This window comes from Kitasatospora sp. NPDC036993 (assembly GCF_055607525.1).
In genome coordinates, this window is the sequence record NZ_JBVJRP010000003.1 from 1 (window position 1) to 56,925 (window position 56,925).

Consider the following 56,925-nt stretch of genomic DNA (forward strand, 5'->3'; position numbering starts at 1 on the left):
GGTCTTCTACGGCGGCATGCTCCTCAAGACCAGCGGCATGACCTACAAGCGCTACCGCACCGCCACCCTGACCGCCGCCAAGAGCCTCGACCCGACCTGCAACTTCTACAACCGGGCCAAGGCCGCCTGGGACGCCATCAGCGTCCCCGCCCAGACCGGCGACCCGACCTGCGCGCCGTCCGGCAACAGTGACTTCTCGCTGTCGCTCGGCCCGGCGTCCGGCTCCGTCCAGCCCGGCGCCTCCACCACCGCCACGGTCACCACCGCCGTCACCTCCGGCACCGCCCAGACCGTGAACCTGACCGCCTCCGGCCTCCCCGCCGGCGTCACCGCCACCTTCAACCCCACCTCGGTGCAGGCCGGTTCGTCCTCCACCCTGACCCTGTCGGCCTCCGCGGCCGCCGTGGCCGGGACGTACCAGATCACCGTCACCGGGACCGGAACGGCCACCCACACCGCCCAGTACAGCCTGACGGTCGGCGGCGGGGGCAACCCCGGCGGGTCCGCGCCCGACATCGACGTCGCCAAGATCCAGGCCCACCTGGCGCAGCTGAACACCATCGCCAACCAGAACGGCGGCCACCGCCGGGCGGGCAGCGCCGGCTACAGCCAGTCGCTGGCGTACGTCAAGGGCAAGCTCCAGGCGGCCGGCTACACCGTCAGCGAGCAGACCTGCACCTCCTGCACCTACCAGTCCAACAACCTGATCGCCGACTGGCCCGGCGGCCCGGCCGACCAGGTCACCATGTTCGGTGCCCACCTGGACAGCGTCTCGGCCGGCCCCGGCATCAACGACAACGGCTCCGGCTCGGCCACCCTGCTGGAGAACGCGCTCGTGCTCGCCCAGCAGAACCCCAGCCTGACCCGGCACGTCCGGTTCGCCTGGTGGACCGGTGAGGAGCAGGGCCTCCAGGGCTCGCAGTCCTACGTCGCCCAGCTGGGCTCCTCCCAGCGCTCCGCGATCAAGTCGTACTACAACTTCGACATGATCGCCTCGACCAACGCCGGCTACTTCATCAACAACATCAACTCCGCGGCCTCCGCGCCGATGAAGGCCTACTGGGACTCGCTGAACCTCAGGCCGGAGGAGAACGTCGAGGGCCAGGGCCGCTCGGACGACTACTCCTTCCAGCAGGCCGGCATCCCGACCTCCGGCTACGCGGCCGGCGCCAGCGACACCAAGACCTCGGCGCAGGCCGCCAAGTGGGGTGGCACGGCGGGCCGTTCGTACGACTCCTGCTACCACTCGTCCTGCGACACCACCAACAACATCGACGCGACGGTGCTGAACCGCAGCGCCGACGGCGTGGCGTACACCATCTGGAAGACCTCGGTCGGCGGCACCACGCCCACCAACGACTTCTCCCTCTCGGTGAACCCGGCCACCGCCACCGTCAAGCCCGGTGAGTCCGCCACCGCGACGGTCGCCACCGCCACCACCTCCGGCTCGGCCCAGACGGTCAACCTGACCGCCTCGGGCGCCCCGGCGGGCGTGACGGTCTCCTTCAGCCCGTCCTCGGTGCAGTCCGGCGGCTCGGCGACGGTCACCGTCGCCACCTCCGCCTCGACCGCGACCGGCACCTACAACATCACCCTGACCGGCACCGGCGCGGCCGCCCACAGCACCAGCTTCTCGCTGGTGGTGGGCAACGACTCGCCGAACCCCGGTGGCACCTGGACCCCCGGCACCACCTACCAGGCGGGTGACGTGGTGACCTACAACGGGGTCAGCTACCGCTGCCTCCAGGGCCACACCGCCCAGGTCGGCTGGGAGCCGTCGATCGTCCCGGCGCTCTGGCAGGCCCTGTGACCGAGGCGCACTGACGCCCACTGAACCGCTGCGCCGCAGTCCGTCGAGGGGGACGGACCGCGGCGCAGCCGTGTGCGGGGGCAGGGGCTCAGCCGGGCCGGGCGGCGGGTCCTGCCGCCTCCGAAGTGCCGGGTCCCGGGCATGAGTTCTCCCATCCGCGCAGCGAGCAGGGGCCGGTCGGCCCCGCCGCACGGTACGCGTGCGGACCGGGCCGGGCGGGCCGCCGCGCTGTCTCCGGCCGGGGCGGCCACCCGTTCGGGGCAGGCCGGACGGCCCCCGCCCCTGGCATAGAGTCGGAGCGGACACACCGTCAGACGCGCCGCCGGCCGACCGGAAGGACCACCCCCGTGAGCACGGACACCCGCCCGGTACCCGAGCTGGGCGCCGAGGTCGTCGAGCAGTGGCGGGCCGAGGAGGCCGAGCTGGTCGACCTGCTGGCCAGGGCGCAGCGCGGGGTCGGCGGCCTCGCCGCCTTCCGGCTCGGCCCGGCGCCGACCGTCCTGGTCACCGACCCGGCCGCCGTGCAGCACGTCCTGGGCCGCCACCCGGAGCGGTACGTCAAGCGCTCGCACCGGGCCCGGATGCTGGTCGGGGACGGCGTGCTGTCCGCCACCGGGGACGCCTGGAAGCGACAACGGCGGCTGTTGCAGGCGCAGTTCACCGGCGCCGGGATGCACCGCTACGAGCGGCGGATCGCCGCGGCGGCGCGCCGCACCGCCGAGCGCTGGGCGGGGTACCGGCGCAGCGGGGAGACCTTCGACGTCGGCGAGGAGATGCGCGGCTTCGCCCTGGACACCGTCTGGCGGGCGCTCACCGGGCTGCCGTTGGACGACCGTACGGATCGCGAACTCCGCTCGGTGGAGCGGGTGGTGGCCGCGATGCCGACGCTGCCGAGCAACGCGGCGGACGCCAGGGACGCCGTCGCCGGGGACCTGGCCAGGATCGACGCGGTGGCGCACGCGGCGATCGACGCGGCGCGCTCGGCCGGCCCGACCGAGGAGCCGGGGGTGCTCCGGATGCTGGTCGAGGCGGGCGAGCGGTTCCCGGAGTACACCGACCGGCTGATCCGCGACGAGCTGGTCACCCTGCTCGTCGCCGGGCACGAGACCACGGCCACCACGCTCACCTGGCTCTTCCTGCTGCTCGACCGCCACCCCGAGGCCCGGACGGCCGATCCGCAGGCGCTGGTGAGCGAGACCCTGCGGCTCTACCCGTCCGCCTGGCTGCTGCCCCGGCACGCGGCCGAGGACGACGTCATCGCCGGGCACCGGATCGCCGCCGGGACGGACGTGCTGGTCTGCCCGTACCTCACCCACCGCGACCCTGCGCTGTGGCCCGACCCCGAGCGCTTCGACCCGGCCCGTTTCTCCCCCGGTGCGGACCGCCCCGCCCAGCTGGGCGCCTACTTCCCGTTCGGCCTCGGCGCACGCGCCTGCCTCGGCACCAGGTTCGCGCTGCGCGAGACCACGGCACTGCTGGAACTCCTACTGCCGATGGGGCCGTTGACGTTCCGGTCCAGGCCGTCCGGCTCGGCGTACAGCATCACCGTACGGCCGGACGGGCCGACGCCGGCGGTACTGGGCTGAGGCCCGCTACGGCGCGGTGCCGCGTGCCGGGCCGTCCGGACTCGCGGTGCCGTCCGGCCGCACGAGGCCGTCCGACGGCGCGGGCAGGAAGCCGTCGGCGAGCCGCTCGCCGTTCAGGGCCGCGTCCACCCGGGCGCCGATGTGGGCCCGGGTGGTGGAGCAGTCCAGCGGGCGGTCCCGGGTGCAGAGCAGCATGTGGGTGAGGACTGCCGCGGCGTGCTCCAGCCGGCGGGCCCGGGTGAGCATCTCCTCCCGCTGGGCGTGCAGCAGCGCCTTGCGCTCGGCCGCCTGCTCGCTGGCCAGCACGGCGGCGGTCCCGCTGACCGGGATCATCCCGTCCACGTGCCAGAGCTGGACCAGGGCGAGGCGCTCCAGCGCCTCGCGGTCGTAGTAACGGACCCGGCCGCGGCGGGTGGTGGGGGCGATCAGGCCGCACTCCTCGTAGTAGCGCAGCGCGGGCACCGAGAGGCCGAAGGCCGTGGCGACCTCGGTGATCGAGTGGAGTTCCGCCATGCCGTGACCGCCTGAGGGGTGAACCGGGTTGCGCTCAAGCGCGCTTGAGCGAGAACGCTTAGGCAAGCCTAACCTCCTCTCGCAGTGAAGGGCTCGCCACTCATGCCGCTCACCACCGCGCCGGTCACCACCGCGCCCGCCCCGGCCCGCACCCCACGGGCCGCCGGGGCCCTGCTCGTCCTCGGCTTTGTCCTGCTCAGCCTCAACACCCGGGTCGCGTTCGGGCAGATCGGACCGCTCGCGCCGGTCGCCGGCTGGGGCCCGGGCACGGTGACGCTGCTCGCCCTGCTGCCGCCGCTGGGCATGGGGCTGTTCGCCCCGCTCGGCGCCCTGGCCCGGCGGCGGCTCGGCGAGGAGCGCGGGCTGTTCTGGGCCAGTGTGCTGCTGCTGGCGGGGGCGCTGCTCCGGACGGCGGGCCTGCCCGGGCTGTACGCGGGCACGGTGCTGGTGGCCGCCGCGGTGGCGGTGGTGAACGTGCTGGTCCCGGTGTTCGTCCGGGCCCGCTTCGCGCCCCGCCGGATCGGCACCGCGACGGGCGTCTACGCACTGTCCATGGGCGTCGGTTCCGCGGTCGTCGCCGCGCTGGCCGCGCCGGTCGCGGTCGCCTGGTCCTGGCAGGCCGCGGTCGCGATAGCCGTCGTCCCGGCGGCGCTGGCGGCGGCGGGCATGGCGCCGCAGCTGCGGGTGGCCCGCGAGCGGGCCGCGAACGCCGCCCCCTCCCCCGTCTCCGCCGCCCCCGCCGGGCGCCGGCGGGTCGGGCGGACGGCGCTCGGCTGGAGCCTGACGGTGTTCTTCGGCGTCCAGACCCTGGTCTTCTACGCCACGCTCGCCTGGCTGCCCACCGTCCTGGTCGACGCCGGCCTGAGCCGGACCGCCGCCGGCACCGACCAGGCCGTGCTGATCCTCGGCCTCGCCGCCGGCGGCTTCCTCGCCCCGGCCCTGGCCGCCGCCGGCCGCAGCCAGCGGCCGCACATCCTGGGCGTGGTGGCGGTCTGCGTGTCCGGCCTGCTCGGCGTGGTGCTCGCCCCCGCCGCCGGCGCACCGCTCTGGGCCGCCGTGCTCGGCATCGGCATGGGCGGCGGACAGGCGCTCGCCGCCGTCCTGTTCGTCCGCCGGGGCACCGACGCCGACCACGTCGCCGCGCTCTCCACGATGGCCCAGACCTGGGGCTACCTGTTCGCCGCCACCGGCCCGGCGCTCACCTCCGCCCTGCGCACCGCGAGCGGCTCCTGGACGCCGCCGCTGCTCGCGCTGGTCGCCCTGCTGCTCGCCGGATCGGTCTTCGGCGTCCGGGCGGGCCGGGCTGTCACAAACCCGCGCCGCGATCCGTCGGACCGGTGACCGCACGGTTCACCCGCGAGAAGAGGAACACCACGATGAACGCCCTCCCGATCACCGCCCGCCCGATCACCGCCGAGATCCCGCTGCGCCCGCGCCTGGCCCAGGACCCGGTGGGGCTCGTCCCCGAGCTCGCCGAGGTCTCGGCCGCGCTGTTCAAGGCCACCGGCAACCACTCGGTCCCCCGCGCCACCATCAGCCTGGTCCAGCTGCGGGCCGGCCAGATCGCCGGCAGCACCTACCTGACCGTCCTGCACACCGGATTCCTCCGCAAGGCCGGCGAGTCGCCCGAGCGGATCGCCTCGGTGGCCGGCTGGACGGACTCGCCCTACTTCACCGCCCCCGAGCGCGCCGCGCTCGCCCTGGTCGAGGCCGTCCTCCAGCCCAACCCGCACGGCGAGCGGGTGCCGGACGCGCTGTACGCCGAGGTGGCCGGGCACTACGACGACAAGGCGCTGACCACGCTCATGCTCGCCATCGGGCAGGTCAACTTCTTCACCGCCATCGCGCTGGTCGCCAAGCCCGTCCCCGGCCGGTCCTTCACCGACCCGTGGGTCTGACCGTTCCGTCGGCCTGACCGGCCCGTACCCATGAGGTGGCCCGCCCGGCCCGACGCCGGGCGGGCCCTCCCGCTGTCGACCGATCCCGTGCCCCGGCATAGGCTGGTCCGCGCTCGAACGGACCTTCGTCCACCGGGCCGGCGGGCCGGCGTACCGAAGGGCGGGCCCGCCGCGGAAGCGGCATCTCAGGGGGGACGGACCATGTCCGGGGAGCGGAAGAACGACCGGCACGACGAGCTAGATCCGATGGACGCGTACGACCGGTACGGCCGGTACGACGCGGATGGCACACCCGAGGGGCAGGACGGGTACGACGGGTACGACGGCCACGGCGCCTCCCGGGAGTACGACGAACTCGCCGACGACGACGGCGGGTACGGCCTCCACACCGAGGACGGTGCCGAGGACGACCCGGCCCCGCGCGGCTCGACCGGCCGCAAGGTCGTGATGCTGGCGGCCGGCGGGGTGTTCGCCGCCCTGCTGGCCGTCGGCGGCTACGGCGCCTACAACGTGCTGACCGCGGTGACGGACAACGGTCCCTCCGCCGGTGGCGGCGGGCAGAGCGCCGACACCGCGGCGAAGGCCCCGCAGGAGCCGCCGACCGCCGAGCAGGCCGGGTCGGCGGCCAAGGAGTTCCTGGCGGCCTGGAGCCGGGGCGACGTCACCGCGGCCGCCGGCCTGACGGACCACCCGGAGACGGCGCGCGCCGCGCTGAGCACGTTCCACGAGCAGGTGGGCGCCCGCTCGCTCGCGCTGACCGGGACGGGCCGCGCGCCGGCCGACGCCCCGAGCGAGCCGGCTCTCGGCTTCCACGTGAAGGCCGAGTTCGAGGGCACCCCGGACGCCTGGGAGTACGACGGCGTGCTGAGCTTCGTCCGCTCCCAGGACGGGCGGCCCGTGGTGCGCTGGAAGCCGTCCGTGATCCACCCCCGGCTCACCCAGGTCACCACCATCACGGTGAAGACGCTGCCCGACCCGGTGTCCAAGCCCACCGACCGCAAGGGCCGGCCGCTCGACACCTTCCCGTCGCTGCGCGCCGTCCTCCCCCAGATCGCCCCGCCGGACGGCGCCACCGCCGTCACCGGGCGGGCCGTGGTGCTCTCGGGCGGCGGCGGCAGCGAGCCGGAGCAGCTGTTCGTCCTGACCCCGCCGAGTGCCCCGCAGGTCAGGCTCACCCTGGACGCCGACCTCCAGCAGGCCGCCGAGGAGGCCGTCAAGCAGCAGTCGGCGAACGGCAATCCGGCCTCGCTGGTGGCCATCCAGCCGAGCACCGGCCACATCCTGGCGATCGCCAACGCCCCGCAGGGCGGCTTCAACCGCGCGGTCGCGGGCGGCCAGGCCCCCGGCTCGACGATGAAGGTGATCACCTCCGCCGCCCTGCTGGAGGCCGGGGTGAGCCCGGACACCGTGGTGCCGTGCAAGGACACCACCAACTCCCCGCGCGCCTGGCACAACGACGAGCGCGGCGACTTCCCGTCCTACACGCTCACCGACGACTTCACCCACTCCTGCAACACCGGCTTCATCGACAAGGGCCTGGAGAAGCTCCAGCCCGGCACCCTCGGCAAGGTGGCCCGCGACCAGTTCGGCCTCGGCCTGGAGTGGCACATCGGCATCCCGAGCCGGGACGGCACCATCCCGGCGCCCGGGAACAAGGACGAGGCCGCGGCCCAGTACATCGGCCAGGGCCAGATCCAGGTCAACTCGCTGCTGATGGCCTCGGTCGCCGCCACCGTGCAGAACGGGACGTTCCGCCAGCCCGTGCTGCGCGAGGACGCCAAGCGCGTGTCGGCGCCCGGCAAGCTCCCGGCCGACGTCGCCAGGGACCTGCGCGCCATGATGAACAAGACCGCCACCCAGGGCACCGCCCGCACCCCGATGGCCGGCCTGTCCGGCCAGATCGGCGCCAAGACCGGCACCGTCGAGGCCGGCGGCCAGGCCAACAACAGCTGGTTCATCGCCTACCGCGGCGACCTCGCCGTCGCCGCCGAGGTCGAGGGCGGCGGCCACGGCTTCAGCGCGGCGGGCGTGGCCGCGGCCCAGGTGCTGAAGGCGGGCGGCAAGGGCTGAACCGCCGCTGCCGCCCACGCCGTCCGCACGGCCGCCGGCGCCGGAGGGCTCAGGCCCGGCCTTCGCCGCGGATCAGGCGGAGGTTCGGCACGCCGGGGAACGGCGGGGTGTGCTCGGCCTCCCGTTCCGCGATCAGGTCGGCCAGTAACCGGGCGCCCATCGCCCGGAACCCGGCCTTGCGCTCCTCGTCGGCCTCCTCCTCCCCCGGATACAGGGTGATGTGGACGGCGCCGTCCCCGCCGTCCCAGGTGTAGCTGCGGTACGGCGGCGGCTGGGGCTCGTCCGTCGTCGCGGGCTCGTCCGTCATGGGGAACCTCCGGTGGTTGTCCTGGGGTGGTCGTTCTCGGCCGGCCTGCCGCCGTGCGCAACGATTCGGGAGCAAGAAGGGCCCGGCGGCACGGTGCGATTCGCCCGTTCCGGTACGCACGGGCTCCGAACCGGACGGCCCGAGGGCCCGTCGAGGCGGCCGACGGCTCGTCTGGACGGCCTGGGAACTCACCGGACGGCCGGGAACTCACGGGCCCGGCCCGGGGATTTCACCGGGCCGGCCGCACCCGGCCCGCCCGCGCCTCCAGGTACCTGCGCTCCGCGAGGCTCGCGGTGGCCCGGGCCGCGCGCCGGTACTGCTCGTACGCCCCGGCCCGGTCGCCGGTCCGCTCCAGCAGGTGGGCCCGGACCGACAGCAGCCGGTGGTGCCCGGCCATCCGGGCGTCGGTGTCCAGGGTGGCGAGCAGGGCCAGGCCGGCCTCGGGGCCCTCGGTCTCGGCGAGGGCGATCGCCCGGTTCAGGGTGACCATCGGGTTGGGCGCGATCCGCTCCAGGATCAGGTACAGGGCGTACACCTGCCGCCAGTCGGTTTCCTCGGCCGCGAGCGCGTCGGCGTGGGTGGCGGCGATCGCCGCCTGGAGCCGGTACGGGCCGAGTTCGGGGCCGGCCAGGGCCGCCTTGACCAGGTCCGTTCCCTCCTCGATCAGCGCGCGGTCCCACGCCGTGCGGTCCTGCTCGGCCAGCGGGACCAGGTCCCCGGAGGCCGTGGTCCTGGCCGCGCGGCGGGCGTGGGTCAGCAGCATCAGCGCGAGCAGCCCGGCGACCTCGCCGTCCTCCGGCAGCCGCGCGCGCACCGTCCTGGTCAGCCGGATCGCCTCGCGGGCGAGGTCGAGGCGGTGCAGTTCGTCGCCCGAGGAGGCGGTGTAGCCCTCGTTGAAGATCAGGTAGAGCACGTGCAGGACGACCCGCAGCCGCTCCTCGTGCCCGTCGGCCGGCACCCCGCCCTCGGATCCGGCCGCCCCGGGCAGCTCGAAGGAGCCGCCGGCGGCCCTGATCCGCTGCTTGGCCCGGCTGATCCTGGCCGCCATGGTCGCCTCCGGCACCAGGAACGCGCGGGCGATCTCGGCCGTGGTCAGCCCGCCGACCGCCCGCAGCGTCAGGGCCGTCTGCGAGGCGGCGGTCAGCGCCGGGTGGCAGCACAGGAACAGCAGCAGCAGCGTGTCGTCGGTGTCCGGCACGTCCTCCGGCACCACCTCGGCCGCCGCCGTCGCCCACTCCCGCTCGCGCCGGGCGCGGTCGCCGCGCAGCTGGTCGATCAGCCGCCGCGAGGCGACCGTCACCAGCCAGCCGCGCGGGTTGGCCGGCACCCCCTCGGACGGCCACTGCACGGCGGCGGCGAGGACCGCCTCCTGCACCGCGTCCTCGCACCCCTCGAAGTGGCCGTACCGTCGTACCAACGTGCCGAGGACCTGCGGCGTGAGCCCACGCAGCAGGTCCTCGAAGTCCGGAGCCGTCATGCGTCCAAGTGTCCGTCGGAGAACATCACCTGGCGCACCTCGACGCCCAGCCCCTCGATCGCGGCGTCCGGGATGCGGGCGGCCAGGTCGATCGCGCGCTGCCTGTCCTCGCAGTCGACCAGGTAGAAGCCGCCCAGGAACTCCTTGGCCTCCAGGAACGGCCCGTCGGTCACCACCGGCTGGCCGTTGCGGACGGTCACCACGGCGGCCTGCGAGGGGTCGACCAGCGCCTGGGTGAGGATCAGCTCGCCGGACTCCTTCAGCTCCTCGATGAACCGGCCGTGCCCGCCACCGATCGCCGCCTTCTCCTCGTCGGTCAGCGCGTCCAGCACGGCCGGGTTCAGGTGCAGGCTGATCAGGAACTTCATGTCGTCCTCCTCGGATCGGCGAGCCCCGTCGGGGCCCCTTCGGCCGGTGGTCGGAGCGGACGCCGCGGTCTTGACGTCCTCCACCGGACAATCTCGCACGAGTCTCCCGCGCCCCCTGCGCCCCCCGGTCCCCCCGGCTCCCTCGGGTCGCCGCCGGCCCGTGCGGCCGGACGGCCGCCGGGGGGCCATCTTCCGTACCGGAACCGTCCACCTGATGGCCTGTCACCCATTGATAGCGTCGGTCGTGACGCCGCGTCACCACGGCGCAGCACCACCGACGAAACGAGAGAGCTCCCCATGGCCCCCCGGACCATCCGCCGAGCCGTCATCCCCGCCGCCGGGCTCGGCTCCCGCCTCCTGCCGCTGACCAAGGCCACGCCGAAGGAGATGCTGCCGGTCGGCGACAAGCCGGTGATCGAGCACACCGTGCGCGAGCTGATCGAGAGCGGCATCACCGACATCACCATCGTCGTCAACGGCGACAAGGGGATGATCCAGGAGCACTTCCGCCCCAACCCGGTCCTGGTCGAGCAGTTGCGCCGGGACGGCAAGGAGGCCTTCGCGGCGGCGGTCGAGGAGGTCGGCGAGCTGTCCCGCAAGGGCCACATCAGCTACCTCTACCAGCACGGGCCGTACGGCAACGGCACCCCGGTGCTCAACGCCGCCCGCCACTTCGGCGACGAGCCCTGCCTGGTGCTCTGGCCCGACGACGTCTTCGTCGCGGAGGTCCCCCGCGCGCAGCAGCTGATCCGGGCGTACGAGCAGACCAACGCGCCGGTGCTCGCGCTGATGCCGATGGCGCCCGAGGACTCCTACCGCTACGGCGTGCCGGTGGTGAAGGAGGACCTCGGCGGCGGTTCGCTGCGGATCTCCGGCCTGGTCGAGAAGCCGAAGCCGGCCGACGCGCCCTCCTCGTACGCGGCGATCGGCGGCTACGTCATCACCCCCGGCATCGTCGACGAGCTGCGCGAACTGACCCGGCGCTGGCACGAGAAGCCCGAGGACGAGGTCTACCTGACCGACGCGATCAACGCCTACGCGGCCCGGCGCGCGGTCTACGGACAGGTCATCGACGGCACCTGGTACGACACCGGCAACCCCGCCGCCTACCTGCGCGCCCAGTTCGCCGCCGCGCTCGCCAACCCCGAGTACGGGCCGGAGCTGCGCCGGCTCGCCGCGGAGCTGTCCCCGGCCGCCGACCGGTAGGCCGGGGGCGGGGGCTCCGGCGGGGCGTCAGGGGCTCCGGCGGGGCGTCAGGGCGTCAATCGGGCGTCAGTAGTCCGGCAGGTCGAAGTCCAGGGCGGCCTGGTAGGCCGCCTCCAGCACCGGGTCGGCCTGTCCGAGGTTCATGACGGTCTCGGACCGGTCCTTCCGGTCGCCGGTCAGCTTGAGGATCGCCCGGTTGGCGTCCACGTGGTCGCGCAGCCGCCGCTCGTAGGCGGGGAAGGCCGTACGGTGGTCGCCGCCGGCCGCGTGCGGTTCGCCCGCCAGGACGTAGGCGGCGGTCAGGGCCACGCTGGTGCCCTGGCCGGTGGCCGGGGAGCAGCAGTAGCCGCTCGCCCCCGGCTCACAGCTCGGTGGGCTCGCCCAACCCCAGCGTGCGCAGCATGTGGTCGGCCATCCTGCGGTGGCCGACGGCGTTGGGGTGGGTGGGGTCGTCCAGCCACGGGATCGCCTCGCGGTCGGGCAACTCGGCGAGCCAGTGCGCCTCGTGGTCGACGGGCAACGCGCCGTTCTCGGCAGCGAGTTCGATCATGTGGCGTTCCCCCCTTGCCTGTTGGCCCTGTTCGGCAGCCGTCGCACGGCAGGCCATGACGCCGGGCAGCGATCCCCTGCACCTGGCGCCGGCCGTGGATCCGGGCCCGCCCCCGCGGCCGGCCGCCCGACGCGGAGGAGCCCGCGGCGAGCCTCGCCGTCGGCGAGCGCTTCTCAAGCGGCGCCTGGAGGGACAACGCCTCGGCCGACGACCGCTGGAGCGTCGTGGGCCCGGAGCCGGACGCCGCCGTGCGGCGGCGGGATGCAGTAGCTCGTTACTACTTGACAAGGTGCGTAATACTGTAACGAGCTGTCGCCCCGGCGGATCCCGGTCTCCCCGGCCCGTCGGGTCCCTCTCCCCGCAGCCCGGAGCACCGCATGCACCCCTTCCTCGACCATCCCGGGCCGCTCGCCTTCGCGCACCGGGGCGGTGACCTCGGGCGCCCCGAGAACTCCCTCGCCGCCTTCGAGGCCGCCGTCGCGCTCGGGTACCGCTGCCTGGAGACGGACGTCCACGCGACCGCCGACGGCGTACTGGTGGCCTTCCACGACTCCCGTCTGGACCGGGTCACCGACCGCACCGGGGCGGTGGCCGAGCTGCCCTGGGAGACCGTCAGGCAGGCCCGGATCGGCGGGGCCGAGCCGGTGCCGCTGCTGGAGGACCTGCTCGGCGCGTTTCCCGGGGTCCGCTTCAACATCGACGTCAAGGCGGCACCGGCCGTCGGGCCGCTGGTCGAGGCGATCCGCCGGACCGACGCCTGGGACCGGGTCTGCGTCGGCGGCTTCTCCGACGCCCGGCTGGCCGCCGTCCGCGCCGCCGCGGGCCCCCGGCTGGCCACCTCGCTCGGCCCGCGCGAGGTCGCCCGGCTGCGGCTGCGCTCGCTGGCCGAATCGTTCCTGCCACCGTTCGCCGCCCGGCCGCTCTCCCGACGGCCGGGGGCGCCGTTCGCCGGGCTCTGCGCGCAGGTGCCGGAGCGGCACCGGGGCGTCCGGGTGGTCGACCGGGCCTTCGTCCGCACCGCCCACCGGCTCGGCCTCCAGGTGCACGTCTGGACTGTGGACGATCCCACACGGATCAGGGCTCTCCTCGACCTGGGCGTGGATGGCATCATGGCCGATCGCATCGACGTCCTGCGGGACGTCCTCGGCGAGCGCGGCTGCTGGACGGACGGCAGTACCGGCTCCAGCACGGTGATGGGGACCCCATGAGCACCACGAACCCGGCGACGGCGCACCTGCCGGACGACCCACCGACCGGCCCCGCGGCCACCGACGACGGCCGGGCCCTGCGCCGGATGCAGTTCGGCTGGTACGTCAACGACTGGGCCAACGCCGCCTTCTCGGCCACCGTGCTGACGGTGTTCCTCGGCCCGTACCTGACCACCGTCGCCAAGGAGGCCGCCGACGCGGCCGGCGACGTGCACCCGCTCGGCCTGTCGATCCGCGCAGGATCGTTCTTCCCGTACACGGTCTCCTTCTCCGTGCTGCTCTCGGTCGCGGTGATGCTGCTGACCGGCACGCTCGCCGACCGCACCGGGCGGCACAAGGAGCTGATGTGCGGCTTCGCGTACGTCGGCTCGCTCGCCACGATGGGGATGTTCTTCCTCGACGGCGACCGCTACCTGCTCGGCGGCGCGCTGCTGGTGGTCGCCAACATCTCGTACGCGGTCTCGGTCGCGCTCTCCTACGCCTACCTGCCCGGCCTGGCCTCCCCCGACGAGCGCGACAGGGTCTCCTCCAAGGGCTGGGCCTACGGCTACGCGGGCGGCGGACTGCTGCTGATAGCCAACCTCGCGGTGTTCCAGGGCCACGACGCGCTCGGCCTGGACTCCGGCACCGCCGTGCGGATCTGCCTGGCCTCGGCCGGCCTGTGGTGGGCACTGTTCACCATCGTCCCGCTGCTGCGGCTGCCCTCCCGGGCCGGCGTCGCCCCCAGCCGCACCGCGGCACCCTCCGAGGGCGGCAAGCCCGCCGAGCCCGCCACCGGCAGCCTGCGCGAACTCGCCCGCACCCTGCGCGGCATGCGCGAGCACCCGCTCACCCTGCTCTACCTCGCCGCCTTCCTCTGCTACAACGACGGCATCCAGACCGTCGTCTCCCAGGCCTCGCTCTACGGCAGCGAGGAACTCGGCATGGAGCAGACCTCGCTGGTCACCGCCGTCCTCCTGGTCCAGGTCGTGGCGATCGGCGGCGCCCTGCTGCTCGGCCGGATCGCCCACCGCTACGGCGCCAAGCGGACCATCCTCGGCTCCCTGGTCGGCTGGGTGGTCACCCTGGCCCTCGGCTACTTCATGCCCGCCCACCAGCCCGCCTGGTTCTACGCCCTGGCCTGCATGATCGGCCTGGTGCTCGGCGGCAGCCAGGCGCTCTCCCGCTCCCTCTTCTCCCACCTCATCCCGCCCGGCCGGGAGGCCGAGTACTTCAGCTTCTACAAGATCAGCGACCGCGGCACCAGCTGGATGGGGCCGCTCGTCTTCGGCCTCGCCTACCAGCTCACCGGCAGCTACCGCTCGGCGATCATCTCGCTGCTGGTCTTCTTCGTCATCGGCTTCGCCGTCCTGCTGAAGGTCCCGGTCCGCCGCGCCATCGAGGCGGTCGGCAACCCGGTGCCGGAACGGCTCTGACGGCCCGACGGTTCTGAAGGTTCCGACGGCCGTCACCGCTCCGACGACCTGCACGACCGACTGATTCGGCACCTGCTGGTGTGTCTGATCCGGGAACCCCGGATGTCGGCCTCCGGGCGGGCCTTCGGCACCGGCCCCGGCAGCACCACGTCGGCCCCCTCCGAGCTCGGAGGGGGCCGACGTGTTCCGGGTGGCACCGGCGGGGACGGGCCGATGCCGTCGGTGCCGTCGGTGCCGCCGATGCCGTCGGTGCCGTCGGTGCCGTCGGTGCCGTCCGCGGCCGGGTGTCAGCAGCCGATGTAGCGCATGGAGAGGCTGGTGAAGTGGGTGTCGGAGGGGGCGTAGATGGCGATGGAGCGGGACTTGCCCTTGCCGCCGGCCCAGTCGCTGTCGACGTGCCCGCCGTTGGAGAGCTTGCCGCTGACGTAGGGACAGCGGCCGTCCGCCTTGGTGTCGTGGACCGTGCCGACGACCTTGGTGTTGTAGTTGCACCACTTGCCGTTCGCGTAGCCCTCGCCGGAGCTGATGCTCCAGTTCTGGGTGCACGAGTCGGCGAGCGGCGCGACGGGGGCGGCCGTGGCCGCGGCCGCGGCCGGGAGCAACAGGGCGGCGAGGGTCAGAGCGGCGACGGCGGCTCCGGGGACGGCGAGACGGCGCTTGGACATGGCGGTACCTCCACACGGTTGCACGGTGGACATCCGGGCCGGGGCATCGGGGCGGCGTGTGGTGTGACGGCCGACTGCTCGCCCCCTCGGCAGTCCATCGAGCGTGACGTAGTCGAACGACTGTCGTCAACGGCGGAGTCGGGCCCGGGCGGTGACCCGCCCCCCGGCGGCACCGGGACGGCCTCGGCGCCCCAGGGGAACGTCCCGCACCACGGGGATGGGGTCGGCGAGTCGGCTCGGTGTACGAACCTCGCGCCGGGGTTCGGCTGCTTCGCCGTAGCGGGAGGGGACGTCAGGCCCGCTGCGCCCGGTGGGCGGCGACCCGGACGCGGGTGGCGCAGCGCGGGGTGCAGTAGCGCTGCGGGGTGCGGCGGCCGGTGTCGACGAAGAAGCGCTCGCAGCCCGGAGCGGCGCAGCGGCCCGAGAGCGGGCGGCCCGTCCCCGCTCGAACCACCGGAGGCATCCGCCACCCCCGCACCGGCCACCGCCTCCCCCTCGGGGAACCACAACCGGCCTGCCGGGGGTTGAGCAGACAGGCCCGGCACGGTCCGGCGCCGCGAAAGGAGGGGGCGATGGACGTCCAGGCCGAGGGAGAGAGCACCGAGGGAAGCGAGACGCTCGCATCGGCGTGGGAGTTCCAGGCGGACGCGGCCGCGCACTGGGACGAGTACGCCCGGAACTCCACCACCACCTGGGTGCCTCCCATCATGGCCGCCCTCGTCGACCGGGCGCGGAGCAGCACACTGAGCGGCTTCTTCCCCTTCACCAGCCACACCTCGCTCCTCTTCAGCACCGGCCCGCTCGCCGGGCCGGGAGGAGCCGTGGTCGCCCCGGTGACCATCACCCTCACCGCCGAAGCGCTGTACCGCGTGAGCACCAAGCCCGACGGCACGGCGCTCGAAACCGCCGACCCCGACGAAGCGGTGACCACCGCCGAGCACCTGATCGCCGGATGGCTCCGGAAGAACGGCACGCCTTCAGACCGGTAGTCCACCCCGCGCGGGTCGTGGCCGCCGCTGCCGACGGGCGCAGCCGGTGATCCGAGCCGCACCGCGCCCACAGTGCCCGGTAGTCGGCGCCGGCCGGGTGGTCAGCGGCCGGTGGTGACGACCATGCGGAAGCGGGCCAGGCCGCCGGCCATCCTGGCCACCGCGGCGGCGGTCTCCTCCAGCGGGACCTCCTCGATCCACGCCCGGACGCCCGTGCGGGCCGCGAAGCGCAGGGTGTCCTCGGTGTCGACGGCGGTACCCGAGGAGTGGCCGTAGACCCTGCGGTCGCCCGTGATCAGCTGCAACGGGCTGATCGCGAGCTGGTCGGCCGAGACGCCGACGACGACGAGCTCGCCGCGCCGGCCGAGCCCGTCCACGGTGGCGGCCATGGCGGCGGCGTTGGTGACGGTGGACAGGACCACCTTCGCGCCGCCGAGCGACCGCAGGGCCTGGGCGACGTCACCGGAGGTGCTGTCGATGTAGTGCTCGGCACCGAGTCGGCGAGCCAGCGGCTCCTTCTCCGCCCCACGGGCGATGGCGACAGTGCGGAAACCCATCGCACGGGCGAACTGCACACCCAGATGGCCCAACCCGCCGACGCCCAGGACGGCGACGGTGTCACCGGGCCCGGCGGCGGAGCGGCGCAGGGCGTTGAACACGGTGATCCCGGCGCAGGCCAGCGGCGCGGCCTCGGCGGCGGTCAGCCCGTCGGGGACCGCGGCCAGGGCCATCGCCGGGACGACGACGCTGTCGGCGTAGCCCCCGGGGTACGCCGCGCCGGGCACCTGTAGCTCGGGGCAGTGGATGCCGTCACCCGAACGGCAGGCGTCACAGCGCCCGCAGCTGCCGCCGTACCAGCCGACGGCGACCCGGTCACCGGCCTTCCAGCCCTCCACCCCCTCGCCGAGGGCGTCGATCCGGCCCGCGATCTCGTGACCGGGAGTGACCGGGAAGGTCGTGCCCGGCAGCGCACCACCGGCGATCAGGAGGTCCGAGTGGCAGACGCCGCACGCCTCGACGGCGATCCGCACCGCCCCCGGCCCCGGCTCGCGGACCGGGACCTCGGACAGCTCGGGCGCCGAGCCCGGGGCGGCGACCCGCACGGCGCGCTGCGCGCCTGCGGAGGAGGGGGTGGCGGTGGACGAGGTGGCAGCCATGGTGGAACCCTTCTGTACGGGGTCGAGCGGCGCGGTGCCCGCATGCGCCGGCCCCCTCAGCTTCGTACGTCCACCACCGTTTGTCCGCCCACGGCCGGTCCGAAGAGGGGCACCGGCCGCTTGCGCTCCTGGTCGGCGACTCTCGGTTCACTTCGGCATCAGCCTTCACGATCAGCTCCGGCGGCTCACCGAGTGAGTCGATTCCTCCCGGGTCTCGTCCACCAAGCACTCGCCGACGTCGAACACCACCGCGCCAATCACGGCCGCGGCCTGACGAAGTGATCTGCCCGCCGCGCTCGGGCGGGCGCGGCGGGCGCGGGTGGGTGCTCAGTGGCGGTGGTGGTTGTCCGGTTGGGCGGGGTCTCCCGGGTGTTCCAGGCCCTTGACCAGGGTGAGGCGTCGGGCCCTTTCCCGGTCGAGCCAGCGGACGAACTCCGCTCGGCGGGCGGCTTCTCGTAGAGCTGAGGTGGGATCGGGGGCAGGCGCGGGCGTGGTGACCTCCAGGAGCACCGCCTTCCAGGGGCCGGCGGTGACCCACTCGCCCGGCGGCGCTGCGCGGAGGGCCTCGGTGAGCACGGTCGGGAGGGTTGCCGGGTCGGCTTCCAACTCGCCGTCGGGCAGTGCGAGATGCCAGCGGATGACCGGAGGACAGGCGGTCATGCCGCGGTAACGGGCGACGTCAGCCGGTGCGGGCTCGACACCGGCGGTGACCGCCTCGTAGACGGCGCGGACGGCCGCGCTGCCCTCGTACGCCGCCGCCGTGATGGAGCCCAGCTCGACGGCGGCCTGCTGGTCGAGGTGGGCAGGACGTGAGGAGCCGACGGGGAGGTCGCGTTCGGTGGCTACCGCTTCGCAGAGGGCCTCGGTGAGGAGTACCTGCGCCACCCACCGGGTCAGCTGCCGGTCCTCCGAACTCCCCGGCTGTGGCAGGGCGGTGGCGCGCGGGCCCGACCGGAGGGCGGTCAGGCGGTGGTCGAGAGCCGTCCGCGAGAGGGGCACTCCGTCAAGGAGGCCGAGCGTGGTCATGCCTCCACCACCAGGGCGACGGTGGGGGCGTACTGGCAGCGGCCGAACCACATGACCTTCGCCAGCGCCCAGTACTGGCCCGGGTCGGTGGACTCGGGGACGGTGAGCGCGAAGTCCACGGTCGCGGAGGAGCCGGCCGGGACGGAGAAGCCGCGCACCGGGTCGGCGATGGCCTCCCAGGTGCCCCACGGCGAGACCAGTTGCAGCTCGCCCCGGATCTCGCCGCGCGTGCGGTTGGTGAGGCGAAGGCTCAGCGCGGCCCGGCCGCCCGGGGCCAGCCGCAGGGTCTCGTGCGGGACCGCGACGTCCAGACCGGTGTCGCGCCCGACCTCGGCCTTGGTGCCCTGGGCGATCGTCCAGTCCTCGGGGGTCTCGCCGGGCACAGGCAGCAGCTCGGGCAGATCACCCACGGCGATCGTCACCACGTCCTCGATCCGCTGACCGTCGTGCTCGATCCGGACGGCCGCGAAGTACAGCCCCGGCTCGGCCCCGGCCGGCGGGGTGAGGGTGACCGGGAAGCGCAGGGCCCCGTCCGCCTCCAGTCGGTACGGGCGGCTCCCGAGGTCGGCCGTCCAGCCCTCGGGCGGCAGCACCCTGGCCGTGCCTTCGACCGCCGCGTCCCGCAGCTGCGAGGAGAGGGCGACCGACAGCGTCACCGGCTCCCCCGCCGTCCGCAGCAGCCCGGGCGAGGCGCCGACGGACACCGGCAGGTACCCGAGCGGCGCCGGGCCACGGTTGTGCAGCCAGTAGCGGGCGTGGACGGGCTGGGCGACCTCCGCCGTCGGGCCGAGGCCCTTCTCCGCCGCCGGAGCCGACACGGTCGGGGAGGCGAGCAGGGTGGCGATCCGCGAGCCGGGCAGGTCGAGGGCGGGGCCGCCGGCCGGAAGTGGCCGTTCCAGCAGGTCGGCCGGCCGCAGCGCGCTCAGGCCCAGAGCGCCGCCCAGCCGCGCCGTCCGCCCGAGACCGGTCGACTCGACCAGGCGGACGGTGAGATCGCCCCCGACCGCAGCCGCCGAGCCGTGCGCGATCGGGTTCCCGGCCGGCTTGAGCGCGCCCAGCAGTACCTCGCGCTGGGGCTCGACCCGCAGCCAGGACAGGGTGGCGGGCAGCGGCCCCTCCTGCGCCGGAACGATCCGGGCGTACAGCGGGTGGATGAACTCCTGCCCCTGGGCGGGCAGCGTCTGGTCTCGCCAGTCGCCGTCCCCTCCCACCAGCGCGTAAGTGAACTCGTGGGTCCAGTGCTGGAGTTGGAAGGAGGCCCCGTCGGGCAGGGTGCGCCGGGGCGGGTCGATCCAGACGCCGGAGGGCCAGCCGGTACAGGATCGCATCAGCGACAGGTGCAGCGCTCCGGTGGTGTCGACGGCGAACCCGGGCAGGCCGAAGCTCAGCAACGCGACTGTGTGGTCGGCGAGTTGGTCGTCCACCGGAGACGGGCAGACGACGGTGACCCGGGCGTCGGCCAGGTCGTCGACCAGCGCCGCCACGTCGGAGACGACGAGCGCCGGCAGTGCCCGCAGGTCGCGCAGGTCGGCGTCCGGGCGCCAGACCTCGGCGAGCGGGGTCACCGCGGGCACCCACACCGCGCCGTGCGCCTTCAGCGCGGCCGCGTACTCCTCCCCCGCCGAGGCGAGCAACTCCGCGGCGGCCTCACTGACTTCTGGCCCGCCGACGACGATCCGGAAGTCCGGCAGGTTGGAGTCCACGTCCAGCCACCCGTACCGGGCCCAGTCCGCTCCCGAGGTGGTGGCGGTGACCCCGACCCGGGCGAGCGCGACGACCAGCGGACGGGCGTCGGCCGCGTCGTCCAGGGTGGGGACGACGACCTCCGCCACGCCGAGGGCGCGCGAGCCGACGACCGCGCCCGACGGGTCGGCGAGGTCGACGCGTGCCGTGGCGCCGAGCCCGAACCAGGTGTTGGCCGGGTTGTCCAGGGTCCACGGCGCCTCCGCCGAGTCCACGTCCGGCATCGCGAAGCCTCGCCCGACGACCGCGCCCGCGACCTCGCTGACCGGCAGCCCGCCGGGCACGTCCACCGGGAAGCGCAGCCGTAGCAGCCGGTCGGCGCCGGAGTAGTCGATCACCCGGGTGCGGCAGTCCACCCGGTCCAGGCCGCGCCAGAGCGTGACGGTCTGCTCGTAGCGGACGGAGTCGACCGTGCCCTCGCTCACCAGGCGCTCGCCGAGCGGCCCGGTCTCCCGGCGGACGGACGCCCCGGCGTCCCCGGATCCGACCACCGGGCCGCTGGGCACCAGGTGCCACGGGCCCTCGCCGAAGTCGGGGTGCTGCGGGTACTCCTCGTACACCCGCAGCTCGTTGCCGATCCGGCCGTCCTGGATCAACTCCCGGTCGTGCAGCAGGTCCCGCACCGAGCTGAGGCCACCGCCGCGCGCCGGGTCGGCGGTGACGCGGTACCGGTCGCCCTCGATCACGAAGCCGTCGGCGGCCGTCCACGGCTGCTCCGCGGCGCCCTCCACCAGCCGCCAGGTGCGCCAGCCGAGCGCGGGCACGTCGGTGGCCAGGAAGCGCAGCGTCCCCCGGTCGACGGCGCTCGGCACCGCCTCGCCCCGGTCGTCGATCACTCGTACCGACCGTACGCCGGAGGGGAGTTCGACGCAGACGAGGCCGGTCCGGTCGAAGGAGAGGGTGTTGGTCACCACGATCGCCTCGCCCGCCCCCGCCGTGGCGATCCGCGCCGTGAGCGCGTCCAGCGCCGCGTCCCGCACCCCGGACGCCAGGTCGTACGCCTCCCGCCAGCCGCCGAGCAGGTCCAGGTACACCTGGTCGGACTCGGAGCCGGTGATCGCGTCGTGGTGCGCGCCGTAGGCGAGTTGGCGCCAGACCTTGTCCAGGGCGGCGGCCGGGTAGCGGCCGAGGCCGTGGACGGAGGCGAGCGTGGCGAGCTTCTCCGCGTCCACCGCCGCGACCTCGCCCGCCCGCTGGGCCTGCTTGGTGTCGATGTAGGAGACGTCCTTGCCGGTGTACACCGGGTTCATGTCCCGGGTCTGCGGGCTGGGCCGGCGCCCGGTGGCGGCGAGTTCGGCGCGCACGGCGTCCAGGAAGTCGCGCGGGGTGGCGCAGACGAACCGGGGCCAGAGGTACTTGGCGGCCCAGGAGCGGTGGATCTCGGTGACCCACTTGTTCGGCGGGGTGTAGTCCGTCCCCACCGGCAGCAGCAGGTTCTTCGTCGCGCCCACCGGCTTGAGCTTCCGGTACAGCTCGTAGACGGCCTGTTCGGCGGTGGCGAGGTCGGCGGAGGAGTCCATCCACCAGCCGGCCGAGTAGTGGTGCGGCATGTAGTGGGTGAGCACGCCCTCGCCGCCGGGGGCGATCCACTCGAACTCGCTCGGGAACTGCATCACCCGGGCGTCGTCCTTGGCCTCGCGGAAGTTCTTCTGGATCGGTCCCCACTGGTGGAACGGGCCGCGCGCCCAGGCACTGCCGGTGAGGCCGGCCGCGGCGAGGTGGCCGGGGAACTGCGGGTCGTGCCCGAACACGTCGAGCTGCCAGGCGGTCTGCGGGTCGCCGCCGAGGATGTCGCGCTGGTAGCCGATGCCGTGGACGATGTTGCGGATGGTGGTCTCGGCGCCGGTGAGGTTGGTGTTCGGTTCGTTGTAGGTGCCGCCGACCAGCTCGACCTGCCCTCGCTCCAGCAGCAGGCGCAGTGTCGCGCGGCGTTCGGGGTGCTGGTCGAAGTAGGGCTTCAGGTAGTCGACTTCGGCGAGCACGAACTTGTACACCGGGTCCCGCAGGGCGAGGTCCAGGTGCGCGTCGACCAGGGCGAAGCCGTTGCGCTCCCAGAGCGGCCGGGTGGTGGCGTCGGCGGAGAGCAGTTCCCACGGGGAGGTGTACGCGGCCTGGGTGTTCCACCAGACCGGGTCGTAGTGGAAGTGCGAGACCAGGAACATCGTCCAGCCCGGCTCGGCGACGTCGAGCAGGGCTTCGACGGAGGCCTCGGCAGAGGATTCGGCAGAGGATCGGGCGAAGGCACTGACGACGACGGGCAGTCGGTCGCCGGGCGAGGCCCCGCTGATCTCCAGCGGGACGTCGACCGGCCCCGTGCTGGTGGCCTCGCCGCGGACGCCCGGACCGCGGACGGTGATCCTGGCGGCCGGGCCTTCCAGCCTCACCCGCAGGACTTGGCGCGGGGCCTCCTCCGGGCCGACGAACAGGTCGGTGCTCTCGACGGCGGTGATGGTGACCGGCACGGGGGCCTCCTTTCCGGCCGGGGCTACGCGCCCCAGGCCTCGAACTCGTAGATGCGGGCGGCCGGGTCACCGTTCTGGGTGGGCGTGGTGACCACCAGCCGGACGTAGCGGGCGGTGGTGTTCACCGGGTGGGTGGTGGTGCCGGCCGTGTTGCCGGTGACGTCGGCGACCGTCGTCCAGGGGTCGTTCGCCCCGGACCGGACCTGGACGGCGAAGTCACGGGTGTTGAACGAGGTGCTCTCGCCGCCCGCCGAGGCGTGCTTGACCACGAACTTCGCCAGCTGTTTCGCCGAACCGAGGTCCACCTCCAGCGACTTGGCCGCGGTGAGGGCGCACCACTTGTCGGCGGTCCCGCCGCTGACGCTGCCGTTGACGGCCTTGGCCGGGCCCTCGTCGGCGTTGCACTGCCCCGAGGCGGTGGCCGGGCGGTTCAGCGCCAGGTTGGCGGAGGTCGGCGGGGTGCCGTTCCAGCCGACCGTGGTGGAGGCGGCGGCGGAGCGGCCGTAGGTGGTGGAGACCGCCTCGACGTCCAGCGTGGTGGCGCTCTCGCCGCCGGCCCGGTCGAGCCGCCCGACGAAGTAGGCGTCGTTGGGCGTGGCGCCGAGGAAGGTGCGGCTGCCGTCCGCGTTGCGCCGGTACACCTCGTAGTGGTGCACGTTGCCGCCGGGCGCCGCCGTCCAGGACAGCCGCAGGGACTGGCTGGAGCCGGGCGTCACGTCGGCCGCGCCGAGCACGGTGAGGCCTGCCGGTGCCGCCGGGGTCTCCACCGAGCCGTCGTAGACAGCCACTTGGCCGACCCGCAGGTCGTACCCGGGGTCGCTGCCCTCGGCCCGCAGGGCGATCTGGGCGATGGTGCGGCCCGCGTACGGGGACAGGTCGAGGCCGTGCCGCTCCCAGCCGGTACCGGAGTTGGCGCCGACGTCGAGCGTGGTGAAGGTGCTCGGCGCGTCGGTGAAGGAGACGGCGGCCTTGAGCCTGGTGAGCCCGGCGGCCGGGGTCTTGACCACCAGGTCCAGCCTGGTGTTCGCGGCGACCGGCAGCTTGGTCTGGTACAGCCGTACGGTGTTGGCGGCGTCCAGCCTTCCGCTCAGCCGCAGCGAGGATCCGCCCTGGTAGGCGTCGGTGAAGTCGACGGACGGGGTGAGCCTGCTGCCGCTCGACTCCACCACCCAGCGGTAGGTGGGCGGGACGTCCTGGAGCGAGAGGTTGTTCCAGCCGCCGGTGGCGACCCGGGTGCCGGACGCGTTGTAGAAGTCGCCCTGCCCGGTGTCGAAGTTGGTGACGAAGGGCTTGGCGGTGATCGGCGAGGACTCGGCGACGTAGCCGGCCAGGCCCGGCCAGCCCGCCGAGAGGTCGGTCCGGGACGGGTCGTTGTTCGCGCCGACCCAGTAGCGGGAGTCCTTGGCGTAGAAGTCGGCCCGGTCGGTGGCGGACTTCCAGGTCCACTCAGGGCGGTAGAGCCCGAGCGAGGTGGTGTGCGCCTTCCCGGACGGGAAGAGGGTTTTCCAGTCCACGCCGGTGTTGTAGCCGTTGGCCTCGGTGTCGATGCCGGTGTAGAGGTCGTACTCGCTGCGGCCGAGCTGCCTGGCCAGTGTCCGGGAGGAGTTCAGCCCGCTCGCCGACCAGTTGAAGTTCAGGAACATCGAGTCCGAGGTGCGCTTGGAACCTTCTTGCAGGAAGGGCGAGTTGGCCGAGGTGAGGGCGTTCTGCCAGTTGACCGCGCCCGAGGTGGTCATCGCGTCGTACCACATGAACTCGGTGCCGCTCTGCGCCTTGGTGTACTGCATCAGGCTGCGCAGTTCGCCGGCCAGGGCCGAATCGCCGCCGCCGGTCTCCTGGTTGATGAACCAGCCGTCGAAGCCGTAGTACTGCGCGGCCTGGGCGAGCTTGTCGGCGACGGGGTAGCGGCTGCCGGACTTCTGGACGAAGTCCCGCACCCACTGGAGTTGGCCGCCGTACGCGCCGGGCGGGAAGAAGACCGTGCCGTAGACCTTGACGCCGTTGCGGTGGGCGGCGTCGATCACCGTCGGGTTGGGTGCGAGGATCAGGCCCTCGCCGGCCGAGCCGCCCCAGAACACCAGCTTGTCGACGTACTGCCAGTAGCCGAAGGCGTAGTAGTTCGGATCCGCGGAGCCCTGCGAGGGGTTGTTGGAGGTGGGCCCGAAGGAGACCAGCGAGGCGATCTTCCCTTCGCCGGCGCGGGCGTTGGGGTTGGCCCGCAGTGCCGGGTCGCCGGTGCGCGGCTGGAGCGGGACACGGGAGCGGTTGAAGCGGGCGTCCGGGTCGGTGGCCGGGGCCCAGTTCAGGATGGTGTCGGGGTACCAGTACGAGGCGAAGGGCTGGGTGCCCTGGCCGCCGGCGGCGGGCGCCGCGGCCGGTATCGGGTCGGCCCATGCGGCGGGGGTGACGGTCAGCGCGGCCGTCGCGAGGGCGGCGCTGAGCAGCAGGGGGAGGCGTCGTGACATGCGGTGGCTCCGATCGAGCGGAGGAGGGTGGGGGCGGGCCCGCCGTCGTGGACGGGGGCCGGCTGCATGTGGGCGTGCCGGTGCTGGATGGTGTGGGGCTCGGGGCCGCACCGCTGCCCGGCTTCCTCGGCGTTCGGGTGGCGCGGCGGGGAGCGGCCTGAGCAGCGGGACGAACGGCGGGACGGGCAGCGGGAGCCGGTCGTGGTGCGGTGGAGCGCGCCGAGCGGGGCCCGCTCGGCGCTGCGAGGCTAAACCGGTTCAGAACCGCTGTCAACGATGCGCGCAACAACAACGCCCGCGGGGGAACGGACGGCCTGATCGGCGGCGGAACCGCCGTCCGGGGCCCCCGCCGCGGCGCCCGGCGGCGAGGTGGACTCCCGCACGGTCAGCCGCGGGGTCGGCATCCGCAGGTCCCGCCCCGGCCCCGCCTCGTCCAGCTCCGCCAGCAGGCTGCGCGCGACCTGCTCGCCGAGCGCGAAGGTGTCCCGGCTGAGCGCGGTCAGCGGCGGGTGGACGATCCGGGCGAGCACCGAGTCGTCGAAGGAGACGATGGACAGCTCGCCGGGCACCGCGACGCCCATCTCCCCCGCCACGCCGAGCCCCGCGACGGCCATCACGTCGCTGTCGTAGACGATCGCGGTGGGCCGCCCGGCCCGGGACAGCAGGGTCCTGGTGGCGGCCGCGCCCTCGGCGTCGCTGAAGTCGGTGGGCACCGACACCGCCTCCTCCAGCCCGAGCCGGCGGGAGGCGTCGCGCAGGGCGCGGATCCGCCGCTGGGTGTGCTGGAAGTGCGGCAGCCCGGCGAGGTGGGCGATCCTGCGGTGCCCGATGGCGGCCAGGTAGTCGACGATCGAGAGCATCGCCTCCCGGTCGTCGGCCCAGATCCGCAGCTGGTTGCCGCCCTTGCCGGGCCCGCCGAGCACCACCGCGGGCAGCCCGAGCCCGTCCAGCACCGGCAGCCGCGGGTCCCTGACCTGGAGGTCGACCACGATGAAGCCGTCCACCCGGTGCTCGGAGGCCCAGCGGCGGTAGACCTCGATCTCGGCGGCGGTGTCCTCGACCACCATCAGGTGCAGCGCGACCGAGCCGGCCGAGAGCACCGCCTGGAGCCCGGAGAGCAGTTGGCTGAAGAACGGCTCGACGCCGATGGTGCGGGCCGGGCGCGCGATCACCAGCCCGACGGCGTCGGCCCTGGCTCCGCCGAGGGCGCGCGCGGCACTGTGCGGGCGCCAGTTCATCTCCTCGGCGACCCGCAGGATCCGGGCCCTGGTCGTCTCGCTGACGCCAGGGCGGCCGTTGAGCGCGAAGGACACCGCGCCCTTGGAGACACCGGCCTGGCGGGCGATGTCGGCGATCGTCGGTCTGCCCACGAAACGCGTCTCCTCTCTTGACAGCCAAGTTTAGGCGGGAGCATAGTCCCTGCCATAGCTAGACCGGTTTAGTAATTCAGGTTCGATAATCCCCCACCAGCCCCACCACCCCCGAAGCTCGGCACGATCCCCCACCCACCCTCAGGACCGGGAGACCCTCATGCGCAGAATCTGGGCGGCACTGACCACCACGGCACTCGCCACCGCCGCGCTCACCGGCTGCGGACTCGGCTCCGGCGAAACCAAGGACAGCGACGCGGTCGCGAGCGCGGCCGCCACCGGCGAGGTCAAGGGCAAGGTCTCGCTCCAGACCTGGGCACTGAAGCCGAAGTTCACCGACTACATGCAGGGCGTGATCGACGGCTTCAGGAAGAAGTACCCCGGCGTCGAGGTCGAGTGGCTCGACCAGCCCGGCGAGGGCTACTCCGACAAGGTGCTCAGCCAGGCCGCCGCCGGCAGCCTGCCCGACGTGGTCAACCTCCCGCCGGACTTCGCGTTCCCGCTGGCGAAGAAGGACGTCCTGCTGGACGTCGCCAAGGCCGATCCCAAGCTCGCCGAGGAGTACGTCTCCGGCGGTGTGGACGCCTACCGGTTCAACGGCCACCAAGGCACCTTCGGCTACCCCTGGTACCTCAACACCGATGTGAACTACTGGAGTTCCGAACTCCTGACGAAGAACGGCCTGGACCCGCGGAAGCCCCCGGCCACCCTGGACGAACTGATCGCCCAGGCCCGGGTGATGAAGGAGAAGTCCGGCGGCCAGGCCTACCTGATGAGCCGCAAGCCCGGCATCGGCGACCTGTACAACATCGGCGTGAAGATCATGTCCGACGACGGGAAGACCTTCACCTTCAACACCCCCGAGGCCGCCGCACTGCTCGACAAGTACCGCGACGCGTTCAAGGAGGGCCTGATGCCGAACGGGGTGCTGACCGACACCTATGCCGGCAACGCCAAGCTGTTCAGCTCCGGCACCGCGGCCTGGACCACCGGCGGCGGCAACTTCATCACCAGCCTCGCCACCGACAACCCGACCCTCGCCCCGAAGGTCGTCCCGTCCACCGCGATGGGCACCCCGCCGCTGTACGTCCAGGGCCTGTCCATCCCGAAGACCACCAGGAACCCGGCCGCCGCGGTGGCCCTGGCCCGCTGGGTGACCAGCCCCGAGAACCAGGCCGCCTTCGCCCACCTGACCAGCGTCTTCCCGTCCACCAAGGCGTCCGCCGGCGACCCGTTCTTCAGCAGGAGCGACGGCACCAACGCGGGCGACGCCAAGGTGATCGCCTTCACCTCGCTCGCCAAGGCCGAGCTGATCCAGCCCGTCGAGGTGGACGACGCGATGGGCACCATCATCAAGCAGCAGTTCGCGCTGGCCATCAGCGGCGAAACCGGCTCCAGGCAGGCGCTGGACTCGGCCGTCGAGCAGTGCAACAAGCTGCTCAAGGGCTGAGCCCCGGCGCGCACGCAGGCCGCCCGGGCCTCACCGGACCCCACGGCGCGCCGCCCGGACCCCCACGGCATCCCACCGGAACCCCAGGGTGCGACGCCGGAACCCCACGGCACCCCGCGACGCCCCACCCCGTACCGGCGCAGCGGCGGGCCTCCCCCGCACCCGCCGCTCCCCGGGAATCAGCCGCACCACCCCTGGCCCCAGGAAGGCAACCGCATGACCCACCGGCGTTGGTTCACCCCCTGGCTGCTCGCCGGGCCCGCGATAGTCTGGCTGGCCGTCTTCAACCTGTGGCCGGCCGTCAACACGGTGATCCTGTCCTTCACCAACGCCAAGCCGCTGGGCGGCGGGCAGTTCACCGGCCTGGAGAACTACGGCCGGCTGCTGGACGACGACCAGCTCGCCGACGCCCTGCTCAACAGCATCGTGTTCATGCTGGTCTGCCTGCCCCTGCTGACCGTCCTGCCGCTGCTGATCGCCCTGCTGGTGCAGCGCAAGATCCCCGGCATCACGTTCTTCCGCACCGCGTTCTACACCCCGGTGATCGCCTCCGCCGTCGTGGTGGCGCTGATCTGGGGCTGGGTGCTGGACGACCGCGGCCTGGTCAACGGCCTGCTCGGGCAGGCCGGGCTGGCCGACTCCCCGGTCCCCTTCCTGACCGACCGCTGGCTGCTGCTGTTCAGCGCGATCGCCCTGACCGTCTGGAAGGGCCTCGGCTACTACATGGTCATCTACCTGTCCGCCCTCGCCAACGTCCCGCGCGAGCTGCACGAGGCGGCGGCCGTGGACGGCGCCGGTCCGCTGCACCGGTTCTGGCACGTCACCCTGCCCGGGGTGCGCCCGACCATGATCCTCATCTCCGCGCTGATCTCCGTGAGTTCGCTGCGCGTCTTCTCCGAGCTGTACGTGCTCTCCAACGGCCTGGGCGGCCCCGGCGGACGGGACATGTCGGTGGTGATGCTGATCCAGATGTACAGCCGCGGCTTCAACGGCCACCTGGGTTACGCCTCGGCACTGAGCCTGCTGCTGTTCGTGATCACCCTCGGCCCGATGCTGTTCCTGATGCGGCTGAACCGGAAGGCGGCCTGAGCCCATGACCACCGTCCGTACGAAGGCCACCGAGCCCACCGAACCCGCCGGGACCGCCGGGACCGCCGGAAGGACCGGAAGGGCGGGAAGTGCCGAGGCCCGCAGGGCCGGCCGGGGCTTCAACACCCCCTCCACCGCCCAGACCGTCACCCGCTACCTGCTCCTGGTACTGGTCCTGCTGCTGGTCATCGGCCCGTTCCTGTGGCAGCTCTCCACCTCCCTCAAGGGCCCCGCCGAGGACGTCTACACCCGCACCCCGAGCTTCCTGCCCGACCAGCCCACCCTGGACAACTACGGCAAGGTCGCCGACGTCATCCCGGTCTGGACCTACGCGCTCAACTCGGTGATCGTCGCCGTGGTCTGCATCACCGGCAACGTGGTCGGCTGCACGCTGGCCGGCTACGCGCTCGCCCGGCTGCGCTTCCGCGGCGCCAAGCTCGTCATGGGCCTCTTCCTCGCCACCCTGATCCTGCCCGGCGAGGTCACCATCGTCTCCCAGTACGTGCTGGTGCGCGGCCTCGGCCTGGCCGACAGCCTGGCCGGCGTGGCGCTGCCGGGTTCGATCGCGATGCTCAACGTGCTGCTGATGCGCACCGCCTTCGCCGCCGTCCCGGCCGAGCTCGACCAGGCCGCCCTGGTGGACGGCGCCAACGTCTGGCAGCGGCTGTGGCACATCGGGCTGCCGAACGTGCGGGGCATGCTCAGCGTGATCGTGATCTTCACCTTCATCGGCGCCTGGGACGACTTCCTGTGGCCGCTGATCGTGCTCAACGACCCGCAGAAGTACACCCTCACCGTCGGGCTCCAGTACCTCAACGGCACCTTCTCCGCCAACCCCCGGCTGATCGCGGCCGGCACCATGATCGCCTTCCTGCCGATCGTCGTGGTGTTCGGCGTCTGCCAGCGCTTCTTCTTCAAGGGCGTCGAGGAGGGAGCCGTCAAGGGCTAGCCGTCGAGGGTCGGCCCACCGTCCGTACGCCCCGAACCCGTTGAGGAAGCCATCCGATGACCACAGCTCCGCGCTTCGGCGTCAACTACACCCCCAGCGCCGGCTGGTTCCACCACTGGCTCGACTTCGACCTCGACGCCGTGCGCGCCGACTTCGACTCCATCGCCGCCCTCGGCCTGGACCACGTGCGGGTCTTCCCGCTCTGGCCGGTCTTCCAGCCCAACCGCACCCTGATCCGCCCGCGCGCCGTCGAGCAGCTGACCGCCCTGGTGGACGCGGCCGGCGAGCGCGGCCTCGACGTCGCGGTGGACGGCCTCCAGGGCCACCTGTCCAGCTTCGACTTCCTGCCGTCCTGGACCCGGACCTGGCACCGGCGCAACATCTTCACCGACCCCGAGGTGCTCGACGGCCAGGCCGCCTACCTGCGCACCCTCGCCGGGGCGCTGCGCGAGCGGCCCAACTTCCTCGGGATGACGCTCGGCAACGAGATCAACCAGTTCTCCGGCGCCCCGCACCCCGACCCGGACCGCGCCACCCCCGCCGAGGCCGAGGCCTGGCTGCGCCGGATGCTCGACGCCTGCGAGCAGGGCGCCCCCGGCGGGCTGCACCTGCACGCCTCGTACGACGCGGCCTGGTACCTGGACGAGCACCCGTTCACCCCCTGGCACTCGGCCCGGATCGGCGCCGCGACCGCCGTGCACTCCTGGGTGTTCAACGGCACCGCCCAGCGCTACGGCGCGCACTCCACCGCCACCGCGCAGCACGCCGCGTACCTGGTCGAACTGTCCAAGGCCTGGGCGGACGACCCGGCCCGCCCGGTCTGGCTCCAGGAGGTCGGCGCACCCGCCCCGCACATCACCGCCGGGGACGCGGCGCGCTTCACCGGCGACACCGTGGCGGCCGTGCTGGACTGCCAGGACCTGTGGGGCGTCACCTGGTGGTGCTCCCACGACGTCGACCGCTCGCTCGCCGACTTCCCCGAACTTGAGTACAGCCTCGGCCTGTTGACCACCGACCGGACGGTCAAGCCGGCCGGCGCCAGGCTCGCCGAGGCCGCCGCCGAGGCGCGCCGCTCCTGGCAGCCGCCGAAGCCGCGCGGCACCGCCGTGGTGGTCACCACCGGCGACGAGGTCACCTCGCCGCGGCGCTCGGTCTGCGGCCCCGGCGGCCCGGTGTACGAGGCGTTCATGCGCCTCGCCGAGGCGGGTGCCCGCCCGACCGCGGTGCTCGCCGAACACGCCGGGGACCGCGAGCACCTCGCCGCGCGCGGCATCACCGAGGTGGTCCACCCCGACGACGTACGTTCTCCCTGATCTGTCACCCAGCACGCAACGGAGCCCGCTGACATGCACGATGACCGCACCCTGGTCGAGTCCCGCCTCAAGCGCGTCCTGGACGAGCGCATCCGTCCGGCCGTGTACCCCGAGTCCGTCCCGCTGGAGGCCGGCATCTGGACGGCTCCGGGCGAGCCCGTCCCGGTCGCCGAGGGCCTGCCCGCCCCGCGCAGCCCGATCGCGGTGGGCGACGCCTGGGGCGCGCCCTGGGGCACCAGCTGGATCACCGTGACCGGCACCGTGCCGCAGGCCTGGGCCGGGCGCACCGTCGAGGCGCTGATCGACCTCGGCTTCGACGCCAACCTGCCGGGCTTCCAGTGCGAGGGCCTGGTCTACCGGCCGGACGGCTCCCCGGTGAAGGGCCTCAACCCGCAGAACCAGTGGGTGCGGATCGCCGCCCCCGCGGCCGGCGGCGAGCAGGTGCTGCTGCACGTCGAGGCCGCCTCCAACCCTGTCATCCTGGACTACCACCCCTTCCTGCCAACCGAGTTGGGCGACAAGGAGACGGCCGGCGACCAGCCGCAGTACAAGCTGGCCCGGATGGACCTCGCCGTCTTCGACGAGACGGTCTGGCGGCTGGTGATGGACCTGGAGGTGCTCGGCGAGCTGATGGCCGAGCTGCCGGTGGAGGGCGCCCGCCGCTGGGACGTCCTGCGCGCGGTCGAGCGCTGCCTCGACGCGGTCGACCTCCAGGACGTCAACGGCACCGCGGCCGCCGCCCGTTCACAGCTCGAAGCGGTGCTGGCCGCGCCCGCCGTGCCGTCCGCGCACCGGATCAGCGCGATCGGCCACGCCCACATCGACTCGGCCTGGCTCTGGCCGCTGCGCGAGACCGTCCGCAAGGTGGCCCGCACCACCGCCAACATGACCGCGCTGCTGGAGGACGAGCCGGAGTTCCGCTTCACCATGTCCCAGGCCCAGCAGTTCGCCTGGATCAAGGAGCACCGCCCCGAGGTGTACGCCCGGGTGCGGAAGGCGGTGGCCGAGGGCCGGTTCGTCCCGGCCGGCGGCATGTGGGTCGAGTCCGACACCAACATGCCGGGTTCGGAGGCGATGGCCCGGCAGTTCGTCCACGGCAAGCGGTTCTTCCTGGACGAGTTCGGGGTGGAGAACCACGAGGCCTGGCTGCCGGACACCTTCGGCTTCACCGGCGGCCTGCCGCAGATCATCCGCAACGCGGGCTCCAAGTGGCTGCTCACCCAGAAGATCTCGTGGAGCCAGGTGAACCGGTTCCCGCACCACACCTTCCTCTGGGAGGGCATCGACGGGACCAGGATCTTCACCCACTTCCCGCCGGTGGACACCTACAACTGCTCGATGAAGGGCAGCGAGATCGCCCACGCGGCGAGGAACTTCAAGGACAAGGGCGTCGCCCGGCACTCGCTGGCCCCGACCGGCTGGGGCGACGGCGGCGGCGGCACGACCCGCGAGATGGTCGCCAAGGCGGCCCGGATGAAGGACCTGGAGGGCTCGGCCACCGTCCGCTGGGAGAACCCCGCCGACTTCTTCGCCAAGGCCGAGGCCGAGTACCCGGACCCGCCGGTCTGGGTCGGCGAGCTCTACCTGGAGCTGCACCGCGCCACCCTGACCAGCCAGGCCAAGACCAAGCAGGGCAACCGGCGCAGCGAGAACCTGCTGCGCGAGGCCGAACTCTGGTGCGCCACCGCCGCGTCGCGCATCGGCGCGGACTACCCGTACGAGCAGCTGGACCGGATCTGGAAGACCGTGCTGCTGCACCAGTTCCACGACATCCTGCCCGGCTCCTCCATCGCCTGGGTGCACCGTGAGGCCGAGGCCACGTACGCGGCGCTCGCCGGGGAGCTGGAGGGGCTGATCGGCGCGGCCCAGCAGGCGCTGGCCGGGGCCGCCTCGGGCGGGCGCGAGCTGGTGTTCAACGCGGCGCCGCACACCCGCTCGGCGGTGCCGGCCGGCGGGGCCTCCCCGCTCGGCGCGCCGGACGGTGCCTGCGAGGCCGTCGAACGGACCGAGGGCGGCTTCACGCTGCGCAACGGTCTGCTGGAGGTGGTCGTGGACGCGGACGGCCTGATCGCCTCGGCGGTCGACGTCGCGACCGGCCGGGAGACCGTCGCCCCCGGCAGCCGGGCCAACCTGCTCCAGTTGCACCCCGACTTCCCGAACATGTGGGACGCCTGGGACGTGGACCAGTTCTACCGCAACACCGTCACCGACCTGACCGGCGTGGACTCGCTCACCGCCACCGTCTCCGCCACCGCGGCCACGGTGCGGATCGCCCGCTCCTTCGGCTCCTCCACCGTCGTCCAGACCCTCACCCTGCCGGCGGGCGAGCAGCGCCTGGACATCGACACCGAGGTCGACTGGCACGAGACCGAGAAGTTCCTCAAGGCCGCGTTCCCGCTGGACATCCACACCGAGCGCTACGCCGCCGAGACCCAGTTCGGCCACCTCTACCGGCCCACCCACACCAACACCAGCTGGGACGCCGCCAAGTTCGAGGCCTGCAACCACCGCTTCGTCCACCTCGACGAGCCCGGCTGGGGCGTCGCCCTGGTCACCGCCTCGACCTACGGCCACGACGTCACCCGCGCGGTGCGCCCCGACGACGGCGGCACCACCACCACGGTCCGCTTCTCGCTGCTGCGCGCCCCGCGCTTCCCCGACCCGAAGACCGACCAGGGCCCGCACCGCTTCCGGCACGCCCTGGTGCCGGGCGCCGCGATCGGCGACGCCGTCCGCGAGGGCTACCGGATCGGCCTGCCGGAGCGGACGGTCACCGGCACCGCCGAGCACGTCGCGCCGCTGGTGGAGCTGGACGACGACGCCCTGGTGGTGAGCGCCGTCAAGCTCGCCGACGACCGCAGCGGTGACCTGATCGTCCGGGTCTACGAGGCCGGCGGCGGCCGCGCCAGGGGCCGGCTCACCACCTCCTTCCCGCTGGCCGGCGCCGTCCCCTGCGACCTGCTGGAGCGGCCCTGGGACGGCACCCGCGGCGAGGTGACGGTCGAGGACGGCGCGGTGCGCCTCGCGCTGCGCCCGTTCGAGCTGGTCACGCTCCGGCTCAGCGCGGCCCGCTGACCGGCCGGCCCACTGATCCGCAGGTCCACGTACGCTGTTCGGCGCCTCGGCCCCCGCGGCCGGGGCGCCACCCTCCACCGACCCTCCTGGAGCCCACCGTGCCCGTCACCCAGCTGTTCGCCGCCCTCGACATCGGCGGCACCAAGATCGCCGGGGCACTGGTCGACGCCGACGGACGGCTGCGGCACCGGCTCCAGCTGCCCACTCCGGCCACCGAGCCGGGCCCGACCGTGCTCGCCGTGGTGCACCAGGTGCTGGACCGGCTCGCCGGGACGGCCGACTGGGCCGCCGTGACGGCCGTCGGGATCGGCAGCGCCGGCCCCGTCGACCTCGCGGGCGGCACCGTCAGCCCGGTCAACATCCCCGGCTGGCGCGACTTCCCGCTGGCCGCCGCGGTCGCCGCCCACCCGGCGGTGGCGGCCCGCACCCTGCCCGTCCGCCTCGCCGGGGACGGGGTGGCGATGGCCGCCGCCGAGCACTGGCAGGGCGCGGCCCGGGGCGCCGACCACGCGCTCTGCCTGGTGGTGTCGACCGGCGTCGGCGCCGGCCTGGTGCTCGACGGCGCGGTGCGGCCGGGCCCCAGCGGCAACGCCGGCCACCTCGGCCACATCACCGTCGACCTGGACGGCGAGCCCTGCCCGTGCGGCTCCCGCGGCTGCCTGGAGGGCCTCGCCAGCGGCACCGCGATCGCCCGCCGGGCCCTCGCCCGGGGCTGGCAGCCGGTGGGCGGCGACCGGACGGCCCGCGCCGTGGCCGTCTCCGCCGCCGCGGGCGACCCGGTCGCCCTCGCCTCCTTCGACCGCGCCGCCCAGGCGCTGGCCGCCGGGATCGCCGCCACGGCCGCCCTGGTGGACCTCTCCAGGGTCGTGGTCGGCGGCGGCGTGGCCGCCGCCGGGGACGTGCTGTTCGCCCCGCTGGCCCGGCACCTGGACCGCTACGCCGCCCTCTCGTACATCCGCGGCCTCGACGTGCGCCGCGCCGAACTCGGCACCGACGCCGGGCTGATCGGCGCGGCCGCGCTCTGCCGCCGATCCTCCCCGGAGCCGCCCGCATGCCTCCCTTCTCGCTCCTGCTGAACCCCGTCCGCCGCTACGCCTGGGGCTCGCCCACCGCCATCCCCGCGCTCACCGGCACCGCCCCCGACGGCACCCCGCAGGCCGAACTCTGGCTGGGCGCCCACCCGTCGGCGCCGTCCCTGCTGACCTGCGGCGACGACGGCGACGACGGCCCGCGGCAGCTGGACCGGCTGATCGCCGCCGACCCGGACGGCATGCTCGGCGCGGACACCGTACGGCGGTTCGGGCCCGCGCTGCCGTTCCTGTTCAAGGTGCTGGCCGCCGACCGGGCGCTCTCCCTCCAGGTCCACCCCACCCGCGCCCAGGCCGAGGCCGGGTACGCGGCGGAGCAGGCCCTGGGCATCCCCCTGGACGCACCCGAGCGGGTGTTCAAGGACCGTGGGCACAAGCCCGAACTCATCTGTGCCCTCGGTGACTTCGAGGCCCTGTGCGGATTCCGGCCGGCCGCCGGCACCGCCCGGCTGCTGGACGCTCTCGGCGTGCTCCCGCACTGGGCCGCCGCCCTGCGCTCCCGGCCCGCGGAGGCGGTGCTGCCCGGGCTGCTGCGCGCCGGGCTGGACGCCACCGACGGCGAACTCGCCGCCGTCACGGAGGCCCTGCGCCGTGCCGCGGCCCTGGGCGACACGGCGGCCTCCGACGGGCCGTACGCCGTGGAAGGCCCGGACGCCGCGAGCTGCGCCGCGTACGCCCGCCTCGCCGACGAGTACCCCGGCGACCGGGGCCTGCTCGCCGCGCTGCTGCTCAACCACGTCCGGCTCACCGCCGGACAGGCGCTCCACCTGGACGCCGGGGTGCCGCACGCCTACCTCCGGGGCGTCGGCGTGGAGTTGATGGCCAACTCGGACAACGTGCTGCGCTGCGGGCTCACCCCCAAGCACGTCGACACGGACGGCCTGACGGCGGTCACGTCCTTCCGCGCCGGGGTGCCCGAGGTGCTCGCGCCGATCCCCGCCGAACACGGCTTCGAGGGTTTCGAGGGTTTCGAGGGTTTCGAGGAGGAATACCCCACCCCCGCGGCGGAGTTCAGGCTCTCCCGGCTGCGCCCCGGCAGCGCCGCCGCCCGGGTCGACCTCGCCACCCCGCAGATCCTGCTCTGCGTCTCCGGGCAGGCTCTGCTGCGGTCGCCCGGCGGCGCCGAACTCCCGCTTCCGGCGGGCTCATCGGCGTACCTGCGCCCGTGCGCCGGGCCGGTCGAACTGACCGGCCCGGGCGCGCGGCTGTTCCGGGCCACCACGGGATAGCGGCGACCGGCGACCGGACACGCTCAGGTCCGCGCCGGATGCCCGAACAACAGGTCGTATCCGTCCGGGAGTTGCTCGATCACCCGGTCCAGCACCTCCCCGGGGACCAGGTCGGCGACGGTGCTGAGCACCGCCCCGATGTCCCACTGGGCCGTCGCCGGGCTCGCCCCGTGGATCCAGCCGACGACGGCCTGCACGAAGCGCTCGGCAGTCAGCGGCTCGGCCGCGGGCTGGGCGTCGCGCAGCAGCGAGGCGTAGGTGACGGGCAGCGCGTCGGCGAGTTCGGACCGGTCGGAGCCCACCAGGTGTTCGCCGAGCAGGGCCAGCACGACCCGGGCGGCGTGATCCGCCTCGGCCTCGCCCCGGTACTCACCGCGCTCCACGACGCGGGCGAGGAATTCCTCCCAGGAGATGGTCATCGCGTCCTCCTTCCGGTCGGCGGGCGCCGGCCGGACCTACAGCGGCCCGCTCGCCCTGGGCCGGGAGGGAGGTCGCAGCCCGTGACCACCGGGGGACGTACCGGTTCCGGTGCCCGTGCTGCTCAGGGTAGCTCGCCCCGGCGTCCGCAGACCCTGCCGCCCGCCACGGGATCGCGGGACCACGGAACCTCGTGGACACGGGGAGGGCCGGTCCGGCGGACCGAAGCGCTTGTCGACCACGCCACCGGCCGGGCACGCCACCGGCCCGGGACGGCGGTTCACCCCGCCGAGGCGTGGCACCGCCTGCGCGGCCGGCGCGCCGGCGCCATCGGGCCGCCCGGCACGCGCTGCGCCGGTGTCGTCGCGGTCACCGCCGCCGTGGTCACGGCCACGGCGGCAGCGGTCACGGCAGTGGTCACGGCCACGGCGGCGGCCGTCACGGCCGGGGGCGCGGTCACCGTCGAGCCGGTGGTCACGGTCGTCGCCGCGGTCACCGTGGTGGCCGCCAGGGCCGCCTGGGCGCGGGCCGCGTCCGTCATGAACGCCGAGAGGAATCGCCGTTCGGCCGGGCTCAGCGCGCGCGAGCGGCCGGATTCACGGTCCCGCGCGACCACCACGGTCCGCGCCCGCATAAAGGTGAGCCGATCCCGGCAGACATTCACCTCGACCTGCGCGGAACTGCGCCCGAGCCGCTCCACGGTGAGCCGCACCGAGAGCGGCTCGGGCCGGTGGTGCAGCTGTTCCAGGTAATCGATCTCGTGCCGCGCGATAAGGAATCCGGCCGGGAACAGGGCCTCCCGCACGGCGGTCGCGTGGTGGCGGAACAGGTCGTGAATCCCCTCCTGGACGTAGCCGACCAGACGGGCGTTGTTGATGTGCCCGTTCTCGTCGACGTCGCTCCACCGGGTGGGGCAGGACAGCACGTGCGCGCCCGGCTGCACCGCGTTCACTGCCGGGTCAGCCCGGCACCGGCGGGGAGCAGCGCGCGCTGCAACCTGGCGTAGTAGCCGGAGTGTTCGGCCGCCATCCGGGCCGCGGTCCAGCCCTCCTCGGCCGCTTCCGCGGCCGCCTGGACGACCAGGCTGTCCAGCACCGCGTCGACCGCCCGGCACAAGTCGTGGACGGCCGCGAGCCGCTCGGTCACATCCGCCCCGCTCCCTGCATTCCGGGACGGGAAGGCGGCCAGTGACTCCATCGCGAGCTGAAGGTCGTCGACTCCGTCCGGCCGGTTTTCCGCAGGGAAATTCCGCATGTTTTTCTCCATGACTCATTCGGCCATTACGGCCCAGTAACTAGCGTTCGAATACACCGGATCGGTGTCGACCCCCCGACCCCACGACGCTATCCCAGCCGAACGGGGTCGACGGATGGTTTGTGGACCGCGACGGAAAACTGACCTCCATCGGAGTAGTTTGTCGGGGCACACAATATGCCCCATCAGCCGGATGCCGTCCGCAGTTCGGGTGGTATCTCCGACGCGCGCCCCACGATCGACTCCCCGGGGTCCGAAGTCTGCTACCAGCCACTCCACCACCTCGCCTTGTACAGGTGCGTGCCGCGCAGCGACCGCGTTCCCTCCGGGCGGTGCAGGGTGATCACCGACGTGCACCAGTCGCACGGCGCCGTGTGCTCGGGCGCCACCGTGAGCAGCCGGCCCGTCCCGGGCTCGTCGCCCACGCTCTTCAGGTCCCGCTCGGCGGCCGGATCGGCGGCCGGATCGGCCAGGTGCACGGCGGAGAAGCGGTCGGCCGCCGGGTCGTAGCGCCACAGCCCCGCCAGCGTGGTCACCCAGAACCGCCCGGGATCCCCCAGCACGGCGGCCAGGTCGTGCCCGCCGCTGCCGGGCAGCGCACTGCTCCGCGCCACCGTGAGGGTGGGCGCGGCGGGGGTGCCGCCGACCCGCAGCGCCGTCAACGCCGTGTCGCCGAGCACCCACAGCAGGCCGCTCCGCCCGTCCCAGTGCACCCCGTGCGCACCGGGCAGCGGGAACTCCGCGAACGCCGCGGCCCGCGGCCCCCGCGAGGCCGCGTACAGCCGTACCCAGCCGCCCGCGCTCGCGGCCACCGCCACGTTGCCGTCCGGCAGCAGCTCGATGCTGTGCGGGTTGACGGCCGGCCCCAGGTCCGCCGCCCAGTGGACACGGCCGGTGACGACCTCCACGGCGGCGGCCAGCCCGCCGGAGGCGGTCGTCAGCAGATAGCGCCGCCCCTGCCGGAACCGGGACTTCGCCTCGTCCGGGTTCGTCCAGCTGCGCGCGGGCGCCAGATCCGCCAACTCCGGGGCCCGGTCGGCACTCCAGCCCCAGACCACCGGCAACCGGTCCGGCCCGCGATAGGCCATCAGCTCCTCGGCGCTCTGCAACACCAGCACGCTGCGCGAGGCCTGGTCCACGACCGCCACCTGCCAGCCCGGCGACCTGGCCCACGCGCCGCTCCCGGGCACACAGAGCAGCAGGGCGACCGCGAGGGCCGGCAGTGTTCTCCTCAGCACGCCTTCACCGTCGGCGCTCCGGACCCGCTCCGCTCGGCGGCACGTCCGAACGGCCGATCGCCACGGCGGCGGCAGGGGCGACCGGTCTCCGGCGTGCGTCCGTCAGTACGTCCCGTAGAAGCGGTGCCACCAGGTGGGCCGCTCGACGTGCCGGGGCGGCCGGCTCGGCCCGGCGTAGTCCTCCTCCAGGAGTTCCTCCGGAACGACCGTGTACCCGAGCCCGACCAGTGCCCGGCGCACGGTCGCGAGGTCGGCAGCATCCAGTTCCCCTTCCGCCTGGGCCTCCTCGGTGCCGAGGAAGGCTCCGGGATTGTCGGCGCAGACCAGCGCGAGGGAGCCGAACTTGCTCACGCAGACGACGATCCGGGTGCCGCACGCGGTGGCTTCCGCGGGAACGGTGACCCGCCCGAACTCGCTGGAGTCCTGGGCGTCCTGTTCGGCTCCGCACCCGGTCGAGAAGTCCGCCTCCAGGCGGGCCACGAGGCCGCGGAACAGGGCGACGGTCGCGCCGCGGTCGTAGTCCGCCGGCCACTCCAGCCACTCCGGGTCGTCGAGTTCGCGCAAGACCGTCAGCAGATCCGCCCTGTTCGCCGTCACCCGCACATCCTGGCGTGCCGGCCGCACCGGTGGCCACCCCGACACGGCCGGACCCGCCTGCCCGTATACCGGACGCCGACCGCCGGCCGCTGTCGTTCGGCGGCCGGGGGCTCAGCGCGCGAAGGCACAGCGTCCGGAGACGAAGTGACGATGTCCGCCTCGATCCGCTCGGCGGCGGCGATGTCGACGACCTCCCCGGCAGTCCCGGGCCCGCCTCGGGTACCCCGTCCGCCGCGTACCAGAACGACACCTTGCCGTTGTCCGCCGCCACCGGAAACCTCCCACACCCTCGCTGACCTGCGCGGACGCTAACTCCGCAGGCTCGCCGGGGGCCACCCTCCACACTGCAAGGGCCATTGGTCCCGGCCGGCCACCCTGTCAGATCCGCAGCAGCTCCAGGGCCCGCGTCCAGTCGTAGGAGCCCGGCGTGAAGTCCGCGATCCGCACCCCCATCCGCCGCAGCTTGGCCAGGCTGTCCGCGTACGCCGGATGCGCCGCCTGCGCCGCGCTCAGACAGGGCTGCACGGCGACCGGGACGCCCCAGCCGTACGACTCGCAGAGGATGCCGAGGGCGAGGGTGTCCGAGATGCCGAGGGCCCACTTGTTGACGGAGTTGAAGGTGGCCGGCGAGACGATGATCGCGTCCGGATCGGGCAGCGGCCTGGGCTCCCCCGGCTTCCGCCAGGCCGAACGGATCGGATGCCCCGTCTGCGCGACGATCGCGTCGGCGTCGACGAGCGCCATGGCGTTCGGCGTCGCCACCACCCCGACGTCCCAGCCCTGCGCCTGGGCCGCGGAGATCAGCTCCCCGACACCACCCGCGACTCCCGCCGCGCACACCACGACGTACAACACCGGCTTCCTGGCCTCGGACACCCTGGATTCCCCATTCTCGGACCCGCCTTCGGACCCACCTTCGGACTCCAGAACAGTAAGCCGCCCGCTTGGTCCGCTCGCTCCGCCGACCGTCCTCAGGTCCTGATCCGGACCGGCGGGGCGATCGACGGCGGGGAGCAACTGGGCGTCGTGGCGCAGACGGTGAGCGGTCTCGGGTGGGGGCCGTCGAGGATCCGGACGGACCAGAGCACGGCGTAGTCACCCCCGCAGATGCCGCAGCCGGGCCGGGGTGCGGCGAAGCCAGGTGCCGGCGGTGCCGTGGGCATCGGGGGCACGACGGGCGGCGGCGGGGGTGGCGGGGTGAGCGGGGGCGGGGGTGTGGTGTCCCAGACGGGGAGGTCCGGGGCGAGGGCCGCGAAGTCGTGGCCGCACTCGGAGCAGGCGTCCAGGACGGACTCGGTGCGCATGTCGCCGCACTGCGGGCAGAAGGTCACCGGCTGCTCGTCGGCGGCGGTGCTCTCGCAGCGCGAGCAGACGAAGTCCGGGTCGGTCCTGGTCTGTTGGAAGATCGACCCGAAGATCAGGAAGGGATTGGGGTCGCCGTCCTTCTCGTACGTCGTCTGCATCACCGAGGCGATCGTCCTGAGGCGGTTCTTCCGCTGCCGCAGCCGTTTGAGGTCCAGGTTCACGACCTTGGTCTGCCGGCAGGCCCGGCAGGTGCAGAGCGTGCGGACGGGCAGGCGGGAGCGGATGCCGAACTGGCGGTGCAGGAACTCGAAGGCCGGGCGGTCCGCCTCCGCGATCGCCACCTCCACCGAGCCGAGACCGCCCGCACTGAGCCGCCCCTCCACCACCGCCGCCAACCGCCGGACGTCGGATGCCAGTTGGTCGGGTACGCCGGCCGGCCTGCTGCCGATCATCACCGGGATCGCCAGCAGGGTGCGGGCGGTGGCCATGTCCATCGCGTGGAAGCCGGCCGGGGAGTGGAAGACGATCCGGTCGATGCCCTCCCACAGGGACGGGCCGGCGCTGCGGCGCCCGCCGGCGAGCCGCTCGTTGACGCGGGCGGCGACGCCGCCGACGAGGCGCTGGCCGGTCTCGTGGTGCCGGGCCAGGGTGTCGGCCCTGGGGGCCCGGGACCACCAGCGGGGCTGGGGGAAGCCGGCCGCCCCGGCCGCCGGGTCGAGGCCGGTGAGGGCCCGGTCGAGGGCGAGCAGTGTCGTCCGGAAGGCGGCCAGGTAGGGGTCCTGGATGCCCAGCGCGACGACCGAGATCGCCCGGTCGGTCAGGTGCAGGGACACCGAGGTGTGGTCGCCGTCGGTGGGTGCGACGTGGAGGCGCGCCGCGAGCGGCACCTGGTCGGGCAGGAGCATCGCGGAACGGACGGCCGAGCCGCGCCGGGCCTCGACCGCGGTGGCCATCTCCGAGGTGATCTGGAAGCCGAGCGAGCGCGGCGCGTCCACGGCGGCGACCCGGACGCGCCCGGCATCCGTGTGGACGCGGCGCTCGGCGTCGAGCGTGATCGAGGCCAATGTTCCTCCGGCGGAACGAAGTTGGTTATGTGGGTCGAGACGGTCGCGCTACCGTAGCGAACTCAGCCCGCCGCCGTGACCACCAGTTCGGCGGCGGTGTCGGCGCAGCCCCAGCTGAGGGTGACGCCCGCGCCGCCGTGGCCGTAGTTGTGGACGGTGCGGCTGTCCGGGTCCGCTTCGAGGCGGGGGCCGCCGTGGCGGGCGGGGCGCAGGCCGACGGCGTGGCGGATGACGCGGGCCTCGCGCAGTGCGGGGACGTGGGCCGTGCAGCGGGCGAGGATGGCCTCGGCCGTGGCCGGGTCGGGGGTGGTGTTCCAGTCGTCCTCCTCGAAGGTGCCGCCGAGGACGACGTCGGTGCTGCGGGGGTGGATGTAGGTGTAGCCGGCCGGGTCGTCCTGGATGCGGGTCGAGCTGGGCAGTCCGGGGTTGCGGACCAGGACGAGCTGGCCGCGCACCGGGTGGACGGCCTGGTCGTCGCAGAGCCGCCGGGCGCCGAGTCCGGTGGCGTTGACCACCACGGGCGCCCAGTCCCCGGCCCGGCCGAGGGTGTCGAGGCGGCGGTGGACGATCTCGCCCCCGTTGCCGGTGAACCGGCCGAGCAGCCAGGGCAGGTAGAGCGGCATCTCGACGGCGGGGGCCGTGAACGACCAGCCGCCCGCGCAGTCCGGGCCGCGTTCGGCGGCGGTGAGCGGGCGCAGGTCGGGGACGGCGGCGCCCCACCAGGGCAGGCCCTCCGGCTGCCGCTCGTGCGCCAGCACGCGGGTGCCGCGCATCGAGACGCCGGGCACGCCGTCCTGCGCCTGGCGGGCGAACTCGGTGAAGGCCGTCGCCGACCAGTCGGCGACCCGGCTGTCGGTGCCCGTGGCGACCGGGAACCAGACGGCCGCGGCCGTGGCCGAGGTCGTCGACAGCAGACCGTCGGCCGTCACCACGACGACCCGACGGCCTCTCTCCTGCAAGCGGACCGCCGTGGTGAGCCCGATGATCCCGCCGCCGACCACGACGACGTCCGCCACACCATCCACCATCGCGAACTCCTCCTCCGAGGGCCGCCCACCGGGTGTCGGCGGCCGCCTCCAGGAAAGCCGGTCGCACCGGGAGCCGTCCAAGACCGGTTCTGTCCCGAGGCGATAAGCCGGCCTTATCATCACCGGATGGATCTGCGCCGCATGCGCTACTTCTCCGTGCTGGCGGAGGAGTTGAACTTCACCCGGGCCGCCCGCCGGCTGCACGTGGCGCAGCCGGCGCTCAGTCAGCAGATCAAGGCGCTGGAGCGGCAGCTCGGCGCGCAGCTGGTCGAGCGCACCAGCAAGGGCTGCGCGCTGACCCCGGTCGGGCGGGCGGTCGCCGCGGAGACCGGGCGGGTGCTTCGGGAGGTCGCGGAGGCCGAGGGGCGGATCGCGGCGGTGGTCCAGGGGCGGGAGGGACGGCTGCGGGTGGCGTACACCCGTTCCGCCCGGGGCGGGGTCTGCGACGCCCTGGTGACGGAGTTCCGCAACCGGTATCCGCGGCTGGACGTGGCGTTGCAGACCGGCTGGACGTCGCACAGCGTCGCCGAGCTGCTCGCCGGGCGGCTGGACGCGGCGTTCGTCCGGCCGCCGCTCGACGTCCCCGGGCTCGACTGCCGGATCATCGCCGAGGAGGAACTGCTGCTCGCCGTTCCGGCGGGCCATCCGCTCGCCCGCACCCGGGCCCGGATCGGCCGGCACCGGATCGCCGACGAGCCGGTGGTGCTGTGGCCGCGCGAGAACGGGCCCGGGATGCACGCGCTGATCACCGGGCAGCTGTGGCCCGGAGGGCCCCCGCGGATCGTCCGGGAGGAGCCGGACGACGAGCAGCTGCTGCTGGCGGTGGCGGCGGGATACGGCATCGCGCCGATCCCCGAGGGACGGGCCCGGGTATTCCGGATTCCCGGCGTCTGCCTGCGCCGGCTCACGGCTCCGGTGCCGACCGTCACCCTGGGGCTCGCCCACCATCCGCGGACCGCGCCCCCGGCCGTCCAGCTGCTGCTGGCGATGGTGCCGCCGCTCGTCGGGCCGGGGGTGCCGCCTGGCGACGGGCGACCGTGATTCCGTACGGCAGCCGTGCCCGCCCTCGTCATGCCTCGGGGGCGGGCACGGCCGTCAGGGCGGCGGACCGGCCGTCAGGTGCGGGCACGGTCGCCGAGCGCGGTCGCCGGGGCCGTTCGCCGGAGCCGCGTCCGGCCTCAGCCGATGGTGGAGCCGGTGATCGGGGCGGAGAGCTCGACGGTCCGGCCGTTCAGGGCGGTCTTGACGAACTGCCAGCTCAGGCCGGTGATGACGCCCTTGTCCAGCGGGGCCAGCTTGGCGAAGGCGGGCTGGCTGAGGTCGATGTGGGTGGAGTCGCAGGAGGGACACTGGTCCTTCACCGGGACGGTGATGGTCTTGCCCTGGTAGGTGACCTTGACCGAGATGCCCTTGCAGACCGGGTCGTTGTTCGGGTTGGCGGTGGTCCACCAGGTGTGGGAGACGGCGACCAGCATCTGGGTGGCGGCGTTGATCTGGGCGCCGCAGGCACCGTAACCGGCGTCGTTGTAGTAGGTGGCCTTGCCGCTCATGGGCTGGTTGATCGGTATCGCGGCGCTGGCGGAGCCGGCGGTGAGGGCGATGAGGGCGGCCGCGGCGAGCGGGGCACCCGCGAGGATCCTGAGGTTCTTGCCGATGACACGCATGGTTCGGTCCCTCCGGTCGAATTTGCGATCATGGGCATGACAGGCTCAAGTCGCCACATCAGCACGTCAGTTCGCCGATCGAATGCCCACCCTTGTGAAGGGAACGTATGCGGCGGCCCGCATCGTGGTCCAGACCTCCACAATGTTGGCATGAACACAAAGCAAGGATCTTTACCAATGCGACCGAAGGGGCGATGATGCGTGACCACTCCGGCACGGAGGGTGTTGACAGGCCGTCACCCGAGCCACTCCGGAGGCCTCCTCAGATGCGCACCTCGTTCGTCGCCCTGCTCCTCGGCACCGTCCTGCTCTCGACCGCCGCGCCCGCCACCGCCGCGCCCGCCACCGCCGACGCGGCACCCCCCGTGGTGAACCAGGGCTACAGCATCCCGGTCGCCGGCGTCACCGACCTCGGCGCGCTGCCCGTCCTCGGCAGCCTCGGGCTCGACTTCGCCCGCCTGCTCGCGCAGTAGCACCCGCACCCGCACCCGCACCCGCACCACGGTCACCGAACGTCACAACCGCGGCGGCAGTCGCACCGGAATCCGGGCAGGCCTCGGCCCCGGCGCGGGAATCGCCCGCGCCGGCCCGGATTACTTGCGCTCCGAAAATTAGTAACCCGGCGCCCCGGCCACAAGGCCGAACGCCCGCCCGCAGCGCGCCCGCCATCCCCCCGCCATCGGCCGCAACACGGCGCAAGGGGCCGCAAGCGGCCGAAACGAAGCGGCAACACCCGTTCCCACCAGCAGAGATGACGATTGACAGGGCCCGGTGCCGTTCAGCACGATGAGGCCAGAGCCCGCGCCCAGCGACCCGGAAGGAGGACCGATGCACACCGTCGTCCGCCCCGTCCCCTGTCGCCGCCCGCGCCGCTGTCGTCGCGGCGCGCTCGCCCGCTGACCGTCCGCCGAAGCGGACCGCCACACCCCCACGCCACACCCCACGCCGCGTCGCGGTGCCGTGGAGCCGTACGCCCACAGCTGCCCGGACGCCCCTCCGCGCCCCCTCCGGCTGTCACGCACCGTCACGTCACCAAGCCCCACCCCAGCCACCCCAGTCACCGCGCCCACCCCAGTCACCGCACCCACCCCGAAAGGGCCCCGCCATGACCACCGTCACCACCCCGACCACGCTCCGCCTCACCCCCGTCGCCGGCCGGATCGGCGCGATCGTGCACGACATACGCCTCGGCGGCGACCTCCCCGCCGAGACCGTCGCCGCCCTGGAGGCCGCCCTGTACGAGCACAAGGTGCTCTTCTTCCGCGGCCAGCAGCACCTGGACGACGCCGGGCAGGAGGCCTTCGCCCGGCTGCTCGGCCGGCCCGTCGGCCACCCCACCGTCCCCAGCGCGGACGGCCGCTACATCTTCGAGCTGGACGCCACCAAGGGCGTGCGCGCCAACAACTGGCACACCGACGTCACCTTCGTCCCGTCCTACCCCAAGGCCTCGATCCTGCGCTCCCTTGAGGTCCCGCCGGCCGGCGGCAGCACCGTCTGGGCCAACACCGCGGCCGCCTACCGGGACCTGCCCGCCCCGCTGAAGACGCTCGCCGAGAGCCTGCGCGCCGTCCACACCAACGACTACGACTACGCCGCCCGGCTCGCCCTGCGCCCCGAGCTGGCGGACAACGCCGAGGTCGCCAAGCTGTTCCGGGAGGTGTTCGTCTCCACCGCGTTCAAGACCGAGCACCCCGTGGTCCGGGTCCACCCGGTGACCGGCGAGAAGACCCTGCTGCTGGGCGCCTTCGCCCAGCGCATCCAGCTCCTCTCGGGCGACGACAGCAAGGCGCTGATCGACCTCTTCCAGCGCTACGTGGAGCGGCTGGAGAACACCGTCCGCTGGGACTGGCAGGTCGGCGACGTGGCGATCTGGGACAACCGCGCCACCCAGCACTACGCGGTCGCCGACTACGGCGACGAGCCGCGCCTGGTGCGCCGGATCACCCTGGACGGCGATCTGCCGGTCGGCGTGGACGGCACCCCGAGCCGGCTGCTGGAGCCCGCCGACCCGCCGCGGGTGCCCGGCCTGGTGCCCGCCGAGGAGCTCGAAGCGGCCAACTGACCCGGGGCCCGCGGACACACGACGGCAGGAACGACACCCGTGGCCACGTCCACCGCCCCGCGCTCCGGCGACGACCGCCGGGACGCCAACGCCGCCGCCGTCCTGCGCACGGTGCTCGACCACGGGCCGATCGCCCGCAGCCGGGTCGCCGCGCTCACCGGCCTCAGCGCCTCGGCCGTCTCCCGCCAGACGGTGGACCTGGTCCGGCTCGGACTCCTGCACGAGCGGCCGGAGTCGGCGGCCCCCGGCACCCGCGCGCCGGGCCGCCCCCAGCTCCCGCTCGACCTCGACCCGGACCGGCTCGCCGTGGCCGGGCTGCACATCGGCCTGCCGTTCACCACCGTCGCGCTGCTCGACCTGCGCGGCCGGGTCCTGGTGCGCCAGGAGGTCCCCAACCGCGGCCGGACCGGGCCCGGCCTGCTGAGGCCGCTGCTCGCCCGGCTGCCCCGGCTGCTCGACAGGCTGCGCGGTGACCGTACGGTGGTCGGGCTGGGCGCCGTCACCGGCGGCTCGGTCGATCCGCAGCGCGGCCTGATTATTCGTCACGATCCGCTAGAGTGGCGGGACTTGCCGATCCGCGCGCTGCTGGCTGATGCCACCGCACTGCCCGTCCAGGTGGACAACCACGCCCGGGCGCTCACCCTGGCCGAGATCCTGTTCGGCCACCCGGCGGCCCGCCGCAGCATGGTGCAGCTGTTCGTCGGCCACGTGGTGGACGCGGCGCTGGCGGTCGCGGGCACGGTCCACCTGGGCCCGCCCTCGGTCACCGGCGACCTCGGCCACCTCCCGGTCTCCGGTACGGTCACCGATCCGGACGCGGACAGCCGGGAGCGCTGCCACTGCGGCCGGCTGGGCTGTCTCTCGGTGGCCGCCTCGGACACCACCCTGTTCGCGGCGGCGGCCGCCGCGGGGATCACCGCGGGTCCAGACCGGGCCCAGCTGGTCGCCGCCGTCCGACGGGGCGACCCGGCGGCCGGGCGACTGGTCCGCAACCGGGCCCTGATCATCGGCCGGGCGCTCGCCCTGCTCGCCGACGTGGTCAACCCCGACCTGGTGGTGCTGACCGAGCACTTCACCGCCCTCGATCCGGCCCATCTCGACGTCGTCCGGGCCGAGTTCGCACTCCGCTCGCACCTGCACCGGGACGCCGGCCTGCTGATCACCCAGCGGCGCGGCCGGGACGTGCTGGCCGTGGCCGCCGGGGCGCCGGTGCTCGGCGAGCTGTACGCCCGGCCGGTGCACGCACTCGCCGCCGCGCCCCGCCCGTAGCCCCGCACCTCCTCGCAAGCCCCCCGTCCCCGAAGGACCTCCATGACCGCGCTCCCCCGTCCCCCCGCCCCGAGCCGCCGCGCCCTGCTGCGCGCGGGCCTCGCCGGTGCCGGCCTGCTGACGCTCGCGAGCTGCCGGTCCGCCGTCGAGCACGCCAGGAACGCCGCCAACGCCGTGGACGCCGGATCTCCGCGCCGGGGCGGTGTGCTGACCGTCTCTACCGCCATCGACGTCACCCCGAGCCTGCTGTTCGCCGTGAGCGCCAACACCCTGGTCCAGCGGCTCGCGTTCAACACCCTCACCAGGTACGACGACCGGCTCCAGCCGCAGCCCGAGCTGGCCACCGCCTGGGAGGTCGCCCCGGACGGCCTGAGCGTCACGCTCAGGCTGCGCGAGGACGTGCTGTTCCACAGCGGCCGCCGGTTCACCGCCGACGACGTGGTCTTCGCCGTCAGGAACCTCCAGAACCCCGCCCGCTCGGCCCAGTTGCGCTCCACCGCCGCCGCCGTCACCGACTTCCGCAGGAACGGCGACTTCGAGCTGACCCTGGTGCTCGCGCACCCGGTGAGCAACCTCTTCGACCTCTTCGAGTTCATGATCATCCCGGACGCGGCCACCATCGAGGACGCCGTCGCGGGCACCGGGCTGATCGGCACGGGGCCGTTCACCCTCACCGGGCGCAAGCCGGGCTCCTCGCTCACCTTCGCCCGCAACGAGCACTACTGGAACCCCGGCCGCCCCCACCTCGACGGCGTCGAGATCCGGATCATCCCGCAGGCCGAGTCGCTGCTGTCCTCGCTCAGGACCGGCCAGACCCACCTGTCCTACAACATCCGCGGCAAGGACGTCGCGGCCCTGCGCACCGACCCGCAGTTCCGGATCAGGCAGTACGACACCGGTGCCGGCGCCCACTACATCGGCGTCGACGTCACCGCCGAGCACGTCCGCGACAAGCGCGTCCGCCAGGCCATCGCCTGGGCCGTCGACCGCGACCGCCTCGTCCAGCAGGCCCTCGGCGGCTACGGCACCGTCTCCTCGGTGCCCTGGCCGAAGTCCTCCCCGGCCTACACCGAGGCCGGCGCCACCCACTACCGGCACGACCCGGAGCGGGCCCGGGCCCTGCTCAGGGAGGCCGGCGCGGAGCACATCACCCTGCCCTTCGGCCACTCCAACGAGGCCGGGCCGACCGCGATCGCGCAGATCCTCCAGTACGACCTCCAGCAGGTCGGCATCGGCACGGTGCTCCAGCCGGCCGACTCGCCGACCATGCAGAAGCAGCTGATCTCCCAGTCCATGCCCGCCCTGTGGACGCTCAGCCACGGCTTCGCGCAACTCCAGCCCGCGACGCTCGCGGTGAGCGCCTACCCCTTCAACGAGGCCAAGAACAGCTCGCGCTTCGGCTCCCCCGACTACACCGACGTGGTGCGGCGGGCCTGGAACCGCAGCGACAGCGACAGCCCCGAGGCCAGGGCGCTCTACCGGCAGATCACCGACGTGCTGCTGGACGAGGAGTTCGTGATCGACCTCGCCATCGCCGGACTGGTCGAGGTCGCGGGCCACCGGGCCCGGGGCGTCACGCTCAACAAGTTCGGCTACCTCAACCTCGACGACGCCTACCTCACGGCCTGAGCAGGACGGCCCGGAACCCCATGCGCACCTTCCTCCTGAAACGCCTCCCCAGTGGACTGCTCGTCCTGGTCCTCGCCTCCTTCCTGGTCTTCCTCATCCTCCGGCTGATCCCCGGCGACCCGGCCACCACGCTCGCCGGACCGGACGCCACCCCCGCCACCGTCGAGGCCATCCGGAACCGACTCGGGCTCGACCAGCCGCTGTTCGGGCAGTACGCGAGCTGGCTCGGCCGGGTGCTGACCGGCGACCTCGGGCCGAGCTACGCGATCGGCGGCCAGGTCTCCGACCTGATCGGCAACGGCCTCGGCGCCACCGTCCAACTCACCCTCGGCGCCCTGCTGCTGGTGGTGCTGATCGCGCTGCCGCTGGCCGTGGCCGGCGCCACCACCAGGCGCCGCCCGGTCGCCGCCGCGGTCCAGGCCGTCACCACCGGGGTGCTGGCGATCCCGCCGTTCGTCACCGGCGTGTTGCTGGTCCTGCTGTTCGCCGTCTCCTTCGAACTGCTCCCGGCCGGCGGACACGAGTCCCTGCTTGCCGAACCGGACCTGGCCGTCCAGTACCTGGCGATGCCCGCCGTCTGCCTGGCCCTGCCCAGCGCCGCCGTGCTGGCCCGCTACCTCAGGGACGGCGTCGAACGCGCCCTCGCCGAGGACTACGTCCGCACCGCGACCGCCCTCGGCGTCTCCCGGCGGCGGATCGTCTGGCTGCACGCCCTGCCCAACGCACTGCCCTCCGCCGTCACCGTCCTCGGCCTCCAGATCGGCCACCTCATCGCCGGGGCCGTCCTGGTGGAACGGATCTTCGCCTGGCCCGGCCTCGGCCAGCTGATCGAGCAGGGCGTGGTGCGCCGGGACTACCCGGTGGTGCAGGACCTGCTGCTGCTCGTGGTCGCGGTCTACGTGGCCGTCCAACTGCTCACCGACCTGGCCTACACCTGGCTCGACCCCCGGATCCGCTGGGAGTGACCCGATGACCACCGCCACCCTTCCCCTCAAGTCCGCGGCACCGCGCGGGCGTTACCGCGCCGCCCTGCTCAGCCCGCGCGGCCTGGCCGGGCTCGCCCTGGTCGGTGTGGTCGCCCTGGCCGGGCTGTTCGCGCCGCTGCTCACCGGCACCGACCCGAACGCCCAGAGCGCCCTCGCCCTGGCCGGTCCCAGCGCCGGACACCCCTTCGGCACCGACGACCTGGGCCGCGACCTGTACAGCCGGGTGCTGCACGGCATCGGCACCGACCTCGCGCTGATCGTCACCGCCGTCCCGGCCGGCGCCCTGCTCGGCTGCTCCGCGGCCCTGCTCGCGGCCACCTCCCGGTGGACCGACCTCGCCGTGCAGCGGGCCTTCGACCTGCTGCTCGCCTTCCCCGGGCTGATCCTCGCCCTGGCCGTGACCGCCGTCCTCGGCCCAGGCCGCTGGCCGGTGGTGATCGTCATCGCGCTGGCCGAGATCCCGGGCTTCGGGCGGCAGTTGCGGGCCGGCATCCTGGTCCAGCGGGAGCGCGAGTACGCCCTGGCGGCCCGGGTCGGCGGCGCCTCCCGGGCCCGGGTGCTGCTGCGGCACGTGCTGCCCAACGCCGTCGACCCGCTGATCGTGCAGACCGCCGTGGCGCTCTCGCTCGGCGTGTTCATCGAGGGCGCGATGAGCTTCCTCGGCCTCGGGGTCCGCCCGCCGGAGCCCACCCTGGGCAGCATCCTCAGCCAGTCCGTCGCCTACCTGGCCACCCATCCGACCTTCGCGGCCGCCCCGCTGGCCGCCACCACCGCGCTGGTGCTCGGCTTCACGCTGATCGCCGAGGCCCTGAACCGGGGGATCCGCCGATGACCACCGTGCTCCGCGTCACCGACCTCACCGTACGGTTCGGCGACACCCGTACCCCGGGCGACGCCGCCGTCGACGGCGTCGGCTTCGACCTCGCCGCCGGCGACACCCTGGGCATCGTCGGCGAGTCCGGCTCCGGCAAGTCCACCACCGCGCTGGCCCTGCTGCGGATGCTGCCGCCCGGCGGCCGGATCACCGGCGGCTCGGTCGAACTCGCCGGGCAGGACCTCGCCGCCCTTCCCGAGGACGCGCTGCGCGCCCTGCGCGGCCGGCGGATCGCCATGGTCTTCCAGGACCCGATGTCCTCGCTCAACCCCGTGCTCACCGTCGGCCGCCAGCTGGACGAGGCGCTGCGCGCCCACGGCGACCGGGTACGGAAGGCCGAACGGCAGGCCAGGGCAGCCGAGTTGCTCGACCTGGTCGGCATCCCGGACGCCGCCGGACGGCTGCGCGACCACCCGCACCAGTTCTCCGGCGGCCAGCGCCAGCGCATCATGATCGCCCTCGCGCTGGCCCACGACGCCGAAGTGCTGGTCGCCGACGAGCCGACCACCGCCCTCGACCCGACCGTCCAGCAGCAGATCCTGAACCTGCTGGCCCGGATCAACCGGAAGACCGACACCGCGCTGGTGGTGATCAGCCACGACCTCGGGGTGATCGCCAGGACCTGCCGCCGGCTGCTGGTCATGCGGCACGGCCGGGTGGTCGAGCAGGGCACCACCGCCGAGGTGCTGTCCCGGCCACAACACCCGTACACCCGGGAGCTGCTGGCCGCCGTGCCGCGCCTGTCGGAGCCCTCCAGAGCCGCCGCCAACAGCACCCCAGGGGCCCGGCCGCTGCTCACCGTCCGCGGCCTGACCAAGACGTACGGTGCCCGGCGGCGCGCCGTCACCGCGCTGCACGGCGTCGACCTCGACCTGCATCCGGGCGAGACGCTGGGCCTGGTCGGCGAGTCCGGTTCCGGCAAGTCCACCCTGGCCAGGGCGCTGGTCCAGGCGCACGCGCCGTCCGGCGGCAGCATCCGCTTCGACGGCGAGGAACTCGGCCGCGGGGCACGCTCCGGCGGGCCGCACCGCGAGGTCCAACTGGTCTTCCAGGACCCGTACTCCTCGCTCAATCCCCGGATGACCGCCGGGCAGATCATCGCCGAACCGCTGATCGCCCACCGCCTCGGCGACCGGGAGCAGCGCGCCGCCCGGGTCGCCGAACTGCTGGAGCAGGTCGGCCTGGACCCGGCCACGGCCGACCGGCACCCGCACGCCTTCTCCGGCGGCCAGCGCCAACGCATCGGCATCGCACGGGCGTTGGCGCCCGAGCCGAGCGTGCTGATCTGCGACGAGCCGGTGTCCGCGCTGGACGTCTCGGTGCAGGCCCAGGTGATCGAGCTGATCGCCCGACTCCAGCGCGAACTCGGCCTGGCCGTCCTGTTCATCGCCCACGACCTGGCGGTGGTCCGCCGGGTCAGCCACCGGATCGCGGTGATGCACCGCGGCCGGATCGTCGAGACCGGCCCGGCCGACCGGGTCGTCACCGCGCCCGAACACCCGTACACCGCCGAACTGCTGGCCGCCGTGCCGGGCCTGGAGCCCGCTCCGGCCGCCGTCCGCTGACCCGCCGTCCGCACGAGTCCCCCGCCACCCGCCACCCGCCACCCGCCCGAGCCACCCACCGGAGCACCCGATGAGCACCGCACCCGAGCCGAACCTTCCCGCCCCGAACCGCCCAGAGCCCGATCCGCACCGCCGCGACCCGTACGCCGGCTTCCCCGGCACCGTCGGCCGCACCTTCGCCGAGTCCGTCCCCGCCTGGCCGCAGCGGGTTCGCCCGCGCGAGGGCGCGCCCAACGTCGTGGTCGTCCTGATCGACGACATGGGCTACAGCGACATCGGCCCGTTCGGCGCCGAGATCCCCACCCCCACCCTGGACCGCCTCGCCGCCACCGGCGTCCGGCTCGCCAACTACCACACCATGCCGCTCTGCTCCCCCGCCCGGGCGGCCCTGCTCACCGGCCTCAACCCGCACCGGGTCGGCTACTCCTTCGTCGCCAACGCCGACCCGGGCTTCCCCGGCTACGGCATGGAGGTCGCCGGCGACATCCCCACCCTGGCCGAACTGCTGCACGACGCCGGGTACGCCACCTACGCGGTCGGCAAGTGGCACCTCACCAGGGACTCCGCGTCCGGCGCCGCCGACGACCGTTCCAACTGGCCGCTCCAGAAGGGCTTCGACCAGTACTACGGCGTCCTGGAGGGCCTGACCAGCCTCTTCCACCCGCACCAACTCGTCCGCGACAACAGCCCGCTGGACATCGACGAGTTCCCCGACGGCTACTACTACACGGACGACATCACCGACCAGGCCGTCAGGATGGTCAAGTCGCTGCGCGCCCACGACGCCGACAAGCCCTTCTTCCTCTACCTCGCCCACAACGCCGTGCACGGCCCGCTCCAGGCCAAGCCCGAGGACCTGGCCCGCCACCGGGGCCGCTACGACGGCGGCTGGGACGAACTGCGCCGCGCCCGCTTCGCCCGCCAGCTGGCCGCCGGCCACTTCCCACCCGGCACCGAACTGCCCGAGCGCAACTCCGAGGCCGGGTACGAGGTCGGCCCCTGGGACGAACTCACCGACGTGCAGAAGAAGTTGTACGCCCGGTACATGGAGGTGTACGCGGCGATGGTCGACAACGTCGACCAGAACCTCGGCCGGCTCACCGACACCCTCGCCGCCCTCGGCGAACTCGACAACACCGTCATCGTGTTCACCAGTGACAACGGCGGCACCGGCGAGGGCGGCGCCGAGGGCACCCGCAGCTACTTCAGCCGCTTCGTCCACCACCCGAACCTGCCGGCCGACTGGAACCCGGACGTCGAACGCGAGATCGACCTGATCGGCGGCCCGCGGAGCCTGGTCCACTACCCGCGCGGCTGGGGCATGGCCTCCAACACCCCGTTCCGCCTCTACAAGGGCCAGACCTACGCGGGCGGCGTCCGCGTCCCCTTCGTACTCTCCTGGCCGGCCGGCCTGCCGCGCGCCGAGGCCGACACCGGCGTCCGCCCCCAGTACCAGTACGTCACCGACATCCTGCCAACCCTGCTCGAACTCGTGGGCGTGGAACGGCCGTCGGAGCGCCGCGCCCAGCCCGTCCAGGAGCTGGACGGCGTCAGCTTCGCCTCCGTGCTCCGCGACGGAGCGGCGCCCGGCACCCACCACGAGCAGTACTGCGAGATGACCGGCAACCGCAGCTACTACCGCGACGGCTGGAAGCTGGTCACCCTGCACCGCCCCGGCACCCCGTACGACGACGGCGAGTGGGCGCTCTACGACCTGCGCACCGACCCCACCGAGATCCACGACCTCGCCGCCGAACACCCGGATATCGTCAAGGAGTTGTCCGCCGCCTGGGAGGCCGCCGCCTGGCGCGACGGGGTCTTCCCGCTGGCCGACGGCAGCGGCGCCCTCGCCCTGCGCGGCCCGGAGGCGGAGCGGCTGCGCCGCCCGGTCACCCTGCTGGCCGGCACCCCCGAGCTGGAACGCTACCGCTCCTCCCGGCTGGTCTCCTTCCGCTCCTTCACCGTGGAGGCCGCGCTCGACGGCTACCGGGCGGGCGACCAGGGCGTCCTGGTCTCGCACGGCGACCAGGGCGGCGGCTACAGCCTCTACGTCGAGGACGGCCGGCTGCGCCTCGCCTACAACCAGTACGGCGAACTGCTGGAGGCCGACGGCGGCCCGGTGCCGGACGGCGCCCGGCTGGTCACCCTGGAGGCCATCGCGGTCGCCGACCTCAGGTGGGAGTTCCGGCTGCTCGTGGACGGCGCCGAGGGCGGCCGGCTCGGCCCGGTCCACCAGCTGATCGGCATGGCGCCGTTCCAGGGCATCAGCGTCGGCGTCGACCGCAAGTCCCCGGTCTCCTGGCCGGTGCACGAGCGGCACCGCTCCTTCCGCTACACCGGCGGCCTGCGCTCCGTCACCTACCTGCCCGGCGAGCCCGCGCCGTACGACCCGGAGACCGTCGCCCGGGCGCTGCGCGAGGCGGCGGCGGCCTTCGAGTAGCCGTCCGTCCGGCGGCGGACCCCCGATCCACCCGCCAGGATCCGCCCACCCGGGTTACCCTCGTCCCGCGCGGCGACCCGCCCGCGCGGCCGACCCAGGGGGGAACGGATGATCAAGGACCTGCTGCCGGACGTCGTGGTGACCGAGGTGGCGTACGACGACCCGCCGGAGGCCCGGCTGGAGCCCGAGGAGGAGGAGGCCGTCGCCCGGGCCGTCGACAAGCGCCGCCGCGAGTACGCCACCGTCCGGCACTGCGCCCGGATCGCCCTCGGCCGGCTCGGCGTCCCGTACCGCCCGCTCGTCCCCGGCCTGCGCGGCGCGCCGAGCTGGCCGGACGGCGTGATCGGCAGCCTCACCCACTGCGACGGCTTCCGCGCGGCCGCCGTGGCCAGGGCCGGCACCCTCGCCTCCGTCGGCATCGACGCCGAGCCCGCGCTGCCGCTGCCCGAGGGCGTCCAGGAGGCGATCGCGCTGCCGGTCGAGCAGCAGCGCCTCGCCAAGCTCGCCGCCGAGCACCCGGACGTCCCGTGGGACCGCATCCTGTTCAGCGCCAAGGAGTCGGTGTACAAGGCCTGGTTCCCGCTGACCCGGCTCTTCCTGGACTTCAGCGAGGCCGAGCTGGACCTCTCCCCCGACGGCACCTTCACCGCCCGGCTGCTGGTCCCCGGACCGGTGGTCGGCGGCCGGCGGCTCGACGGCTTCGACGGCCGCTGGGCCGTGCGGGACGGCCTGCTCGCCACCGCGATCGCCGTCGCTCTCTGAGGCACCGCCCCCGGACACCTCCCGCCCAGGCCGTTCACCGCCGCCGCATATCCTCGTCCCGTGACGGTGACCTATGTGATCGACGGCAACGAGATCAGGACCCTGGAGGACTTCTGGGACGTGGTCGGGCGGACCATCGGCGTGGACGGCTACTTCGGCCGCAACCTCGACGCCTTCGCCGACTGCCTGCGCGGCGGCTACGGCACGCCGGAGGACGGGGACTGGGTCATCCAGTGGCGCCACCACGAGGTCTCCCGCCGCAACCTCGGCTACCCGGAGACGGTCCGCCGGCT

49 protein-coding genes (1 of these 49 only partly in view) are annotated in these 56,925 nt (G+C 73.8%); 27 read left to right on the forward strand and 22 right to left on the reverse strand.

From position 1 onward, the window contains the following. Together ACZ7C5_RS06160 and ACZ7C5_RS06165 are read left to right on the forward strand one after the other, a co-directional pair. On the forward strand, positions 1–1,810 hold a 1,810-nt coding region (locus tag ACZ7C5_RS06160; RefSeq protein ID WP_470322103.1), incomplete at its 5' end, for a M28 family peptidase. A 347-nt stretch (positions 1,811–2,157) separates the two neighbouring features. Next, a complete protein-coding gene (locus ACZ7C5_RS06165; protein ID WP_401091678.1) occupies positions 2,158–3,396 on the forward strand; it encodes a cytochrome P450 in 1,239 nt (412 codons plus the stop codon). Positions 3,397–3,402: 6 nt separating this feature from the next. Here ACZ7C5_RS06165 and ACZ7C5_RS06170 read toward each other — a convergent pair whose 3' ends face one another. After that, positions 3,403–3,909 (reverse strand): MerR family transcriptional regulator, encoded by a 507-nt coding sequence (locus ACZ7C5_RS06170; protein ID WP_401091680.1) that lies wholly within the window; start codon positions 3,907–3,909, stop codon positions 3,403–3,405. Between the two features lie 102 nt (positions 3,910–4,011). Here ACZ7C5_RS06170 and ACZ7C5_RS06175 point away from each other — a divergent pair, with 102 nt between their 5' ends. From ACZ7C5_RS06175 to ACZ7C5_RS06185, 3 genes are all read left to right on the forward strand, one after another. Then, entirely contained in the window at positions 4,012–5,250 is a 1,239-nt protein-coding gene (locus ACZ7C5_RS06175) for an MFS transporter (protein WP_401091682.1), read from the forward strand. A gap of 35 nt (positions 5,251–5,285) precedes the next feature. Beyond that, entirely contained in the window at positions 5,286–5,807 is a 522-nt protein-coding gene (locus tag ACZ7C5_RS06180; protein WP_401091684.1) for a carboxymuconolactone decarboxylase family protein, read from the forward strand. Positions 5,808–6,008: 201 nt separating this feature from the next. Further along, the gene (locus ACZ7C5_RS06185) at positions 6,009–7,877 is read left to right on the forward strand and encodes a penicillin-binding transpeptidase domain-containing protein (protein ID WP_470322104.1); all 1,869 of its coding nucleotides are present in this window, start codon (positions 6,009–6,011) and stop codon (positions 7,875–7,877) included. A gap of 49 nt (positions 7,878–7,926) precedes the next feature. On the opposite strand, the gene ACZ7C5_RS06190 is transcribed toward ACZ7C5_RS06185, so the two are convergent. From ACZ7C5_RS06190 to ACZ7C5_RS06200, 3 genes are all read right to left on the reverse strand, one after another. Beyond that, complete coding sequence (locus ACZ7C5_RS06190) at positions 7,927–8,184, reverse strand: hypothetical protein (protein ID WP_401091688.1); 258 nt, start codon at positions 8,182–8,184, stop codon at positions 7,927–7,929. Positions 8,185–8,413: 229 nt separating this feature from the next. After that, positions 8,414–9,661, reverse strand: coding sequence for an RNA polymerase sigma factor (locus tag ACZ7C5_RS06195; RefSeq protein ID WP_470322105.1), 1,248 nt, complete (start codon positions 9,659–9,661; stop codon positions 8,414–8,416). Next, on the reverse strand, positions 9,658–10,029 hold the full coding sequence (locus ACZ7C5_RS06200) for a YciI family protein (protein ID WP_188299435.1): 372 nt from the start codon (positions 10,027–10,029) through the stop codon (positions 9,658–9,660). Before ACZ7C5_RS06200 ends, ACZ7C5_RS06195 begins: the two co-directional genes overlap by 4 nt. A gap of 297 nt (positions 10,030–10,326) precedes the next feature. Between ACZ7C5_RS06200 and ACZ7C5_RS06205 the strand changes: the two genes are divergently transcribed. Next, positions 10,327–11,235, forward strand: coding sequence for a UTP--glucose-1-phosphate uridylyltransferase (locus tag ACZ7C5_RS06205; RefSeq protein ID WP_401091692.1), 909 nt, complete (start codon positions 10,327–10,329; stop codon positions 11,233–11,235). Positions 11,236–11,301: 66 nt separating this feature from the next. On the opposite strand, the gene ACZ7C5_RS06210 is transcribed toward ACZ7C5_RS06205, so the two are convergent. After that, positions 11,302–11,544, reverse strand: coding sequence for a hypothetical protein (locus tag ACZ7C5_RS06210; RefSeq protein WP_401091694.1), 243 nt, complete (start codon positions 11,542–11,544; stop codon positions 11,302–11,304). A gap of 52 nt (positions 11,545–11,596) precedes the next feature. Beyond that, positions 11,597–11,785 carry a hypothetical protein gene (locus tag ACZ7C5_RS06215; RefSeq protein ID WP_470322106.1) on the reverse strand — a complete coding sequence of 63 codons (189 nt, stop codon included), beginning with the start codon at positions 11,783–11,785 and terminating at the stop codon, positions 11,597–11,599. 377 nt (positions 11,786–12,162) lie between these two features. Here ACZ7C5_RS06215 and ACZ7C5_RS06220 point away from each other — a divergent pair, with 377 nt between their 5' ends. Together ACZ7C5_RS06220 and ACZ7C5_RS06225 are read left to right on the forward strand one after the other, a co-directional pair. After that, positions 12,163–12,993 (forward strand): glycerophosphodiester phosphodiesterase family protein, encoded by an 831-nt coding sequence (locus ACZ7C5_RS06220; RefSeq protein WP_401091698.1) that lies wholly within the window; start codon positions 12,163–12,165, stop codon positions 12,991–12,993. Beyond that, positions 12,990–14,408, forward strand: a complete 1,419-nt coding sequence (locus ACZ7C5_RS06225) for an MFS transporter (RefSeq protein ID WP_401091700.1) — start codon at positions 12,990–12,992, stop codon at positions 14,406–14,408. Before ACZ7C5_RS06220 ends, ACZ7C5_RS06225 begins: the two co-directional genes overlap by 4 nt. Before the next feature lie 287 nt (positions 14,409–14,695). On the opposite strand, the gene ACZ7C5_RS06230 is transcribed toward ACZ7C5_RS06225, so the two are convergent. Beyond that, positions 14,696–15,073, reverse strand: coding sequence for a hypothetical protein (locus tag ACZ7C5_RS06230; protein WP_401091702.1), 378 nt, complete (start codon positions 15,071–15,073; stop codon positions 14,696–14,698). 292 nt (positions 15,074–15,365) lie between these two features. Continuing rightward, complete coding sequence (locus ACZ7C5_RS06235) at positions 15,366–15,527, reverse strand: CGNR zinc finger domain-containing protein (protein WP_401091704.1); 162 nt, start codon at positions 15,525–15,527, stop codon at positions 15,366–15,368. 118 nt (positions 15,528–15,645) lie between these two features. Between ACZ7C5_RS06235 and ACZ7C5_RS06240 the strand changes: the two genes are divergently transcribed. Then, a complete protein-coding gene (locus tag ACZ7C5_RS06240; RefSeq protein ID WP_470322107.1) occupies positions 15,646–16,062 on the forward strand; it encodes a DUF6193 family natural product biosynthesis protein in 417 nt (138 codons plus the stop codon). A gap of 101 nt (positions 16,063–16,163) precedes the next feature. Here ACZ7C5_RS06240 and ACZ7C5_RS06245 read toward each other — a convergent pair whose 3' ends face one another. The 5 genes from ACZ7C5_RS06245 to ACZ7C5_RS06265 form a co-directional block, all read right to left on the reverse strand. Further along, positions 16,164–17,219 (reverse strand): alcohol dehydrogenase catalytic domain-containing protein, encoded by a 1,056-nt coding sequence (locus ACZ7C5_RS06245; RefSeq protein WP_470322108.1) that lies wholly within the window; start codon positions 17,217–17,219, stop codon positions 16,164–16,166. Between the two features lie 327 nt (positions 17,220–17,546). Further along, the gene (locus tag ACZ7C5_RS06250) at positions 17,547–18,245 is read right to left on the reverse strand and encodes a DUF7158 domain-containing protein (protein WP_470322109.1); all 699 of its coding nucleotides are present in this window, start codon (positions 18,243–18,245) and stop codon (positions 17,547–17,549) included. Beyond that, positions 18,242–22,450, reverse strand: a complete 4,209-nt coding sequence (locus tag ACZ7C5_RS06255; protein ID WP_470322110.1) for a glycoside hydrolase family 38 N-terminal domain-containing protein — start codon at positions 22,448–22,450, stop codon at positions 18,242–18,244. The genes ACZ7C5_RS06250 and ACZ7C5_RS06255 overlap by 4 nt, the downstream gene beginning before the upstream one ends. A gap of 23 nt (positions 22,451–22,473) precedes the next feature. Then, positions 22,474–24,915: an endo-beta-N-acetylglucosaminidase gene (locus ACZ7C5_RS06260; protein ID WP_470322111.1), complete on the reverse strand. Its 2,442-nt coding sequence runs from the start codon at positions 24,913–24,915 to the stop codon at positions 22,474–22,476. Positions 24,916–25,163: 248 nt separating this feature from the next. Next, a complete protein-coding gene (locus ACZ7C5_RS06265; RefSeq protein ID WP_401091714.1) occupies positions 25,164–26,285 on the reverse strand; it encodes a LacI family DNA-binding transcriptional regulator in 1,122 nt (373 codons plus the stop codon). 160 nt (positions 26,286–26,445) lie between these two features. Here ACZ7C5_RS06265 and ACZ7C5_RS06270 point away from each other — a divergent pair, with 160 nt between their 5' ends. The 7 genes from ACZ7C5_RS06270 (at position 26,446) to manA (ending at position 36,478) form a co-directional block, all read left to right on the forward strand. After that, entirely contained in the window at positions 26,446–27,735 is a 1,290-nt protein-coding gene (locus ACZ7C5_RS06270) for an ABC transporter substrate-binding protein (protein WP_470322112.1), read from the forward strand. A 216-nt stretch (positions 27,736–27,951) separates the two neighbouring features. Beyond that, complete coding sequence (locus ACZ7C5_RS06275; protein ID WP_401091718.1) at positions 27,952–28,824, forward strand: carbohydrate ABC transporter permease; 873 nt, start codon at positions 27,952–27,954, stop codon at positions 28,822–28,824. Between the two features lie 4 nt (positions 28,825–28,828). After that, positions 28,829–29,773 carry a carbohydrate ABC transporter permease gene (locus ACZ7C5_RS06280; protein WP_470322113.1) on the forward strand — a complete coding sequence of 315 codons (945 nt, stop codon included), beginning with the start codon at positions 28,829–28,831 and terminating at the stop codon, positions 29,771–29,773. A gap of 56 nt (positions 29,774–29,829) precedes the next feature. Beyond that, a complete protein-coding gene (locus ACZ7C5_RS06285; protein ID WP_401091722.1) occupies positions 29,830–31,086 on the forward strand; it encodes a glycoside hydrolase 5 family protein in 1,257 nt (418 codons plus the stop codon). 33 nt (positions 31,087–31,119) lie between these two features. Further along, positions 31,120–34,161, forward strand: a complete 3,042-nt coding sequence (locus tag ACZ7C5_RS06290; protein WP_470322114.1) for an alpha-mannosidase — start codon at positions 31,120–31,122, stop codon at positions 34,159–34,161. A gap of 98 nt (positions 34,162–34,259) precedes the next feature. Next, positions 34,260–35,237, forward strand: a complete 978-nt coding sequence (locus ACZ7C5_RS06295; RefSeq protein ID WP_470322115.1) for an ROK family protein — start codon at positions 34,260–34,262, stop codon at positions 35,235–35,237. Then, a complete protein-coding gene (gene manA / locus ACZ7C5_RS06300; RefSeq protein ID WP_470322116.1) occupies positions 35,213–36,478 on the forward strand; it encodes a mannose-6-phosphate isomerase, class I in 1,266 nt (421 codons plus the stop codon). Before ACZ7C5_RS06295 ends, manA begins: the two co-directional genes overlap by 25 nt. 23 nt (positions 36,479–36,501) lie before the next feature. Here the strand turns inward: manA and ACZ7C5_RS06305 are convergent, their stop codons facing one another. The 8 genes from ACZ7C5_RS06305 to ACZ7C5_RS06340 all read right to left on the reverse strand — a co-directional run bounded on the left by ACZ7C5_RS06305 (position 36,502) and on the right by ACZ7C5_RS06340 (position 43,381). Beyond that, complete coding sequence (locus ACZ7C5_RS06305; protein WP_401091730.1) at positions 36,502–36,897, reverse strand: DUF2267 domain-containing protein; 396 nt, start codon at positions 36,895–36,897, stop codon at positions 36,502–36,504. 278 nt (positions 36,898–37,175) lie between these two features. Continuing rightward, on the reverse strand, positions 37,176–37,847 hold the full coding sequence (locus ACZ7C5_RS06310) for an acyl-CoA thioesterase (protein WP_470322117.1): 672 nt from the start codon (positions 37,845–37,847) through the stop codon (positions 37,176–37,178). Then, positions 37,844–38,041, reverse strand: coding sequence for a hypothetical protein (locus ACZ7C5_RS06315; protein WP_049657510.1), 198 nt, complete (start codon positions 38,039–38,041; stop codon positions 37,844–37,846). Before ACZ7C5_RS06315 ends, ACZ7C5_RS06310 begins: the two co-directional genes overlap by 4 nt. Before the next feature lie 371 nt (positions 38,042–38,412). Then, positions 38,413–39,387 carry a DUF6528 family protein gene (locus tag ACZ7C5_RS06320; protein WP_470322118.1) on the reverse strand — a complete coding sequence of 325 codons (975 nt, stop codon included), beginning with the start codon at positions 39,385–39,387 and terminating at the stop codon, positions 38,413–38,415. Positions 39,388–39,489: 102 nt separating this feature from the next. Further along, positions 39,490–39,984, reverse strand: coding sequence for a hypothetical protein (locus ACZ7C5_RS06325; RefSeq protein WP_401091737.1), 495 nt, complete (start codon positions 39,982–39,984; stop codon positions 39,490–39,492). 378 nt (positions 39,985–40,362) lie between these two features. Beyond that, a complete protein-coding gene (locus ACZ7C5_RS06330; protein ID WP_401091739.1) occupies positions 40,363–40,860 on the reverse strand; it encodes a flavoprotein in 498 nt (165 codons plus the stop codon). Between the two features lie 95 nt (positions 40,861–40,955). Continuing rightward, a complete protein-coding gene (locus tag ACZ7C5_RS06335) occupies positions 40,956–42,353 on the reverse strand; it encodes a hypothetical protein (RefSeq protein ID WP_470322119.1) in 1,398 nt (465 codons plus the stop codon). Positions 42,354–42,415: 62 nt separating this feature from the next. Next, on the reverse strand, positions 42,416–43,381 hold the full coding sequence (locus ACZ7C5_RS06340; RefSeq protein WP_470322120.1) for an FAD-dependent oxidoreductase: 966 nt from the start codon (positions 43,379–43,381) through the stop codon (positions 42,416–42,418). 126 nt (positions 43,382–43,507) lie between these two features. On the opposite strand from ACZ7C5_RS06340, the gene ACZ7C5_RS06345 reads away from it, so the two are divergent. Further along, a complete protein-coding gene (locus ACZ7C5_RS06345; RefSeq protein ID WP_401091745.1) occupies positions 43,508–44,422 on the forward strand; it encodes a LysR family transcriptional regulator in 915 nt (304 codons plus the stop codon). Between the two features lie 137 nt (positions 44,423–44,559). Here the strand turns inward: ACZ7C5_RS06345 and ACZ7C5_RS06350 are convergent, their stop codons facing one another. After that, positions 44,560–45,045: a cysteine/serine endopeptidase inhibitor gene (locus tag ACZ7C5_RS06350; RefSeq protein WP_401091747.1), complete on the reverse strand. Its 486-nt coding sequence runs from the start codon at positions 45,043–45,045 to the stop codon at positions 44,560–44,562. A 266-nt stretch (positions 45,046–45,311) separates the two neighbouring features. On the opposite strand from ACZ7C5_RS06350, the gene ACZ7C5_RS06355 reads away from it, so the two are divergent. The 10 genes from ACZ7C5_RS06355 to ACZ7C5_RS06400 form a co-directional block, all read left to right on the forward strand. Further along, the gene (locus ACZ7C5_RS06355; protein WP_401091749.1) at positions 45,312–45,518 is read left to right on the forward strand and encodes a hypothetical protein; all 207 of its coding nucleotides are present in this window, start codon (positions 45,312–45,314) and stop codon (positions 45,516–45,518) included. 632 nt (positions 45,519–46,150) lie between these two features. Then, positions 46,151–47,107, forward strand: coding sequence for a TauD/TfdA dioxygenase family protein (locus ACZ7C5_RS06360; protein ID WP_401091751.1), 957 nt, complete (start codon positions 46,151–46,153; stop codon positions 47,105–47,107). 39 nt (positions 47,108–47,146) lie between these two features. Continuing rightward, a complete protein-coding gene (locus tag ACZ7C5_RS06365; RefSeq protein WP_401091753.1) occupies positions 47,147–48,376 on the forward strand; it encodes an ROK family transcriptional regulator in 1,230 nt (409 codons plus the stop codon). A 42-nt stretch (positions 48,377–48,418) separates the two neighbouring features. Continuing rightward, positions 48,419–50,005 (forward strand): ABC transporter substrate-binding protein, encoded by a 1,587-nt coding sequence (locus ACZ7C5_RS06370; RefSeq protein WP_470322121.1) that lies wholly within the window; start codon positions 48,419–48,421, stop codon positions 50,003–50,005. Positions 50,006–50,025: 20 nt separating this feature from the next. Beyond that, a complete protein-coding gene (locus tag ACZ7C5_RS06375) occupies positions 50,026–50,970 on the forward strand; it encodes an ABC transporter permease (RefSeq protein WP_470322122.1) in 945 nt (314 codons plus the stop codon). 4 nt (positions 50,971–50,974) lie between these two features. Next, on the forward strand, positions 50,975–51,823 hold the full coding sequence (locus ACZ7C5_RS06380) for an ABC transporter permease (RefSeq protein ID WP_401091759.1): 849 nt from the start codon (positions 50,975–50,977) through the stop codon (positions 51,821–51,823). Beyond that, positions 51,820–53,430: an ABC transporter ATP-binding protein gene (locus tag ACZ7C5_RS06385; protein ID WP_470322123.1), complete on the forward strand. Its 1,611-nt coding sequence runs from the start codon at positions 51,820–51,822 to the stop codon at positions 53,428–53,430. The genes ACZ7C5_RS06380 and ACZ7C5_RS06385 overlap by 4 nt, the downstream gene beginning before the upstream one ends. 70 nt (positions 53,431–53,500) lie before the next feature. Beyond that, entirely contained in the window at positions 53,501–55,870 is a 2,370-nt protein-coding gene (locus tag ACZ7C5_RS06390; protein ID WP_470322124.1) for an arylsulfatase, read from the forward strand. A gap of 108 nt (positions 55,871–55,978) precedes the next feature. Continuing rightward, positions 55,979–56,632 (forward strand): 4'-phosphopantetheinyl transferase family protein, encoded by a 654-nt coding sequence (locus ACZ7C5_RS06395; RefSeq protein WP_401091765.1) that lies wholly within the window; start codon positions 55,979–55,981, stop codon positions 56,630–56,632. A gap of 60 nt (positions 56,633–56,692) precedes the next feature. Further along, a protein-coding gene (locus ACZ7C5_RS06400) for a barstar family protein (RefSeq protein ID WP_188295769.1) crosses the window boundary here: on the forward strand, positions 56,693–56,925 show its 5' portion. It continues 151 nt past the right edge of the window; 233 of the gene's 384 nt are visible here — the first part of the coding sequence; it begins with the start codon at positions 56,693–56,695; its stop codon lies beyond the right edge, outside the window.

Excerpts from the sequence above, each read along its gene's own strand:
- ACZ7C5_RS06170 (WP_401091680.1), bottom strand. The coding sequence starts at position 3,909 with ATGGCGGAACTCCACTCGATCACCGAGGTCGCCACGGCCTTCGGCCTC.
- ACZ7C5_RS06175 (WP_401091682.1), top strand. The coding sequence starts at position 4,012 with ATGCCGCTCACCACCGCGCCGGTCACCACCGCGCCCGCCCCGGCCCGC.
- ACZ7C5_RS06180 (WP_401091684.1), top strand. The coding sequence starts at position 5,286 with ATGAACGCCCTCCCGATCACCGCCCGCCCGATCACCGCCGAGATCCCG.
- ACZ7C5_RS06185 (WP_470322104.1), top strand. The coding sequence starts at position 6,009 with ATGTCCGGGGAGCGGAAGAACGACCGGCACGACGAGCTAGATCCGATG.
- ACZ7C5_RS06190 (WP_401091688.1), bottom strand. The coding sequence starts at position 8,184 with ATGACGGACGAGCCCGCGACGACGGACGAGCCCCAGCCGCCGCCGTAC.
- ACZ7C5_RS06195 (WP_470322105.1), bottom strand. The coding sequence starts at position 9,661 with ATGACGGCTCCGGACTTCGAGGACCTGCTGCGTGGGCTCACGCCGCAG.
- ACZ7C5_RS06200 (WP_188299435.1), bottom strand. The coding sequence starts at position 10,029 with ATGAAGTTCCTGATCAGCCTGCACCTGAACCCGGCCGTGCTGGACGCG.
- ACZ7C5_RS06205 (WP_401091692.1), top strand. The coding sequence starts at position 10,327 with ATGGCCCCCCGGACCATCCGCCGAGCCGTCATCCCCGCCGCCGGGCTC.
- ACZ7C5_RS06215 (WP_470322106.1), bottom strand. The coding sequence starts at position 11,785 with ATGATCGAACTCGCTGCCGAGAACGGCGCGTTGCCCGTCGACCACGAG.
- ACZ7C5_RS06220 (WP_401091698.1), top strand. The coding sequence starts at position 12,163 with ATGCACCCCTTCCTCGACCATCCCGGGCCGCTCGCCTTCGCGCACCGG.
- ACZ7C5_RS06225 (WP_401091700.1), top strand. The coding sequence starts at position 12,990 with ATGAGCACCACGAACCCGGCGACGGCGCACCTGCCGGACGACCCACCG.
- ACZ7C5_RS06230 (WP_401091702.1), bottom strand. The coding sequence starts at position 15,073 with ATGTCCAAGCGCCGTCTCGCCGTCCCCGGAGCCGCCGTCGCCGCTCTG.
- ACZ7C5_RS06240 (WP_470322107.1), top strand. The coding sequence starts at position 15,646 with ATGGACGTCCAGGCCGAGGGAGAGAGCACCGAGGGAAGCGAGACGCTC.
- ACZ7C5_RS06245 (WP_470322108.1), bottom strand. The coding sequence starts at position 17,219 with ATGGCTGCCACCTCGTCCACCGCCACCCCCTCCTCCGCAGGCGCGCAG.
- ACZ7C5_RS06250 (WP_470322109.1), bottom strand. The coding sequence starts at position 18,245 with ATGACCACGCTCGGCCTCCTTGACGGAGTGCCCCTCTCGCGGACGGCT.
- ACZ7C5_RS06260 (WP_470322111.1), bottom strand. The coding sequence starts at position 24,915 with ATGTCACGACGCCTCCCCCTGCTGCTCAGCGCCGCCCTCGCGACGGCC.
- ACZ7C5_RS06270 (WP_470322112.1), top strand. The coding sequence starts at position 26,446 with ATGCGCAGAATCTGGGCGGCACTGACCACCACGGCACTCGCCACCGCC.
- ACZ7C5_RS06275 (WP_401091718.1), top strand. The coding sequence starts at position 27,952 with ATGACCCACCGGCGTTGGTTCACCCCCTGGCTGCTCGCCGGGCCCGCG.
- ACZ7C5_RS06280 (WP_470322113.1), top strand. The coding sequence starts at position 28,829 with ATGACCACCGTCCGTACGAAGGCCACCGAGCCCACCGAACCCGCCGGG.
- ACZ7C5_RS06285 (WP_401091722.1), top strand. The coding sequence starts at position 29,830 with ATGACCACAGCTCCGCGCTTCGGCGTCAACTACACCCCCAGCGCCGGC.
- ACZ7C5_RS06290 (WP_470322114.1), top strand. The coding sequence starts at position 31,120 with ATGCACGATGACCGCACCCTGGTCGAGTCCCGCCTCAAGCGCGTCCTG.
- manA (WP_470322116.1), top strand. The coding sequence starts at position 35,213 with ATGCCTCCCTTCTCGCTCCTGCTGAACCCCGTCCGCCGCTACGCCTGG.
- ACZ7C5_RS06305 (WP_401091730.1), bottom strand. The coding sequence starts at position 36,897 with ATGACCATCTCCTGGGAGGAATTCCTCGCCCGCGTCGTGGAGCGCGGT.
- ACZ7C5_RS06340 (WP_470322120.1), bottom strand. The coding sequence starts at position 43,381 with ATGGTGGATGGTGTGGCGGACGTCGTCGTGGTCGGCGGCGGGATCATC.
- ACZ7C5_RS06345 (WP_401091745.1), top strand. The coding sequence starts at position 43,508 with ATGGATCTGCGCCGCATGCGCTACTTCTCCGTGCTGGCGGAGGAGTTG.
- ACZ7C5_RS06350 (WP_401091747.1), bottom strand. The coding sequence starts at position 45,045 with ATGCGTGTCATCGGCAAGAACCTCAGGATCCTCGCGGGTGCCCCGCTC.
- ACZ7C5_RS06355 (WP_401091749.1), top strand. The coding sequence starts at position 45,312 with ATGCGCACCTCGTTCGTCGCCCTGCTCCTCGGCACCGTCCTGCTCTCG.
- ACZ7C5_RS06360 (WP_401091751.1), top strand. The coding sequence starts at position 46,151 with ATGACCACCGTCACCACCCCGACCACGCTCCGCCTCACCCCCGTCGCC.
- ACZ7C5_RS06370 (WP_470322121.1), top strand. The coding sequence starts at position 48,419 with ATGACCGCGCTCCCCCGTCCCCCCGCCCCGAGCCGCCGCGCCCTGCTG.
- ACZ7C5_RS06375 (WP_470322122.1), top strand. The coding sequence starts at position 50,026 with ATGCGCACCTTCCTCCTGAAACGCCTCCCCAGTGGACTGCTCGTCCTG.
- ACZ7C5_RS06380 (WP_401091759.1), top strand. The coding sequence starts at position 50,975 with ATGACCACCGCCACCCTTCCCCTCAAGTCCGCGGCACCGCGCGGGCGT.
- ACZ7C5_RS06385 (WP_470322123.1), top strand. The coding sequence starts at position 51,820 with ATGACCACCGTGCTCCGCGTCACCGACCTCACCGTACGGTTCGGCGAC.
- ACZ7C5_RS06390 (WP_470322124.1), top strand. The coding sequence starts at position 53,501 with ATGAGCACCGCACCCGAGCCGAACCTTCCCGCCCCGAACCGCCCAGAG.
- ACZ7C5_RS06395 (WP_401091765.1), top strand. The coding sequence starts at position 55,979 with ATGATCAAGGACCTGCTGCCGGACGTCGTGGTGACCGAGGTGGCGTAC.